General features: G+C 58.0%; 68 protein-coding genes (1 of these 68 only partly in view). 24 read left to right on the top strand and 44 right to left on the bottom strand.

Translation table 11 applies throughout. From position 1 onward, the window contains the following. From JS46_RS10885 to JS46_RS10930, 15 genes are all read right to left on the bottom strand, one after another. Positions 1-497: recombination protein NinG (locus tag JS46_RS10885; RefSeq protein WP_072010401.1), on the bottom strand; the 497-nt coding region annotated here is incomplete at its 3' end. Between the two features lie 448 nt (positions 498-945). Next, complete coding sequence (locus JS46_RS24360) at positions 946-1,200, bottom strand: hypothetical protein (RefSeq protein WP_033750818.1); 255 nt, start codon at positions 1,198-1,200, stop codon at positions 946-948. Next, the gene (locus tag JS46_RS24160) at positions 1,197-1,367 is read right to left on the bottom strand and encodes a NinE family protein (RefSeq protein WP_152560692.1); all 171 of its coding nucleotides are present in this window, start codon (positions 1,365-1,367) and stop codon (positions 1,197-1,199) included. The genes JS46_RS24360 and JS46_RS24160 overlap by 4 nt, the downstream gene beginning before the upstream one ends. Continuing rightward, positions 1,337-1,639 (bottom strand): hypothetical protein, encoded by a 303-nt coding sequence (locus JS46_RS24165; RefSeq protein WP_152560693.1) that lies wholly within the window; start codon positions 1,637-1,639, stop codon positions 1,337-1,339. Before JS46_RS24165 ends, JS46_RS24160 begins: the two co-directional genes overlap by 31 nt. Further along, positions 1,636-2,070, bottom strand: coding sequence for a recombination protein NinB (locus tag JS46_RS10900; RefSeq protein WP_033750821.1), 435 nt, complete (start codon positions 2,068-2,070; stop codon positions 1,636-1,638). The genes JS46_RS24165 and JS46_RS10900 overlap by 4 nt, the downstream gene beginning before the upstream one ends. Continuing rightward, positions 2,039-2,239: a hypothetical protein gene (locus JS46_RS10905; RefSeq protein ID WP_033750824.1), complete on the bottom strand. Its 201-nt coding sequence runs from the start codon at positions 2,237-2,239 to the stop codon at positions 2,039-2,041. The genes JS46_RS10900 and JS46_RS10905 overlap by 32 nt, the downstream gene beginning before the upstream one ends. Beyond that, positions 2,236-2,436, bottom strand: a complete 201-nt coding sequence (gene ninD, locus JS46_RS24170; protein ID WP_369799160.1) for a protein NinD — start codon at positions 2,434-2,436, stop codon at positions 2,236-2,238. The genes JS46_RS10905 and ninD overlap by 4 nt, the downstream gene beginning before the upstream one ends. After that, complete coding sequence (locus JS46_RS24365) at positions 2,400-2,564, bottom strand: hypothetical protein (RefSeq protein WP_160173331.1); 165 nt, start codon at positions 2,562-2,564, stop codon at positions 2,400-2,402. Before JS46_RS24365 ends, ninD begins: the two co-directional genes overlap by 37 nt. After that, complete coding sequence (locus tag JS46_RS23375; protein ID WP_072010430.1) at positions 2,561-2,740, bottom strand: DUF551 domain-containing protein; 180 nt, start codon at positions 2,738-2,740, stop codon at positions 2,561-2,563. The genes JS46_RS24365 and JS46_RS23375 overlap by 4 nt, the downstream gene beginning before the upstream one ends. After that, positions 2,737-3,096, bottom strand: a complete 360-nt coding sequence (locus JS46_RS10910) for a hypothetical protein (protein WP_033750826.1) — start codon at positions 3,094-3,096, stop codon at positions 2,737-2,739. Before JS46_RS10910 ends, JS46_RS23375 begins: the two co-directional genes overlap by 4 nt. Beyond that, the gene (locus tag JS46_RS10915; RefSeq protein WP_033750829.1) at positions 3,096-4,979 is read right to left on the bottom strand and encodes a toprim domain-containing protein; all 1,884 of its coding nucleotides are present in this window, start codon (positions 4,977-4,979) and stop codon (positions 3,096-3,098) included. Before JS46_RS10915 ends, JS46_RS10910 begins: the two co-directional genes overlap by 1 nt. Before the next feature lie 108 nt (positions 4,980-5,087). Continuing rightward, the gene (locus tag JS46_RS10920; RefSeq protein ID WP_033750832.1) at positions 5,088-5,951 is read right to left on the bottom strand and encodes a replication protein; all 864 of its coding nucleotides are present in this window, start codon (positions 5,949-5,951) and stop codon (positions 5,088-5,090) included. Further along, entirely contained in the window at positions 5,948-6,091 is a 144-nt protein-coding gene (locus JS46_RS24370; protein ID WP_160173332.1) for a hypothetical protein, read from the bottom strand. Before JS46_RS24370 ends, JS46_RS10920 begins: the two co-directional genes overlap by 4 nt. A gap of 20 nt (positions 6,092-6,111) precedes the next feature. Continuing rightward, complete coding sequence (locus tag JS46_RS10925; RefSeq protein WP_033750835.1) at positions 6,112-6,405, bottom strand: CII family transcriptional regulator; 294 nt, start codon at positions 6,403-6,405, stop codon at positions 6,112-6,114. A gap of 111 nt (positions 6,406-6,516) precedes the next feature. Beyond that, positions 6,517-6,747, bottom strand: coding sequence for a YdaS family helix-turn-helix protein (locus tag JS46_RS10930; protein ID WP_033750837.1), 231 nt, complete (start codon positions 6,745-6,747; stop codon positions 6,517-6,519). Positions 6,748-6,855: 108 nt separating this feature from the next. Here JS46_RS10930 and JS46_RS10935 point away from each other — a divergent pair, with 108 nt between their 5' ends. From JS46_RS10935 to JS46_RS11005, 19 genes are all read left to right on the top strand, one after another. Beyond that, positions 6,856-7,530, top strand: coding sequence for a LexA family transcriptional regulator (locus JS46_RS10935; RefSeq protein WP_081876064.1), 675 nt, complete (start codon positions 6,856-6,858; stop codon positions 7,528-7,530). Between the two features lie 382 nt (positions 7,531-7,912). Then, a complete protein-coding gene (locus tag JS46_RS10940; RefSeq protein WP_051905615.1) occupies positions 7,913-8,161 on the top strand; it encodes a hypothetical protein in 249 nt (82 codons plus the stop codon). Positions 8,162-8,170: 9 nt separating this feature from the next. Next, on the top strand, positions 8,171-8,422 hold the full coding sequence (locus JS46_RS24175; protein WP_152560696.1) for a hypothetical protein: 252 nt from the start codon (positions 8,171-8,173) through the stop codon (positions 8,420-8,422). Between the two features lie 61 nt (positions 8,423-8,483). After that, positions 8,484-8,975 (top strand): hypothetical protein, encoded by a 492-nt coding sequence (locus JS46_RS10945; RefSeq protein WP_033750841.1) that lies wholly within the window; start codon positions 8,484-8,486, stop codon positions 8,973-8,975. Positions 8,976-9,076: 101 nt separating this feature from the next. Next, a complete protein-coding gene (locus tag JS46_RS10950) occupies positions 9,077-9,313 on the top strand; it encodes a hypothetical protein (RefSeq protein WP_033750843.1) in 237 nt (78 codons plus the stop codon). A gap of 19 nt (positions 9,314-9,332) precedes the next feature. After that, positions 9,333-9,551, top strand: a complete 219-nt coding sequence (locus JS46_RS10955; RefSeq protein WP_152560697.1) for a hypothetical protein — start codon at positions 9,333-9,335, stop codon at positions 9,549-9,551. Positions 9,552-9,699: 148 nt separating this feature from the next. After that, positions 9,700-9,837, top strand: coding sequence for a protease FtsH-inhibitory lysogeny factor CIII (locus JS46_RS24180; RefSeq protein ID WP_152560698.1), 138 nt, complete (start codon positions 9,700-9,702; stop codon positions 9,835-9,837). A 106-nt stretch (positions 9,838-9,943) separates the two neighbouring features. Next, on the top strand, positions 9,944-10,138 hold the full coding sequence (locus tag JS46_RS10960; protein ID WP_033750849.1) for a hypothetical protein: 195 nt from the start codon (positions 9,944-9,946) through the stop codon (positions 10,136-10,138). Next, positions 10,135-10,290: a hypothetical protein gene (locus JS46_RS24375; RefSeq protein ID WP_160173333.1), complete on the top strand. Its 156-nt coding sequence runs from the start codon at positions 10,135-10,137 to the stop codon at positions 10,288-10,290. The genes JS46_RS10960 and JS46_RS24375 overlap by 4 nt, the downstream gene beginning before the upstream one ends. Positions 10,291-10,304: 14 nt before the next feature. After that, complete coding sequence (locus tag JS46_RS10965; RefSeq protein WP_033750852.1) at positions 10,305-11,177, top strand: ATP-binding protein; 873 nt, start codon at positions 10,305-10,307, stop codon at positions 11,175-11,177. Then, entirely contained in the window at positions 11,177-11,668 is a 492-nt protein-coding gene (locus JS46_RS10970) for an HNH endonuclease (RefSeq protein ID WP_033750854.1), read from the top strand. Before JS46_RS10965 ends, JS46_RS10970 begins: the two co-directional genes overlap by 1 nt. Continuing rightward, positions 11,668-12,138, top strand: a complete 471-nt coding sequence (gene ssb, locus JS46_RS10975) for a single-stranded DNA-binding protein (protein ID WP_033750856.1) — start codon at positions 11,668-11,670, stop codon at positions 12,136-12,138. Before JS46_RS10970 ends, ssb begins: the two co-directional genes overlap by 1 nt. 23 nt (positions 12,139-12,161) lie before the next feature. Continuing rightward, positions 12,162-12,470, top strand: a complete 309-nt coding sequence (locus JS46_RS10980; protein ID WP_033750859.1) for a hypothetical protein — start codon at positions 12,162-12,164, stop codon at positions 12,468-12,470. Positions 12,471-12,519: 49 nt separating this feature from the next. Beyond that, positions 12,520-13,080 carry a hypothetical protein gene (locus JS46_RS10985; RefSeq protein WP_033750861.1) on the top strand — a complete coding sequence of 187 codons (561 nt, stop codon included), beginning with the start codon at positions 12,520-12,522 and terminating at the stop codon, positions 13,078-13,080. A gap of 159 nt (positions 13,081-13,239) precedes the next feature. Beyond that, on the top strand, positions 13,240-13,458 hold the full coding sequence (locus JS46_RS10990; RefSeq protein WP_033751915.1) for a hypothetical protein: 219 nt from the start codon (positions 13,240-13,242) through the stop codon (positions 13,456-13,458). Beyond that, positions 13,455-13,691 (top strand): hypothetical protein, encoded by a 237-nt coding sequence (locus tag JS46_RS10995; protein ID WP_033750864.1) that lies wholly within the window; start codon positions 13,455-13,457, stop codon positions 13,689-13,691. Before JS46_RS10990 ends, JS46_RS10995 begins: the two co-directional genes overlap by 4 nt. A gap of 56 nt (positions 13,692-13,747) precedes the next feature. After that, entirely contained in the window at positions 13,748-14,059 is a 312-nt protein-coding gene (locus JS46_RS11000; RefSeq protein ID WP_033750867.1) for a hypothetical protein, read from the top strand. A 96-nt stretch (positions 14,060-14,155) separates the two neighbouring features. Then, positions 14,156-14,362, top strand: coding sequence for an excisionase (locus JS46_RS24610; RefSeq protein WP_072010431.1), 207 nt, complete (start codon positions 14,156-14,158; stop codon positions 14,360-14,362). Then, the gene (locus JS46_RS11005) at positions 14,320-15,498 is read left to right on the top strand and encodes a tyrosine-type recombinase/integrase (protein ID WP_033750869.1); all 1,179 of its coding nucleotides are present in this window, start codon (positions 14,320-14,322) and stop codon (positions 15,496-15,498) included. Before JS46_RS24610 ends, JS46_RS11005 begins: the two co-directional genes overlap by 43 nt. Positions 15,499-15,812: 314 nt before the next feature. On the opposite strand, the gene phoH is transcribed toward JS46_RS11005, so the two are convergent. From phoH to putP, 5 genes are all read right to left on the bottom strand, one after another. Further along, positions 15,813-16,601: a phosphate starvation-inducible protein PhoH gene (phoH, locus tag JS46_RS11010; RefSeq protein WP_033750871.1), complete on the bottom strand. Its 789-nt coding sequence runs from the start codon at positions 16,599-16,601 to the stop codon at positions 15,813-15,815. A 505-nt stretch (positions 16,602-17,106) separates the two neighbouring features. Further along, entirely contained in the window at positions 17,107-18,381 is a 1,275-nt protein-coding gene (gene efeB / locus JS46_RS11015; protein WP_033750873.1) for an iron uptake transporter deferrochelatase/peroxidase subunit, read from the bottom strand. A gap of 1 nt (position 18,382) precedes the next feature. Continuing rightward, a complete protein-coding gene (gene efeO / locus JS46_RS11020) occupies positions 18,383-19,504 on the bottom strand; it encodes an iron uptake system protein EfeO (RefSeq protein WP_033750876.1) in 1,122 nt (373 codons plus the stop codon). 4 nt (positions 19,505-19,508) lie between these two features. Then, on the bottom strand, positions 19,509-20,342 hold the full coding sequence (gene efeU, locus JS46_RS11025; protein WP_033750879.1) for an iron uptake transporter permease EfeU: 834 nt from the start codon (positions 20,340-20,342) through the stop codon (positions 19,509-19,511). A gap of 179 nt (positions 20,343-20,521) precedes the next feature. Continuing rightward, the gene (gene putP / locus JS46_RS11030) at positions 20,522-22,006 is read right to left on the bottom strand and encodes a sodium/proline symporter PutP (RefSeq protein WP_033750882.1); all 1,485 of its coding nucleotides are present in this window, start codon (positions 22,004-22,006) and stop codon (positions 20,522-20,524) included. Between the two features lie 452 nt (positions 22,007-22,458). On the opposite strand from putP, the gene putA reads away from it, so the two are divergent. Further along, complete coding sequence (putA, locus tag JS46_RS11035; RefSeq protein WP_033750887.1) at positions 22,459-26,409, top strand: trifunctional transcriptional regulator/proline dehydrogenase/L-glutamate gamma-semialdehyde dehydrogenase; 3,951 nt, start codon at positions 22,459-22,461, stop codon at positions 26,407-26,409. Between the two features lie 108 nt (positions 26,410-26,517). On the opposite strand, the gene JS46_RS11040 is transcribed toward putA, so the two are convergent. The 8 genes from JS46_RS11040 to hinT form a co-directional block, all read right to left on the bottom strand. Next, positions 26,518-27,060: a glycine zipper 2TM domain-containing protein gene (locus JS46_RS11040; RefSeq protein ID WP_033750889.1), complete on the bottom strand. Its 543-nt coding sequence runs from the start codon at positions 27,058-27,060 to the stop codon at positions 26,518-26,520. Positions 27,061-27,353: 293 nt separating this feature from the next. Further along, the gene (locus JS46_RS11045; RefSeq protein WP_096072946.1) at positions 27,354-28,658 is read right to left on the bottom strand and encodes an NAD(P)/FAD-dependent oxidoreductase; all 1,305 of its coding nucleotides are present in this window, start codon (positions 28,656-28,658) and stop codon (positions 27,354-27,356) included. A 210-nt stretch (positions 28,659-28,868) separates the two neighbouring features. Further along, positions 28,869-29,411: an alpha/beta hydrolase YcfP gene (gene ycfP / locus JS46_RS11050; RefSeq protein WP_033750895.1), complete on the bottom strand. Its 543-nt coding sequence runs from the start codon at positions 29,409-29,411 to the stop codon at positions 28,869-28,871. 36 nt (positions 29,412-29,447) lie between these two features. Further along, entirely contained in the window at positions 29,448-30,491 is a 1,044-nt protein-coding gene (nagZ, locus tag JS46_RS11055) for a beta-N-acetylhexosaminidase (RefSeq protein WP_033750897.1), read from the bottom strand. Between the two features lie 35 nt (positions 30,492-30,526). Then, a complete protein-coding gene (gene thiK / locus JS46_RS11060; protein ID WP_081876065.1) occupies positions 30,527-31,306 on the bottom strand; it encodes a thiamine kinase in 780 nt (259 codons plus the stop codon). A 19-nt stretch (positions 31,307-31,325) separates the two neighbouring features. Continuing rightward, a complete protein-coding gene (gene lpoB / locus JS46_RS11065) occupies positions 31,326-31,931 on the bottom strand; it encodes a penicillin-binding protein activator LpoB (protein ID WP_033750900.1) in 606 nt (201 codons plus the stop codon). 10 nt (positions 31,932-31,941) lie between these two features. Continuing rightward, complete coding sequence (locus JS46_RS11070; protein WP_033750903.1) at positions 31,942-32,310, bottom strand: YcfL family protein; 369 nt, start codon at positions 32,308-32,310, stop codon at positions 31,942-31,944. 21 nt (positions 32,311-32,331) lie between these two features. Next, complete coding sequence (hinT, locus tag JS46_RS11075) at positions 32,332-32,682, bottom strand: purine nucleoside phosphoramidase (protein WP_033750906.1); 351 nt, start codon at positions 32,680-32,682, stop codon at positions 32,332-32,334. Between the two features lie 353 nt (positions 32,683-33,035). On the opposite strand from hinT, the gene JS46_RS11080 reads away from it, so the two are divergent. Beyond that, positions 33,036-34,628, top strand: a complete 1,593-nt coding sequence (locus JS46_RS11080) for an MFS transporter (RefSeq protein ID WP_033750909.1) — start codon at positions 33,036-33,038, stop codon at positions 34,626-34,628. Between the two features lie 9 nt (positions 34,629-34,637). Continuing rightward, positions 34,638-35,777 carry a glycoside hydrolase family 105 protein gene (locus JS46_RS11085; RefSeq protein ID WP_033750912.1) on the top strand — a complete coding sequence of 380 codons (1,140 nt, stop codon included), beginning with the start codon at positions 34,638-34,640 and terminating at the stop codon, positions 35,775-35,777. A 59-nt stretch (positions 35,778-35,836) separates the two neighbouring features. Here the strand turns inward: JS46_RS11085 and ptsG are convergent, their stop codons facing one another. The 14 genes from ptsG to yceD form a co-directional block, all read right to left on the bottom strand. Then, positions 35,837-37,270 (bottom strand): PTS glucose transporter subunit IIBC, encoded by a 1,434-nt coding sequence (gene ptsG, locus JS46_RS11090; protein WP_033750915.1) that lies wholly within the window; start codon positions 37,268-37,270, stop codon positions 35,837-35,839. Between the two features lie 284 nt (positions 37,271-37,554). Next, positions 37,555-38,346, bottom strand: coding sequence for a metal-dependent hydrolase (locus JS46_RS11095; RefSeq protein ID WP_033750918.1), 792 nt, complete (start codon positions 38,344-38,346; stop codon positions 37,555-37,557). A gap of 19 nt (positions 38,347-38,365) precedes the next feature. Next, positions 38,366-39,355: a DNA polymerase III subunit delta' gene (gene holB, locus JS46_RS11100; protein WP_033750921.1), complete on the bottom strand. Its 990-nt coding sequence runs from the start codon at positions 39,353-39,355 to the stop codon at positions 38,366-38,368. Further along, entirely contained in the window at positions 39,352-39,984 is a 633-nt protein-coding gene (tmk, locus tag JS46_RS11105; RefSeq protein ID WP_033750924.1) for a dTMP kinase, read from the bottom strand. Before tmk ends, holB begins: the two co-directional genes overlap by 4 nt. After that, on the bottom strand, positions 39,974-40,993 hold the full coding sequence (gene mltG, locus JS46_RS11110) for an endolytic transglycosylase MltG (protein ID WP_033750927.1): 1,020 nt from the start codon (positions 40,991-40,993) through the stop codon (positions 39,974-39,976). The genes tmk and mltG overlap by 11 nt, the downstream gene beginning before the upstream one ends. Next, the gene (gene pabC / locus JS46_RS11115) at positions 40,990-41,802 is read right to left on the bottom strand and encodes an aminodeoxychorismate lyase (RefSeq protein WP_033750931.1); all 813 of its coding nucleotides are present in this window, start codon (positions 41,800-41,802) and stop codon (positions 40,990-40,992) included. The genes mltG and pabC overlap by 4 nt, the downstream gene beginning before the upstream one ends. A gap of 120 nt (positions 41,803-41,922) precedes the next feature. Continuing rightward, a complete protein-coding gene (fabF, locus tag JS46_RS11120; RefSeq protein ID WP_033750934.1) occupies positions 41,923-43,164 on the bottom strand; it encodes a beta-ketoacyl-ACP synthase II in 1,242 nt (413 codons plus the stop codon). Between the two features lie 83 nt (positions 43,165-43,247). Beyond that, complete coding sequence (acpP, locus tag JS46_RS11125; protein WP_025901771.1) at positions 43,248-43,484, bottom strand: acyl carrier protein; 237 nt, start codon at positions 43,482-43,484, stop codon at positions 43,248-43,250. 153 nt (positions 43,485-43,637) lie between these two features. Then, a complete protein-coding gene (fabG, locus tag JS46_RS11130; RefSeq protein ID WP_033750943.1) occupies positions 43,638-44,372 on the bottom strand; it encodes a 3-oxoacyl-ACP reductase FabG in 735 nt (244 codons plus the stop codon). Between the two features lie 10 nt (positions 44,373-44,382). Next, complete coding sequence (gene fabD / locus JS46_RS11135; protein ID WP_033750945.1) at positions 44,383-45,315, bottom strand: ACP S-malonyltransferase; 933 nt, start codon at positions 45,313-45,315, stop codon at positions 44,383-44,385. Between the two features lie 16 nt (positions 45,316-45,331). Continuing rightward, positions 45,332-46,285: a beta-ketoacyl-ACP synthase III gene (locus JS46_RS11140; protein ID WP_033750948.1), complete on the bottom strand. Its 954-nt coding sequence runs from the start codon at positions 46,283-46,285 to the stop codon at positions 45,332-45,334. Then, positions 46,286-47,326, bottom strand: a complete 1,041-nt coding sequence (plsX, locus tag JS46_RS11145) for a phosphate acyltransferase PlsX (protein ID WP_072010432.1) — start codon at positions 47,324-47,326, stop codon at positions 46,286-46,288. It lies immediately after the preceding gene. A gap of 25 nt (positions 47,327-47,351) precedes the next feature. Continuing rightward, a complete protein-coding gene (gene rpmF / locus JS46_RS23385; protein WP_017348070.1) occupies positions 47,352-47,522 on the bottom strand; it encodes a 50S ribosomal protein L32 in 171 nt (56 codons plus the stop codon). Positions 47,523-47,536: 14 nt separating this feature from the next. Beyond that, entirely contained in the window at positions 47,537-48,058 is a 522-nt protein-coding gene (gene yceD / locus JS46_RS11150) for a 23S rRNA accumulation protein YceD (RefSeq protein ID WP_033750954.1), read from the bottom strand. 140 nt (positions 48,059-48,198) lie between these two features. Here yceD and JS46_RS11155 point away from each other — a divergent pair, with 140 nt between their 5' ends. After that, on the top strand, positions 48,199-48,783 hold the full coding sequence (locus JS46_RS11155; protein WP_033750957.1) for a nucleoside triphosphate pyrophosphatase: 585 nt from the start codon (positions 48,199-48,201) through the stop codon (positions 48,781-48,783). A 13-nt stretch (positions 48,784-48,796) separates the two neighbouring features. On the opposite strand, the gene rluC is transcribed toward JS46_RS11155, so the two are convergent. Beyond that, positions 48,797-49,753: a 23S rRNA pseudouridine(955/2504/2580) synthase RluC gene (gene rluC / locus JS46_RS11160; RefSeq protein WP_033750959.1), complete on the bottom strand. Its 957-nt coding sequence runs from the start codon at positions 49,751-49,753 to the stop codon at positions 48,797-48,799. 570 nt (positions 49,754-50,323) lie between these two features. Here rluC and rne point away from each other — a divergent pair. Continuing rightward, positions 50,324-53,674 carry a ribonuclease E gene (gene rne, locus JS46_RS11165; RefSeq protein ID WP_033750961.1) on the top strand — a complete coding sequence of 1,117 codons (3,351 nt, stop codon included), beginning with the start codon at positions 50,324-50,326 and terminating at the stop codon, positions 53,672-53,674. 139 nt (positions 53,675-53,813) lie between these two features. On the opposite strand, the gene flgL is transcribed toward rne, so the two are convergent. Beyond that, positions 53,814-54,588: the 3' portion of a flagellar hook-associated protein FlgL gene (gene flgL / locus JS46_RS11170; RefSeq protein WP_033750963.1), read on the bottom strand. Its footprint extends 191 nt past the window's final position; only the last 775 of its 966 coding nucleotides appear in the window; the start codon falls outside the window, past its right edge — the gene reads right to left on this strand; it ends in the stop codon at positions 53,814-53,816.

Below are 54,588 nucleotides of genomic sequence, written 5' to 3' on the forward strand. Positions count from 1 at the left end.
CGGGTGTATCGGTGAGGTTCGTTGTTTGATTCGAGCGCCAGAACGCGCTGAAGGCCGATTTTGGTGATGAGATTGATGCGGTACTGCTGCTGATTGCCGGATAGCTGGACATTACATCGATGACACTGTTTTGAAATATTATCTTCGTGATACCGGAGGTGTGATGCCTTGCCTCTTGACCGGTAGTGCCCTGCCTCCCACTGAACCGTTTCCCACGTCCCGCAACTGATGCACGGAAGCTCTCTGTCTCTTTCCCTGATGTAGTCATTCACTACGCGCTGTGTCATATCCTCCCAGTGCTTTAAGGGCTTGGCTTCAGCTTTCCGGTTGCGCCAGGCTAACCTCTCTGCCTTCTCGCGCTTTTGCGCTTCAGCTTGTTTGCCAAAGATAATTGAGCATTGGACGCCACAGACTTTCTGGAGAGAACTTCGAGGGGTGTATTCGGTAGAGCAGATTGGGCAGGTCTTCGGCTTCGGCGGCTTAATGCCTTTAGCCATGCCTCCCCCTAAATTTATTTACATCCCATATCCACACCTGAAGGGCCATTGAAAGGTATGAGGGAAGCCGCTTGTATCGCTCAAAGTCATCGTCAATCATCTTCACCCTGACTCGATAGACCCACTCAACTCTCCATAGCCATGCTGCGGAGGCAAGTAGTATTAGAATTGCGTCAGCCATCATTCTCTCCTGTCATTGTGAAATTTGGGTGTAACATCGTCCACAGGTCGAGACATGAGGTGCATGCGTAGACTTCGGCATCCAGCAGCTGAACAGAGCAACCAGCGCACACAGAAGCAGATGGCTCGCCAGCGCCAGTAGGCGGATTTGATTGGCTGGTCTCTTTCATGGTCTTCCCATTTGAGGTCGGTTTCACAAGACTCACATGCAATTTCATACCAGTGCTTATCTTCGCTTGTGAGGATTGTGTAGCAGCGGTGGCAGCGTTCACGCATTGGGTTGCCCCTTTTCGTGCTGACGAATGCTGTAAATCGCTTCTCTCAGCTCCTGCTTCTGCTGCTCTGTCCATTCTGATTTCAGGTTTTTACAGACTCGCACAAGGCGCTCTGATTCATCTCTGTCCATCAGCATTAGCTGCCGGCCGCTTTCGAGCCATACATCGACCTGTGTAACCTTTTCGCCATAAAGCTTCTGCGCAGCAAAGGCTGAAAGGTGCAGCAAGGTGTTCCAGAATATTTTCATCGTGCTTTCCTCATTCTGTCAGCCACGGCCCGGCGCAACCGTGCAATGTAATTGCAGGTGGTCACTTCGGATTCGGTCGGGATTTTGTGGCGGCGGCGTTTCTGGCGGGGATACTTCAGTTTGGCGTGTTCACATGCTAAGAAGGTGATGCTAATTTGCCGGCGCATGTCCACCTCTCACCCTGTTCAGCAGGCTCTGGATCCGCCATGTTGGGGTTAACGCCGAAGCCTCCTGGCGTTGCTCCAGCGCGATATTTGCAATCGCTGTAGCTGATGTGAGACTTCACAATGTGATGACCGCCCGTAAGGGTGTGCAATACGGTTAGCACGTCCTTTCTGCTTGCACATGCAGAGCGGGAAACCCGGTCAAGGATTTCCGTTGTGCCGTGCCATTTCCCGTCTGCCAGAACTTTGTGAATTTCTTCTTTGATTTTGCTCATGCTGCTCTCCCGAACCTGTTAGCCCACTCTGCAGCGCGCGCGGATTCATCGCTGAATCGAACGTTCTGCTCTGCGCCGAAGGCGTGAATAATAGTGATGAGGTCGCGCATCTCGCTGACGCGCATCTTGCTTGTTGACTGACCGAGGACTACAAAGCCGCCGTTGATGCCGGGCACGGTTTCCTGCTGCTTGAGTGCAGCGCTGAAAACGTGCTTCCACGACTCCGAATCCATCTTTCGCCCGTACCACACCACCTGTTGCGAAATGTCATGCAGACAGCTCCAGAGCATTCGATTCTGCGCTAGTGAGCGGGTGTCTTCCTGGATGGTTATCTGCAGAGGTCTGTCGGTATCGGCGGGGAGTTGCTGGATGGCTTCAATGCAGTTTCTTCGGATGCGGTCATCCCGCAGGAGGAATGTTGTCTTCTCCATTCTGCTTGTCTCTCTTCAGTGCGTCGCTGAGTAGCTTCCTGATGCCCGCAGGCATGCACATTGAGTTCGGATAGCGGTTGACGAAGCGACTGATGTCACTTGCCAGCTTATCCAGCTCGGTTTCGGATATGAGGTGCTCAGGACGCTTTAGGGGGATTACGTTGTTCATGACTTTCTCCGGTGTTCATCTGTTTCCGGGATCGGGAATTGGCCGACAGGTGAGCCTTCGCAGCGAATGCACCACTTATTCCACCAGGATTGCCCTTCACGGTATCGCTCAGGTGGCTTCTTCACCCCGCAGCGGTCACATCGGTAATGCGGCTCATGACTCATGCTTCCTCCTGCTTGCTGCGGGCTAGCCAGCATTGCCAGTGAAATTGCGTTGAAATACGCTCATATCTCTCTTCATCATCGAGATGGCGATAGGTATCCATCCCAGCGCTACGGGCCCAGCGCTCAAACTTCTGCCGCTCCAGCTCATTTTTGTCGCTCATAATTCCTCCGGTGGTTCAGGGAGTGGCTGCCAGTGGGTGATTGACTCAGGCTTTAAAATGGTGAACCAGCCATTGAAGCAGGGTGCTGCGGTAACGTATCGCCCATTCCAGACGAGAACCACGGGGCCATCGCTCGACGCTGGCAGTCTGTCACTGCATTTAATCCATCCGCTCATCCTCCCTCTCCTCGCTCGCGTTCCTGCTGCTCCAGTACCCTGTATGCGACGATGTCACCAGGATGGGGTGCATAATTTCTCCATCTCATCGTTTTGGCAGGGCCGGTCATGCGGTTGCCGCTATGCATGCGAGCTTCAACCATCACCTCATTCCCAACTGGAGGTAGCGCAACCTCTCCGCTCCAGTAAATCCATACAGGCTCATCCTTCTCCTGCTGCTCCAGCACTGGCAGGGCTATCTCTAAGGCTTGTAGGTACTTCTCTTCCCTCATGCTCAGTCCTACATGCGGGTTTGCCTGATGCTCACGCAGATGGCCAATGTCCATGCGCGCCACTTCAGCGGTTAGCTTGTTCATTATGCATACTCCGTGACATTTTCACTCGCCCAGGTCTGGTCGTACTCGTCGGCCGGCATGTTGGCGATATAGTTGTAAGGTGTCGCGCCGTCCATGGTCAGGAACTGGTGCGACTGCTCGTGCAGGTAAAGCGGAATGCCACCCTCCCATCCCTCTCCGTTACGCTGTTTTTCAAGCATCAGGACAGATGCGGATGTTGCCAGAGCGGCCTGCTCTTTCTCGTTCAGCGGTTCTCCAGCATGTTGTTTCTGGATAGCTCGCTCTCGGATTTTGTTGCGCCAGATGATGAACAGGTTGTCGGTGAGGTCGGTGATGGCGCCGGTGCCTTTCACGTCCATCTTGCCAGTAGGCTTCTCTTCGCTGTCCGACTTTCTGCTGTGCGTCACCATGATGACGTGGCTGTTGGTGCGGTTCTTGAAGTCACATACGGCGTCTACAAACGCCTTCTGCCCGTTGTAATCGTCGTCACCAATGCCGCACTTCATCAGGCTGTCGATGATGAACAGCTGAATACCGTAGCGCCGGTTGGCGTACTCGAAGATTTCCAGAAGGCGATCTGCTTTCGCCGTTCCCGTCAGGCCAAACAGCCAAAGCCGGTCGTCGTAGAAGTTGAATGCCGAGTCGATTTCCATCTGCGGTGGCAGCTTCAGGCAGGTAGCCTGTCTTGTCAGTCGCTTCAGTAATGCTCCCGGTTTAAGCTCCAGAGACGCAACGCAGGAACGAACACCCTGTCGCATAGCCTCGAGTACCATATGCCCCACGACTTCGGTTTTACCGTGCCCGTTCACCCCATTCACGATGGTCAGTTCGGCTTCACGGAATGCGAAGTTGTGATTTAGCGTCTCCCATGGGCTGCGGAACATGCACTGCTCTTTGCCGTAGAAAGCGTTGATGGTGTCCTGATAGAACTCGCGGGCGCTATACAACTCTTCTGGATCGAAGTAAGCAGCGCGCTCCAGCACGTCGATTACCTGATCGCTTGTCATCCCGGCCTGCAGGCACTCGTTGATGTCTTTGTGTGGCAGATTAACCAGCCGGCAGCGGTGCTCGCCGAGGCGGGATGCGATTTCCTTCGCTGCAGCCTGGCCGACTTCATCGGAGTCCATGGAGATCCAGATTTCGTCGAAGCGGTCGAGGTTGTGATACTCAAACTCAATCCACTGCTGCTTGGCTCCCTTGCCACCGCCGAACGGGACAGAAAGCGCCGGAAGGCCGTACTGGTAGTACGTCATGCAGTCGATTTCTCCTTCGCAGATAACTACCAGGCGGATGTTTTTAGGCATTGCCTGCCATCCGAACAGGCACGGCTCGCACTCGCCTTCGGCCATGATGACCTTCTTGCCGTTAGGCCTCTCGGTACTTATGCGCTTGACCTGCAACAGCTCACCATCGCGCTTGTACGGGAACGCCAGAGCATCCAGCTCGCGCTCGCCATTCCATACTTTCGCCGCGGCGACTTCAAACGCCTTTGCCGTCTCTGCGGTGATGCCGCGAGATGCCAGGTATTCGAGGTGCTTTTCGGTTTTGGTGAGGTACTTGCTGATTTTCTTGCGGTCGGGGCGGGCGAACTTTTTCTGTTGCTTTGCTGAGAAGTGGTGGTCGTCGTCTTTGATGCCGAGGAACTCTTTGGCTTCTGTCATCGCCTGGTGCAACCCGCAGTCTTTCACGGCTACCCACAGGTCGAGGAGGTCACCACCGCTTCCTTCAGCGAAGTCCTGCCAGACTTTCTTGCCTGCCAGATTCACCTTCAGGCTCTGGCCCTTTTCCCCGTTAACGCTTCCTGCTACCCACTCATGCGATTCTTTTTTGCCGTTCGGCAACAGGTATTTCGCTACCCTGTCGACATGGTTCCAGAGCATGTCACTCAGTTCGGATGGAGTCATACGGCCCTCAAATGAAGTTTCTCAAACCAGTACCGGACAAACGCTTCGCTCAACAGGCCGTGGTTATATCCGGCAATCAGCAATGATTTAATCCGTGGCTTCATGTGATCACCTGTCGAAGAACACGTAACCAGACTTGGAAACCGTGATTGCTGATTTGACCGAGCTTGAGGTTGCAGCTGCTGGCTTATCGTCCTGCCAGCGACTGCCGTTGAGGTAGGTTGCAGGATGCAGGTTATCGAAACCGAACTGCTTACCCTGACGGCTGGCGATATCCTCTGCCAGCATCTGAGCGAACTGCTCCGGAGTTCCGCCTGACTCTTTCCGCCACTCCTGATACTTCGACCTGAAAGCTGACATAGCCTTCTGCTTGCCCTTTTTGACCATGCCTGCACACCAGAAGATTTTCTCGAATGCTTCGTCGGCGGCCTGATTCTTTCCTGCAGGCTTATCGGCCTTTTCGCATGTCGACCGAACCTGTTCGGGCAAAGTGTTTTTATTGTCTTTCTTGTCTTTTGTAATATTGTCTTTTGTGGTTACCCGATTCGGGTAAGAGCGATTACCTGATTCGGGTAAAGGTTCCTTACCTGATTCGGGTAAACTCACCTGATTCGGGTGAGCTGGTTTTTCCCAGTCTCCGATGACCTTGTTAATGCCAGTCAGCCTGCCGTTCTGGCTTAGGATATTGCGCTTAACGAGAGCGCTTTTCGCTGCTGAGCATTTGTGTGGCAACATCCCTGTCAGCTGTGACAGCTGCTCGTTGCTGATCCAGTCAACCTTCTTGTTGAAGCCGTATGTTTTGCGCATGACGGCCATGAATACCAGAAGCTGATGTTGGGTTAATCCTGCAAGCATGACGGCTTCGAGGAGTTCATTGGCGATGCGCGTGAATCCATCTTCAATATCTGCCACGCGACGCTCTCTTGCCTCGATGTGAGGCGTTAGATCATGTACTTCAGCCAGATTGCTCATTGCCCTTTCCCCTTCGCTTTAGCCTCTTCCAGAATGTGCTTCAGCTTCTCAGCTACCGTCGGGTTAAAGCCTTTGCAGAACTCGATGCGGGCAAGGTTTTTGCGCATATCTGCCTGGTAAACTGTGTGTTTCTTTGGCATAATAACTCCATTGAATTTGTTCAGAATTCGATAGTGATTTGAGAAGCCTCAACTGTTCGCGCAGTTGGGGCTTTTTGCTTTTTAGGCATCACAGCTTCTACAGCCTGCCTTGCCACTTCCCTGATTAAGCTCGTCTCCCATACTTTCTCCAGAAGAACGAACGTCACGGCCATGTCGTGAATGTTTAACCGGCTGACTTTTGAATCAGCCCAGCCAGCCATCTTTGCGAAGTTCGTCTGCCCCATCGTTACCAGGCGGGAACGTAATTCGCTTTCCACTTCACGAATCCTTTTGCTGTGTTTTGCTGTGTGCATGTTGGATAATTTCCTTGTTGGTTAATTGATTGCGTGACATTGCGGTGAGCAAGTCACTTGGGTTTTCCCTGGTATTCCGAGGGAGGTCAGATTGATAAAGAGCGGTGGTGCTTAAGCGGCCTGCAACTCAGGCCAAATGCACGTCCAATCACTTGGATGAAGGTGCTTGCGAGTAACTTCGCCAGAGCTTGCTTTCTCGATCAGGACGCAAAGTGCTGCGCCCAGTTCGTGATTTTTACTAAGTGCCTTTCGGAGGTAACCGATAGAAGTGCCGCACTTAGTTGCAAAATCTTTTTGTTCATCCAGTGAAAGGCTGTTGAGATAGATTCGTAATTCGTTCATCTCGGTTCCTTGTTTACCTTCACATAGATATAGTTTACCTACAGGTAAGTATTTTAGCAATACCTGCGGGTTATTTACCAAAGGGTAAAGCTGATTAAAATGCTCGCCATGGACAAATACGAGAAAAGGCGCCTGCGCCTAATACAGATACGTGATGATTTTTGCGGTGGAAAAGCCGTGGAGGTTGCACGAAAGATAGAACGTGAGCCGTCATACGTTTCTCGCATGCTTTACGAAGAAGGCAAGAAAGGTAAAAAACGGATCGCGGATGATATGGTAGAGATTATTGAAAAGGCATTCTCTCTACCGCGTGGCTGGATGGATGATATATCTGCAGATGGCCGTGGTAACACCTCATACGTGGGTACACACGAACCTAAAGGAGCTTTCCCTGTGATAAGTTGGGTCAGCGCAGGACAATGGATGGAAGCCATCGAGCCATATCACCGCAAAGCCATTGATCGCTGGTATGAAACTACGGTGCAGTGCTCGGAGAACTCATTCTGGCTAGACGTTAAGGGGGATTCTATGACCTCGCCTGTTGGCCTGAGCATCCCCGAAGGGACGATGATACTTGTTGATCCTGAGGCTGAAGCCAAAAATGGGAAGCTGGTTGTTGCCAAGCTGGATAGCGAGAACGAAGCCACCTTTAAGAAGCTTGTTATTGATGCCGGGCGTAAGTTCCTGAAGCCACTTAATCCTCAGTATCCAATGACTGAAGTCGATGGTAATTGCAGAGTGATCGGCGTTGTGGTCGATGCGAAGATAACAAACCTACCTTAAATCGCACTTTCCCCGCGACAGACGAAACCAACCGGCCACTGTGCCGGTTTTTTTTCGTCTGAATATCAAAAAACATCAAAATAAATTACCTGAAAATTCAAGCGGGTAAACTTTTGCGCTTATTTTGTTTACCTATGGGTATAGACATTAAATTTACCCTGAGGTAATGTTTATCTCAACGACGCAGGACGCGACGAGAAACAAAACAGGATGTTTGCTCTTTAACAATATGACCCTGTGAATACACAGGCCGAGGCGAGTGCTTTGGGCAAGAGATAGGTGGAGCTTACGCCAGTCAGGACGGTGGACCTGAGAAGCCTATTAAGTTCGGAAACGTCACGGGTTCTGGCTCTTGCACCCAAGCACTCATCGAGGAATACCCATGAACAGAAATCAACGCCGTATGGCGGCCTACAACGCGAAGAAAGCAGCAGAGGCTACCGACGCAAGCCGCTTCAGTAAAAAGCTCACTGTGGCGCTTTCAGGCTGCAGCTTAAACGTAGCCCGCGCTACATCAGCTCCTAGTCTGCGTGAGAAGCATGAGAGCACAGCGATGTGCTTACCGCAGGTCGCGCTTTATCAGGCGGGTCACCGCAAGGTTCGCAAAGACGCAGCGCACATCATTAAGTGAGGGGTATCTATGCCTAATCCATTAACTCTGGGGTTCTCCCCATTAAGCGGAAAGATTTATGCAGGGCGCAGTAAGCCAGTTAAGGGTGCTGCGCCGGGTGTGCGCCAATTCACCGGTGACAAAGTAGATGTAACGGATGATGCGCTGGGGTGCGTTGCTGACAAGCTTCTTAAGGATGGCAAGCCGGTGCGATGGGATTTGGGTGACGGAAAAATTTTGACGCTAAGCGCGACGATAACAGAACCAGAACAGGCTGCCTAATCGGCGGCTTTTTTTATTGGCTATCGCAAATCTAAAGACATCGTAACGGCGAGATAAAGGCATGAGTAAGCGACTTGAGATTTTGAAAGCCTCTCTCGCTAAGAAAGAGGCGCGGTTTGATGAGCGACTGCAAAACCACTTCGACACCGTAGCTCAGGCAAATGGACAGCCGCTAAACGACAAGCGCAATGGCCGCGCAACGCTAAATAAGTGGGATAAGCAGAGCGATGGACTGAGAGCGCTGCAGGACAGCATCCAACGCACTAAGGATGCAATCGAGCGTGAAGAAATAAAGATTGCGAACGTAAGCCTGATTGAGCTACCCGCCTATCTTCAGCAAGCGATTGATGATGGCCTGATTACTCAGTGGCGAAAGCACCCGAGGTTCTTCTTTGTGGTTGGCGTAAACAGTGCGCGAATCGTGCTCGATGAAGATACCGGAATCATCGGGCATCGCTACCTGAGCAAGGTATCAAAAGACGAATGCCCAATATTCCGGGACGTATTCAACAAGCTGAACCGGCAGTGCCGGGAATCACAACAGGCTGCCTAACCGCAGCCTTTTTACTGGAGCCCACCATGAGCAACACAGACTGGATTATCTGCTGGATAGTCACCGCTGGTCTCATGGTGGCGGGTTATTTAGGAGGGTGAATGAGTAAAGACACAGGCGGGTGTGCGTTTCCTTTTGTGCCAAATGACGGCACCGAATGGAACCAGGTTGAATTCGGGATGACGCTTCGTGACTACTTCGCAGCTAAGGCAATGCAGGGGGTATTTTCTTCAGGTTGTGGAATTAACATTGGCCCAAGCCATAGCGAGGAAATGGATGGCCTGGCAAAGACGTTTTATTTAATGGCTGACGCAATGCTTCGCGCTCGGGGCCAGTAACCACTACAGGAGAGAGAGGATGAACCTAACAATCGCGCAGATTTATGAACTTGCCCAGTTTGCTGGCTTGGCTTGCGTGTCGCCAGAAGAGTGTGATGTGGATGGAGAAACAGAGCTATCCATTGATAGCGGAGTTATCCAGGGGGATGGCGGCGAAGTGGATTACGAAGGTTTGCGAGCCTGCTTTTCTGAATACCCCGAAGAAGGTTACATCCCGCTGGCGCCTCACTCTAAATAACACCGCAGAGGCGATTCACTGAGTCGCTTCGACGGTTCTAGTCACCAACGCCTTTAGAGGGCTTGAAATAACCAGACCGTAACACTACTCGGCTCGCTTCGGCGGGCCATTTTTTTGACACCAACATAAACGAATTAAGGAACCCACGATGAACTATGCCATCGCGGGCGGTGCCGTCGTGGGCTCCGCTCAGTTTGATGAATCACTGTTAGACGTTATCACTCGCCGCCTCCGCACTGGCTGGCGCTCATTTGTAGACACCCTGAATCAGAGAGGCCAGCCATGAAGCCTAATCACTTCAAAAAAGCACAGGAGCTTTCACGCGAAGCCGTCCTGTTCAGTAACGCCGCCAAATGGGCGATGGCAATGAAGCTGCTGAGGAGTGCGTTTCGATGAAGCTGAAACTCGAGTGCGGCGAGGTCAAGACTCGCGCCGGTTATCGCCCCGGCATGATGGTTATCGAAGCTGATGAAGTATCTCTGCTCGACTTCAACGGCAAGCAGCTACTCAACCAGATGGACATCAAAGACGTCATGGAGTGGCTTACAGAGCAGGGTTACACGATTCATCAGGAGATAGCAGCATGATTGACCCGGATATGTATTTCATCGAGATGATGAAAGCCATCTTAGAGCCTGTACTCGACCAGATGACACCAGAGCAAGCCGCACAGGACGCGATTGCTGATTACCGTACGGAGCAACAACAGAACCGCATCGACTGGTGCGCCCATAACTGACACTGAGGTGTGAGATGAAATTTGAAAAAGCCATGAGGAAGAAAGCCAGGCTACGGCTGGCACTTACCGGGCCAAGTGGTTCAGGGAAGACTTACAGCGCACTGCTAGTAGCGAAAGGAATCGGCGGACGTATTGCTGTTATCGACACGGAGAAAGGCAGCGCATCGCTCTACTCTGATGTTGCGGAGTTCGATGTTCTGGAGCTCGACCCGCCATTCAGTCCGGAGCGCTTTATCGAGGCTATCAGCGCTGCTGAGCAGGCCGGATATGACAGCCTCATTATCGACAGCATCACCCATGAATGGGGTGGTGTAGGCGGCTGTCTGGAGCTCGTCGATACCATCGCTAAAACGAAGTACCGCGGCAATTCATGGTCAGCCTGGAGCGACATTAACCCGCGTCACCGTGCCTTTCTGGATGCGATTCTGCGCTCTTCAATGCATATCATCGCCACCATGCGCAGCAAGACGGAAACGGCGCAGGTTGAGGAGAACGGCCGCAAGAAGGTCGCCAAGCTCGGCATGAAGTCAGAGCAGCGTGATGGCGTCGAATACGAATTCACCACCGTGCTCGATATCGGTCATGAAACGCATCATGCGATCGCCAGCAAGGACAGGACGAAGTTGTTCAGTAATGCCGACCCGGTGGTTCTCAGCGAGCAGACTGGCAAGCAGCTGCTGCACTGGCTGGAGTCTGGCGCCAATCCTGCAGAAGAGTCGCTGAAGGTATTTACGCAGTCCGCGGCAGAAGTCGAGAACCTTGACGGCCTTAAGGCGCTTTTCGAAGAAGCATGGCGCACCCTGCGCGGCACCGAATATCAGGCTAAGGCCAAAGAGATTTATGACATCCGCAAAGCGGAACTTGAGCAGAAAAGCGAGGCAGCATAATGGCAGAAAGCCCAATCAGCGCTGAGCAGCAGGAGTTTTTCTGGAGCAAGGTTAAGAAAGGGAGCGCATCGGAATGCTGGAACTGGCAGGGAGCCAAGAAGCCAAAGGGTTATGGCAACGTAAGGATAAACGGTAAATACCTTTTGGCACATCGTGTTTCATGGGAATTAGCGAACTTCCCAATACCAGAAGGTTTCTTCGTCTGCCATGCCTGCGATAACCCATCCTGCTGCAATCCTTCTCATCTTCTCTTAGGTAATGCTCGCGCAAACTTTACAGACATGGTGAGTAAAGGAAGGCAAGAGTTTGCAAAGAACAAGGCGATCGGATCCAGAAACGTCAACGCGAAATTAACCTGGGATCAGGTCTGTGAAATACGCAGCCTACATAGTCGCGGAGGTGTTACTGCCAAAAAGATTGCAAGCGACTTTGGCGTCACACCATCAAACATTCTCAGCATCATTCACTTCAAAACAAGGAGGACTGCCTAATGGCAGGAATCAATAAGGTCATCATTATCGGAAATCTGGGGCAGGACCCAGAAATCAGATACACCGCATCAGGTTCAGCAGTGGCGAACTTGTCTGTAGGGGTCAGTGAGCAATGGAAGGATAAGACCACTGGGGAGAAGAAGCAGCACACAGAATGGATGCGCGTAGTCATCTTCGGAAAGCTGGCAGAGGTGGCTGGCGAGTACCTGCGTAAGGGCTCGCAGGTTTACATCGAAGGCCAGCTGCGCACACGGAAGTGGCAGGCGCAGGACGGCTCTGAGAAGTACACCACTGAGATAGTCGTCAACGTTGGCGGAACGCTGCAGATGCTCGGCGGCAAGCAGGAAGGTGGTCAGGGAAACCGACCGCAAACAAATCAGCAGCAGCGACCGCAGCAGCAGGCTGGGCCATCTACTCCACCGGCAAACAATGAGCCTCCTATGGAATGGGATGACGCTCCACCCTTCTAACATTTACCAATAAGGCACCGACCATGAACCTCACCGAAACTTCGGCGGACTCTGCACGCCCTGATGAAACGCAATCACAGCGTCTGCATCGGCTCGCTATGCAGGACGCACAGCAGCAGATTGCCGCCCGGTACGGTGAGCGGTGCCGGATTGAATCACGCACGAAGGAATCACTGGAGACACGGCGCAGGGGGCGCGCCACGAAGGAATACGCACGACTGGCAGCCTTCTATCCGCAGCTGCCACGCATCATCGTGACGAAGCCTGATGTTGTCTGGAATGACTATCAGACAGAGCTGCGCGGACGCTTTGGTGCCGTGGTGCAGGACTAACTATTTTCGCCGCGGCATTGAGCCTGACAGCGGCATAAGGGGTAAGAGAATGAGTGAAGAAGAGAAGCAGGCGCTGACAGGTCTCTGCAAGATTGAGATTAAGCGCTGGAAGCAGGCATCAGAATCGAATCCTGACATGCGTTACATGGTCGAATTGATGGAGGTGGCGCTTGCCACTCTGAATGCGCCTCCAGATGACTGGCAGCAGCGCGCAGAAGCAGCAGAGACGAAACTGGCAGAGCTGGAGAATCAGGAGCCTTTTGCATGGGTTCTCAAAGATGCCCACCGAGAAACCAGTCATGTCGAGCGAAACAAGCAGGTGGCTGACTTGTTTTCGGTGTTTAAAGGCAATCAGGTTACGCCACTCTTCGTCCGCCCCGCGCCCGCCGTCAGCCTGGCGGAGCTGGTGCAAGAAGGCTGGAAGCTGGTACCGGTTGAACCAACGCAGGAGATGAAAGGTCAGCGCCATACGCTTGCCGATGCTGATTGCCCGGAATGCGGTAAGAATTTCGGCGTGGACGTTACCTTTAATATTGTCTACTCATGGGAAGATATGCTGGAGGCGGCACCACTACCAGACTTACTGTGCAACATTGATGAGGCGAAATGAAAAGCAAAGAGGACATCATGATTCACATCTGGTGGGTGCTTGTGGTGGGTGTTATTGCGTATTTATCCTGGTGGCTTGCATGAAAAACTACGAACCCATTGAGCATCAGCACATGACCGCGCAATGCGGTTTTTTTACGCCTGTAATTTGGAGAAGACAATGAACTTTCCAGACCCTATTGATGAAGCCGCAGAACGCGAGCAGCAGATGATTGAGATTGCCCTGGCTAACCGACCCAAGCCCACGATGACCTACACCGGCCTTTGCCATAACGGCGACTGTGGAGAGAAGACCACGAAGGGTTTCTTCTGCTGCAGCGAGTGCCGGGAATACTACGAGCGTATTGAGCGCGCTAAGCAGCAAAGGAGGGTCGCATGAGTGTTTACACGTTGGTAGTTGAATTCCCGGATGGCAAAGAGCCACCAATTGGCCCGCTAACAGATATCCTTGGCGGCAGAGCAATGACTGTCGCTTTCTTCGACCATCGGGATGATCACCTTTCTGCTGAACAGGCATCTCTAATCGAGAAGGCAGTTGAGGAGTACTGCGAGAATCACGACAAGGATGATTTGGATATCTGGCACAAATTGCAGTTTCTCACCAAAGAATAACCTCTCTACACCCCCACTCACCCTATTCACTATCGCGCTCTGCGTGAGGAGTTGTTATGTCTGACGAAGAGGTATTAGAGCTGGCGGCTAAGGCTGCAGGGCATCGTACATTCGGATTCGATGAGCAAGGAAGCATACTTATCGACCCTGTGGTTTATGCGCCATGGAACCCGCTGAATAATGATGCCGATGCATTTCAGCTGGCCCATCAGATGGACATGAATATTCATTACGGGCCGAAGGTAATTCTGGTGAGTGAACCGGCCGGCGCCTGCAGCTATACGGTCGACATCGTAAGCCCGGACATCCTGAGCCACACAAGGAAGGCTATCACCTATCTCGCTGCCAGTGTCGGCGAGTGGCTATGAACACCCTTAGCGACATCTCCCCCGGCGAGTTCCTTATATGGCTCGCCTTTTTTATTTGTATTGCGCTGGCCTGCTACTGGCCTGATAGGAGTAAATATGAGCCTTGATGTAATGCCAATTTCGGCATACTGCCAAACCACAGGAGAATCGGAGGAGGCCATTAACAAACGGATACAAAGGAAGATCTGGAGGATGGGCGTCCACGTATTAAAAGTGGACGGCGTCCGGGAGCGCTGGATTGATACAGAAGAGGTGAACCGATGGGCAAGAAGCAGCAAGGATCCGCTTTACCGCGCGGAATAACCGTGCGGCGCCACAAGACTGGCGAAACGCTGCAGCTGACATTTACGTTTAATGGCGTTCTTTGCAGAGAGCCATTGTCGGGGATGGAGGTGAATGCGAGAAATATAAAGTATGCCGAGCGGTATCTGGGAGAGATTCAGAACCGCATCGCGTCGGGGGATTTTAACTACCTGCAGTACTTCCCCCGCTCGAAAAAGGCGGCGCTGTTTGGGCATCAGAAGAAGAAAAAGACGGTAAAGGATTACCTTGAGGAGTATCTGGTCATAAGCGAGAACCGCAACCTGTCACCGTCTACGCTGGACGGATACAGGAAGTGTCTGCGCTCGCTCAGGGTGCTTCACAATATCTACGTGACGGAGCTGACGCCGGCAGCGCTTAAAGGCTGGGTATCGACGCAAAAGACGAAGCTGAAGACTATTCGAAATCGCCTGTCCTTTTTGCGTAGCGCCATTGATGAAGCGGTAACAGATGGGCTTATCAGTGATAATCCTGTCGCGCACATCAGCGCATCTCGCTACTTCTCCATCGAGTACGGAAACACTGAGGAGTACGAGGTCGACCCGTTCACGCCGGCAGAAATCAGCATCATCTATATGCACTGCCTCTACCCACAGTGGAAGGCGACATTCCAGTTTGCACTAAACACCGGCGTTCGCCCTTCCGAATTATGTGCTCTGCGATGGCGGGATATAGACTTTGAGAGGAAGACGGCGTTTGTGCAGAACGCCGTTGTTGAGGGGGTGGAGAAATCAACGAAGACGCGCGCCGGCACAAGGAAGATAGATTTGAACGAGGAGGCGGTCGAGGCGCTCAGCATCATGAAGCAGTTCACGCAGCTGAAGAGCGAGTTTGTATTCGAAGATCCGCGAACCGGCGAGCCGTGGGCTGGCTCAGATGCTATTCGCCAAAAGGCGTGGCGCATCATCATGCGCGAATCAAAGCTCAGGTATCGCAACCCGTATCAGACGCGTCACACGTTCGCGACGATGCATATCAGCTCAGGGGCCAACCTGTTCTGGCTATGCAAGCAAATGGGACATAAAGGCCCGGATATGCTGTTCAGAAATTACGGCTCTTATCTGGTCGATTACGATGGCCACCTATCGAGGCCGACGATCAAAACCGGCAGCGAATAACAGGGCGATTTGAAGAAAAATGCACGTGTAGTGCACGTGAAAAAGGATCCTTTTATGAAGCTATTTAATATCAAATGGTTACGAAGATATGAACGCGGGTTCGAATCCCCCTCTCACCGCCACAAATTCAAGAAAATGCCTGAACTAACGTTCAGGCATTTTTTTTGCATATTCCTCGATGAGAGGGGTATGAGAACCCCCGACGGGGTTCGACAACGGGCGCAGCCCGTTGGACAGCGGAGTCTGCGATGCTGCCCCATAAAAAAACCCGGCTTGCGCCGGGTTTGCTTGCTACACAGACTTACTCAAATCAATCAACCATACGCATGCAGCGTGCGCTGACAGAGCGCCGAACGCACGCAGTCGTCTTTGCCGAAACGTACAATGCCGACCATCTCGTCCTCTTCGAACCGCGCCAGCGCGTCCGCGAGACCGGAAGAGACCCCAGCGGGCAAGTCGCACTGGGTAATATCGCCGTTAACAATCACCGTAACGTTTTCGCCAAGGCGCGTCAGGAACATCTTCATCTGGGCCGCGGTCACGTTTTGCGCCTCATCGAGGATCACCACCGCATTTTCAAAGGTACGACCGCGCATATAGGCGAAAGGCGCGATTTCCACCTTGCCGATTTCGGGTCGCAGACAGTACTGCATAAAGGAAGCGCCAAGACGTTTAACCAGAACGTCGTAGACCGGCCGGAAGTACGGGGCGAATTTTTCTGAGATATCCCCTGGCAGGAATCCCAGATCTTCATCGGCCTGTAGCACCGGACGTGTGACGATAATCCTGTCGATATCCTTATGTATCAGGGCCTCTGCCGCTTTCGCGGCGCTGATCCAGGTTTTACCGCATCCAGCTTCGCCGGTTGCAAAGATCAGCTGCTTCGATTCTATGGCCTGGAGATAGTGCGCCTGAGCATCGTTCCTGGCGGCGATCGGCGAACGGTCGCGCACGTCGCGCGCCATACCGATAGCATCCAGCCCACCCATCTGCACCAGCGAAGTGACCGATTCTTCTTCGCGCTGACGATGACTGCGAGAGTCACTACGAAGCACTCTTCTGGCTTCACGACGCGCTTTGATCACTGCTTTCTGTCTTCCCATAGTCGCACCTTACAGTTGGTTTCATTTCCCGCGTTGGGCCGCTGCCCGCCACGATTAACTGAACGCTTTAGAGGTTTGATTGGCTTCCTTTCGAGCCATGACGTACCGTTGATAAAGATGTGTCGCCGCACCGAGGCGCAAAGGCACACCGGTAAAATCGAAGATAGAGAAACAATTTGATAAAGAAGAAGAGGCTGTCGAAGGCGCGCATGCCCTCGCTGAAGAGTGTGGAACCTGAGGTAAAACTGTCTGTCCTGTAAAGGACCTTCCCATGCGCGACTCCAGTCTGCGATACAACACGCTTATCCATTAAACTGCACTAATTTTAACAGAGTTGGCAACATTAATTTTACGACCATACTCAGAATTCAGAAATAGCAGCAGCGGGCAGGCAGGCAAAAAAAGGCTTTCTTATAGCAATCAAGGGATTAGATTTTCAGGCGGGAAACAAATATTTTGCACGGCGCGCAGAAACCGCGCCGCCGATGCGGCGGCGCAGGTGTCGTCAGGCTTCCAGCAGCGGCTGCGCCAGATAGTGCTTAGCGTCGGGAACGCCCGGCAAAACAAAGAAGTAGCCGCCGCCGATGGGACGAACATACTCTTCCAGCGCTTCGCCGTTAAGCCGCTTCTGTACCGTGATAAAGCCTTTTTCCAGGTCGTGCTGATAGCAGACGAACAGCAGTCCCATATCGAGCTGCCCCGATGCGGTGGTGCCCGCCGAATAGCTGTAGCCGCGGCGCAGCATCAGGCTGCTTTCCGTCTCGGGCGTGCGCGGATTGGCGAGACGGATATGGGCGTCGAGCGCGATAACCTCGCCATCCGGATCTTTCGTATAATCCGGCACGTCACGCTCGTGCTGCATGCCCAGCGGCGCGCCGCTCAGCTTGTCGCGGCCGAAGATGGCCTGCTGTTCGCCGAGCGGCGTGCGGTCCCACATCTCAACGCGGAAGCGAATAATCCGCGCCGCCTGATAGCAGCCGCTGCGCGTCCACGCCGGCTCGTCCTGATCGGCCGTCACCCACAGCAGTTTATCCATCAGCGGCTTATCCTGCGTGTCGGGATTGGCCGTGCCGTCCTTGAAGCCCAGCAGGTTGATGGGCGTCTCTTTCCCCTGGCTGCGCGCGGCGTGATCGGCGATAAAGCCTTCGCGCCGCCAGCGCACGCCCAGCAGATCGGGCGTGTATTTCACGATATCGCGCAGCGCGTGGATCACCGTGTCCTGGGTGTTGGCGCAGATCTGCAGCAGCAGATCGCCATGGCACTGGGCGGCATCCAGCGAATCGTTGGGAAAGCGCGTCATGCTTTGCAGCTTCTTCGGCTTCAGCGCCTGCAGGCCAAAACGCTCGTCGAACAGCGACGCGCCTACCGAAACCGTCATCGTCAGATTGTCCGGCGCAATCTCTGCCCCCAAAATGCCTGAATCCATCGGCGGCAGCTTAGGATTAGTCACCGCCGGCGCCGGACCGCCGCTGGTCAAAAAGGCGATGCGCGCGGTGAGCAGCTGAAACAAGCGCACCAGATCGGCTTTATCGCTGGCCAGCACGTCAAAGGCGACCAGCATCATCGACGCCTGCTGCGGCGTGATGATGCCCGCCTGATGCTCTCCGTAGAAGGGTTGCACCTGGCGTCGCGCGTCGGGCGCAACCGTACCGGGAGAAAAACTGTCGGCCGCCGCGTGGAACGGGCAGCCGCCGCTCAGGGCGGCCGCGCCGCCCATCAGTCCCAGCCCTTTTAACAGGCGTCGCCGCGCGGGCTGCGCCTCATCCTGTTGACGACTCATATCAATCGAGACCTAAGGTACCGCGCAGTAAAGAGAGATCTTCCGCCAGCGCGGTAACCGGACCTTTCAGCGCATTGCGATCCGCGCTGGTGAGTTTTTCGTAGGAGGCGAAGCCCTCTCCCTCGCGATACTTGCCCAGAATGGCGTCGACTTTTTTGAAGTTACCGTCGACTTTCGCCAGCAGCTGCGGATTCGCCTGCTGCAGCTGCGGACGCAGCAGATCGACAATCTTTTGCGCGCCGTCGATGTTCGCCTGGAAATCCCACAGGTCGGTGCGGCTGTAGCGATCCTCTTCGCCGGAGATTTTACTGGAGGCGACCTCTTCGATCAGCCCGGCCGCGCCGCCGACCACTTTCACCGGCGGGAACGCCAGCTCGCTGATGCGGGTCTGCAGATCCTGCACGTCGCGGTTGAGCTGGGTGGCGTAGCCCTCCATGCCTTTGGTGCTGTTATCGCTGAACAGCGCTTTCTCCAGGCGGTGGAAGCCGGTGAATTTCGGATCTTCCGCTTTCTTCTCGTAATCGTCTTCGCGCGCGTCGATGCTGCCGTCAAGATCGGAGAAAAGCTCGGCGATAGGCTCGATACGCTCGTAGTGCTGGCGGGTCGGCGCATAGAGCGCTCTCGCTTTCTCGATATCGCCCGCTTTCACCGCATGGGTAAAGGCTTCGGTGCTCGCCACCAGCTGCGTTACTTCCTGCGTCACGTAGGCTTTATAGGCGGTGATGGGACCGGCCAATGCCAGCACGTCGGGTTTGCCCGCTTTTGCGGCTGGCGACGCCTCGCCCTGCACGATGAGTTTGCCTTTCGGATTGCTCAGCAGGCCGCAGGTCATCTCATACTCGCCCGGCTCAAGGTTAGCGGTGAGCTTCTGGCTGAAGCCCGGCGCGATATTTTCGCGCTCTTCCACTACCAGCACGCCTTTCAAAATCTCCCACTCCAGCGCTTTCTGACTGTTGTTCTTGATCAGAAACTGGGTTTTGCCTGGCTTGACCGTCAGCTGCATCGGTTCGCACTGGGTATCCGTCACGCTGACGGCGACCTGCGGAATATCGGCGGCCGCAGCGGTTCCCGTTAGCGCCAGCAGCGAAGCCAGCAGGGTTTTGCGGCGAAAGCGAATCATCATAGAGTTATCCCTGTTTAGTCGAGAGTTGGCGCGCCGGTCGCGCCGGCAGTAAAAACAGCAGCAGCGCCGGAATAAGATAGAGAAAATAGGCCGCCACTTCGCTGACGCTCGGCGTCTCCTGATAGCCCAGCACGCCCTCAAGCAGCGTGCCCGCCAGCGAATGAGTGGAGAGCACGTTGCTCAGGTCGAATGCGACCGTCTGAAAATGGTTCCACAGGCCCGCCTCATGAAAGGCGCGCACAGCGCCCGCCGCCAGCCCGGCGGCGACGAACAGAATAAACAGGCTGCTCCAGCGGAAGAAGTGCGCCATATTCAGGCGTACGCCGCCCCAGTAGAGCAGCATGCCCAGCACTACCGCCGTCGCCAGCCCGAGCACGGCGCCCACAGGCGGCGCGTAGCCGACATCCTGGGTAAAAGCCGCCAGCAGAAAGAACACCGACTCCAGCCCTTCGCGCGCCACGGCGAGAAACACCATCAGCACCAGCGCCAGCCCGCCGCGTCCGCTCTGATTCAGCGCCTGATCGACCGCCTGTTCAAGCTGCGCGCGCATATTGCGCGCCACTTTGCGCATCCAGAACACCATCGAGGTCAGGATCGCCACCGCGACCACGGCCACGATGCCCTCGAACAGCTCCTGCTGCTTCTGCGGGAATTCGCCGGTGGTCTGGTTGATGATAATGCCGAGCGCGAGGCAGAGCGCCGCCGCGATAAACACGCCCGCCCACAGCGCGGGAAACCAGCGGGTACGGCCGGTACGCTTCAGATAGCTGGCGATCAGGCTGACGATCAGCGCCGCTTCCAGGCCTTCGCGCAGCATGATAAGAAAGGGAACAAACATCGCCGACCTCTTGAATGTTAAGCAGCGTCAATCGCAGGTAAAGTTAGGTAAAATGCGAACGATACCGATTATCATTATCGCGCAGGAAAAAACAAGTAATGCAGCGAAATTATTTCTCCAGCTGAAGACGCAAAAAAGCCCGCTCCCCTACGGGAAGCGGGCTTGTATGTTGTAATGAATTATTTGGTCAGGTATTCCGCTTCGGCCGCGTCGAAACGCTGCTGCGCAGCGGCGGACGGCTCGCGACCCAGCAGGCTGAAGAGCACAATGGCGATGCTGGAGAAGGCGAAGCCCGGAATGATTTCATACAGGCCCAGCCAGCCATACTGTTTCCAGATCAGCACCGTCGCCGCGCCGATCACCATGCCCGCCAGCGCGCCGTTGCGTGTCATGCGTTTCCAGCAGACGCCGAACAGTACCACCGGACCAAAGGCGGCGCCGAAACCGGCCCAGGCGTAGCTTACCAGCCCCAGCACGCGGTTATCCGGGTTCGAGGCAAGCGCGATGGCGATCAGCGCCACCAGCAGCACCATGGCGCGGCCAAACCACACCAGCTCTTTCTGGCTGGCGTTTTTGCGCAGGAAGCCTTTATAGAGATCTTCGGTCAGCGCGCTGGAGCAGACCAGCAGCTGACAGCTGAGGGTCGACATCACCGCCGCCAGGATGGCCGAGAGCAGAATGCCGGCGATCCACGGATTGAACAGAATGCGCGCCAGCTCGATAAAGACACGCTCGCCGTTGCCGCTGACGTTCGCCGCCTGCTCCGGGTGGTTCTGGAAGTAGGCGATGCCGAAGAAGCCGACCGCCACCGCGCCTGCCAGGCAGAGCACCATCCAGGCCATGCCGATGCGGCGCGCGGTGCGGATCGAGCGATGCGAATCCGCCGCCATAAAGCGCGCCAGGATGTGCGGCTGACCAAAATAGCCCAGTCCCCAGCCCAGCAGCGAAATCACCGCGACGAAATCGAGCCCTTTCAGCATATTGAGGTTTTCGATGCTTTTCGCCTCAATGACCGCCAGCGAGTCGTCCAGTCCGCCAACGGCGACAATCACGATCACCGGCGTCAGGATCAGCGCGAAAATCATCAGGGTTGCCTGCACGGTATCGGTCCAGCTCACCGCAAGGAAGCCGCCCACCAGCGTATAAAGGATGGTCGCCGCCGCACCGGCCCACAGCGCGGTTTCATAGCTCATGCCAAAGGTGCTTTCAAACAGGCGCGCGCCCGCCACTACGCCCGAGGCGCAATAGATGGTGAAGAAGATCAGGATCACCAGCGCAGAGATAACGCGCAGGATTTTGCTTTTATCTTCGAAGCGGCTGGTGAAGAAATCGGGCAGCGTCAGGGCGTTGTCATGGTGCTCGGTTTGCACGCGCAGACGCCCCGCTACGATCTTCCAGTTCAGCCAGGCGCCGATCGTCAGACCGATGGCGATCCAGCTTTCCGAAATGCCGGAGAGAAAAATCGCGCCCGGCAGCCCCATCAGCAGCCAGCCGCTCATATCAGAGGCGCCCGCCGACAGCGCGGTCACAAAACTGCCCAGACTGCGGCCGCCCAGAATGTAATCGTCGAAGTTTTTGGTAGAACGGTAAGCGATGAAGCCTATCAGCACCATCCCAAGGATATAAATTAAAAAAGTCACCAGCATCGGTGTGCTTACACTCATTCGTCTCTCCACTTTATAGTTGATTTCCCGAGAGAAACCGCACGCTGTGGCCGCGTCGGAACGGGACGGGGCCACAGGTTTTTTTCCAGATTCAGGCGCCTGCTCTTTCCTGAGGCGCGGTATCCTGCCGGAAAGGCGCGATGCGCACAATGGATTTAACACAGGCATTACAGCGATTTCACCTGTTAATCACTAAATTTTGTTAACAGGTTGCACTTGCTCACAGTTCCACAGTTGCACCCCGGTAAACCGCCTACAGTGCAGTAAGTTAGCGCCGCGCAATTGTGGCGAGATTCTTGCAGCAAGTTCCATGCCGCCTTTTCGAGCGTTAACAAATTAATCATTAAAAAGGCTGTTAAGCAGGTCACACTTAACACGGTTGCACAAAGTTGCAACATCAGAGATAGTGCTGGCCACGCAGTATGAGAGCTAAAGACAGGAGCAGACAGGTCATGGGCACGACAACGATGGGGGTGAAGCTGGATGAGGCCACCCGCGAACGCATTAAACTGGCGGCGCAGAAGGTTGACCGCACGCCGCACTGGCTGATTAAGCAGGCGATTTTCAACTACCTCGGCCAGCTGGAGAGCGGCGACGCCCTGCCGGAGCTCCCCATGACGGCGGGCGCGCAGGTAGAGCAGGAAGAGATCGCCCCGGAAGAGACGCATCAGCCGTTCCTCGATTTCGCCGAGCATATTCTGCCGCAGTCTGTGGCGCGCGCCGCGATCACCGCCGCCTGGCGTCGCCCCGAGACCGACGCGGTGCCGATGCTGCTGGAGCAGGCGCGTCTGCCGGCGGCGCTGGCGGAGAAAACGCATCAGCTCGCCTACAGCCTCGCCGACAAGCTGCGGCACCAGAAAGGGGCAACCGGACGCGCCGGCATGGTGCAAAGCCTGCTGCAGGAGTTCTCGCTCTCCTCTCAGGAGGGCGTGGCGCTGATGTGCCTGGCGGAAGCGCTGTTGCGTATTCCCGATAAGCCGACGCGCGACGCGCTGATCCGCGACAAAATCAGCAACGGCAACTGGCAGTCGCATCTGGGCCGCAGCCCTTCTCTGTTCGTTAACGCCGCCACCTGGGGTCTGCTGTTTACCGGACGTCTGGTCTCCACGCACAACGAAGCCAATCTGTCGCGCTCGCTGAACCGCATTATCGGCAAGAGCGGCGAGCCGCTGGTGCGCAAAGGCGTCGATATGGCGATGCGCCTGATGGGCGAACAGTTTGTTACCGGCGAAACCATCGCCGAGGCGCTGGCGAACGCGCGCAAGCTGGAAGAGAAAGGCTTCCGCTACTCCTACGATATGCTGGGCGAAGCGGCGCTGACCGCCAGCGACGCCAAAGCCTACCTGGTCTCCTACCAGCAGGCGATCCACGCTATCGGCAAAGCCTCTAACGGACGCGGCATTTATGAAGGCCCCGGCATCTCGATCAAGCTTTCCGCCCTGCACCCGCGCTACAGCCGCGCGCAGTACGATCGCGTGATGGAGGAGCTCTACCCTATTCTGAAATCCCTGACGCTGCTGGCGCGCTCTTACGACATCGGCATCAATATCGACGCCGAAGAGGCGGATCGCCTCGAGCTGTCGCTCGATCTGCTGGAGAAGCTCTGCTTTGAGCCGGAGCTGGAGGGCTGGAACGGCATCGGCTTCGTGATCCAGGCCTATATGAAGCGTTGCCCGTTCGTCATCGACTCGCTGATCGATCTGGCGCAGCGCAGTCGCCGCCGCCTGATGATCCGCCTGGTGAAAGGCGCCTACTGGGACAGCGAAATCAAACGCGCCCAGGTGGAAGGTCTCGAAGGTTATCCGGTCTATACCCGCAAGGTCTACACCGATATCTCCTATCTCGCCTGCGCGCGCAAGCTGCTGGCGGTGCCGAACCTGATCTATCCGCAGTTCGCTACGCACAATGCCCATACGCTGGCGGCCATCTACCAGCTGGCGGGCAATAACTACTATCCGGGCCAGTATGAGTTCCAGTGCCTGCACGGCATGGGCGAACCGCTCTACGAGCAGGTGGTCGGCAAAGTGGCGGACGGTAAGCTCAATCGTCCGTGCCGTATCTATGCGCCGGTGGGCACCCATGAAACCCTGCTCGCCTACCTGGTGCGTCGCCTGCTGGAAAACGGCGCCAATACCTCTTTCGTTAACCGTATCGCCGATACCTCGCTGCCGATTGACGAGCTGGTGGCCGATCCGGTGGCGGCAGTGGAAAAACTGGGCGCGAGCGAAGGGGCGATTGGCCTGCCGCATCCGAAGATCCCGCTGCCGCGCGATCTCTACGGCGCGGGACGCAGCAACTCGGCGGGCATCGATATGGCCAACGAACATCGTCTGGCATCGCTCTCCAGCGCCCTGCTGAGCAGCGCCGCGCAGCCCTGGTTGGCGCAGCCGATTATCGACGGCGAGCTGGGCGACGGCGAAATCCGTCCGGTAATCAATCCGGCCGCGCCGGGCGATATCGTCGGTCAGGTGCGTGAAGCCAGCGAAGCGGAAGTATCGCTGGCGCTGGATGCGGCGGTGAACGCCGGTCCAATCTGGTTCGCGACGCCGCCGGACGAGCGCGCGGCGATCCTCGATCGCGCCGCGCAGTATATGGAAGACGGCATGCAGCAGCTGATCGGTATCCTGGTGCGCGAAGCGGGCAAAACCTATAACAACGCCATCGCCGAAGTGCGCGAAGCGGTCGATTTCCTGCGCTACTACGCCGGTATGGTGCGTGACGATTTCGACAATGAAACGCATCGTCCACTTGGCCCGGTGGTCTGTATCAGCCCGTGGAACTTCCCGCTGGCGATCTTTACCGGCCAGATCGCGGCCGCGCTGGCGGCGGGCAATAGCGTGCTGGCCAAGCCGGCTGAGCAGACTCCGCTGATCGCCGCGCAGGCGGTGCGCATTCTGCTGGATGCCGGCGTGCCTGCGGGCGTGCTGCAACTGCTGCCGGGCGACGGCGAAACCGTCGGCGCGCAGCTGACGCGCGACGCGCGCGTGCGCGGCGTGATGTTTACCGGCTCTACCGCGGTAGCGACGCTGCTGCAGCGCAACCTGGCCGGCCGCCTCGATCCCCAGGGCCGTCCGACGCCGCTTATCGCCGAAACCGGCGGGCTTAACGCGATGATCGTCGACTCTTCCGCGCTGACCGAACAGGTGGTGGTGGATATCCTCGCCTCGGCGTTCGACAGCGCCGGACAGCGCTGTTCGGCGCTGCGTCTGCTCTGCATCCAGGAGGATGTGGCGGATCACACCCTGAAAATGCTGCGCGGCGCGATGGCCGAATGCCGCATGGGCAATCCAGAGCGTCTCTCTACCGATATCGGCCCGGTGATCGACGCCGAGGCGAAGGCCAATATCGAGCGTCATATCCAGGCGATGCGCAACAAAGGCAATGCCGTCTACCAGGCGGTGCAGGAGCATCCGCAGGATCGCGCGGAGTGGCAAAGCGGCACCTTTATCAAGCCGACGCTGATCGAGCTCGATCAGGTCAGCGATCTCGATAAAGAGATCTTCGGCCCGGTGCTGCACGTGGTGCGCTTCGCGCGCAATGCGCTGCCGCAGCTGATCGACCAGATCAACGCCGGCGGCTACGGCCTGACGCTGGGCGTACATACCCGCATCGATGAAACCATCGCGCAGGTCACCGCCAGCGCTAAAGTCGGCAACCTCTACGTTAACCGCAATATGGTGGGCGCCGTGGTCGGCGTGCAGCCGTTCGGCGGCGAAGGACTCTCCGGCACCGGCCCGAAAGCGGGCGGCCCGCTCTATCTCTACCGCCTGCTCTCCAGCCGCCCGGAAACGGCGCTGAGCGCCACCTTTGATCGCCAGGACGCCGAGCGTCCAGCGGACGGCACGCTGCGCGAGGCGCTGCTGGAGCCGCATAAAGCCCTGGCGGCCTGGGCGCAGCAGGACAAGCCGGAACTGGCCGCGATCTGTCAGCGCTACGCCACGCTGGCGCAGGCGGGCACCGTGCGGCTGCTGACCGGTCCGACCGGCGAGCGCAACACCTTCTCGCTGCTGCCGCGCGAACGCGTGCTTTGCCTCGCCGATAACGAGCAGGACGCGCTGGTGCAGCTGGCGGCGGTGACCAGCGTCGGCAGTCAGGCGCTCTGGCCGGACGATGAGCTGCACCGCAAGCTGCGCCAGGCGCTGCCACAGGCGGTACAGGCGCGCATCGCGCTGGCGAAAGATCTGTTCGCCACCCATTTCGACGCGGTGATCTACCACGGCGACGCCGATCAGCTGCGCACGCTGTGCGAGCAGATCGCGGCGCGCGACGGCGCGATTGTGTCGGTGCAGGGCTTCGCCCGCGGCGATACACAGCTGCTGCTGGAGCGTCTGCTGATTGAGCGCTCGCTGAGCGTCAACACCGCGGCGGCCGGCGGCAACGCCAGCCTGATGACCATCGGTTGATTAATCTCGCCGGCGGATAAGCCGGCATAAAGTGCAAAGCTAAAAAAAAGGCACATCGTAAGATGTGCCTTTTTACTATGTGTGTGCTGTGTGGGAATCTTTGCCCAGTTAAGCCTGATTGCTGTTCAGGATGAGCTGGCCGTTACGGTCCAGCGGGATGCGGGTGCCAGGGTCGTTTTCCATGCGGATTTTGCCCTGCTGGTCGCCTATTTTATAGGTCACGTCATAACCCAGCATCTTTTCTTGCTTATCGTATACCGTTTTGCAGCGCTGCTCTGAGGTGGTGTAGGTGTCGCGATCCTGCAAACCGCCCTGCACCTGGTTGCCGGCGTAGCCGCCCGCCAGCGCGCCTGCGACCGTCGCTACATCGCGTCCCCGTCCGCCGCCGAACTGATGACCCAGCACGCCGCCCGCGACCGCGCCCAGCACCGAACCGGCGATGCGGTTCTCATCCTGTACCGCGCGACGGTGGGTCAGCGTCACGTTGCGACATTCCTGACGCGGCTGCTTAATGCTCTCTTTGATTGGCGTCGCTGAAAGCACCTGCGCATACTGCGGACCACGGTCAAAGACATCCATGCTGGCAACGGCGGCCACACCCAAAGCTGCTGCAACGCCGATACCGATACCCGCTAACATTGATTTATTCACAGGATTGTCCTCCTGAAGTTGTTACCGTGCATGCGTGCCGCGACGATGTCCCCTGTCGCTATGGCACAGAACGGCGTGCACGACCCGCCGTATCGTTGCAGGAAGTTTTGCAGATGGCCCGAAATTGCAACATCAGATTAATGGAGGAAAACGCACCGGAAGCGGATCAGGACCAGCTTTTCGGAGAGTTCTGAGCAGAATGAACCGCAGAGTTTAGATTAATTTGCGTTATGTCTCAGGAGCTTAACCAACGACGGAAAGGGGAAAAGGCGGCTTGCGCCGCCTGGAAATCATTAGTGCAGCTTGAGGCGCGGACGGATCACGCGGTTAAGGCTGCCTACCAGCATCATCAGGCCGGTCTTGAAATAGCCGTGGAGCGCAATCTGATGCATACGATATAAAGAGATGTAGACAAAGCGCGCGATGCGGCCCTCTACCATCATGGAGCCGCGCATCAGGTTGCCCATCAGGCTGCCCACGGTACTGAAGCGCGACAGCGACACCAGCGAACCGTGATCTTTATAGACATAGGCTTTCAGCGGCTTGCCGCTACGCTGGGCGAGGATATTCTCCATCGCGCGCGATGCCATCTGGTGCGCCGACTGGGCGCGCGGCGGCACGAAGCCGCCCGACGGCAGCGCGCAGGAGGCGCAGTCGCCGATGGCGTAGATATCGTCGTCCAGCGTGGTTTGCAGCGTCTCTTTCACCACCAGCTGGTTGATGCGGTTGGTCTCCAGCCCGCCAATCTCTTTCAGGAAGTCCGGCGCTTTAATACCCGCCGCCCATACCATCAGATCCGCCTCGATAAATTCGCCGCCTTTGGTGTGCAGACCGTTTTTATCGGCGCTGGTCACCATGGTTTGCGTCAGCACGCGCACGCCCAGCTTGGTCAGCTCGCTGTGCGCCGCGGCAGAGATGCGCGGCGGCAGCGCAGGCAGAATACGCTCGCCCGCTTCCACCAGCGTGACGTTGAGCGCTTCGCTGCTCAAACCTTTATAGCCGTAGCTGTGCAGCTGCTTGACCGCGTTGTGCAGCTCGGCTGACAGCTCGACGCCGGTCGCCCCGCCGCCGACGATAGCGATATTGACCTTCTCCAGCCGGCCTTCGCTGGCGGAGAATTTCAGGAACTGGTTCAGCATCTCATTGTGGAAACGCTGCGCCTGGTGCGGGTTGTCGAGGAAGATGCAGTGATCTTTCACGCCCGGCGTGCCGAAATCGTTCGAGGTGCTGCCGAGCGCCATCACCAGCGTGTCGTAGGCCACCTCGCGCTGCGGCACCAGCACTTCGCCGTTGTCGTCGCGCATCTCCGCCAGCTCAATGGTTTTGCGCTCGCGATTGATATTGGTCAGCGAGCCGAGCTGGAACTGAAAGCCGTGATTGCGCGCATGCGCCAGATAGCTCAACGCATCGATGCCTTCGTCCATCGATCCGGTCGCCACTTCGTGCAGCAGCGGCTTCCACAGGTGGCTGTGGTTGCGATCTACCAGAATAATCTCGGCCTTTTTCTTGCGGCCCAGCTTGTGACCCAGCTGCGTTGCCATCTCCAGCCCGCCCGCGCCGCCACCGACAATAACGATTTTTTTCATGGATGTAGTCAACAAGACCCCCTCAAAATGTGAACCAATAGTTAATCAATGGTTAAATTAAACCTTAATAAACATAGGGTTGGCGAAGTTAAAATCGCTGCTGAAGGCAGAATAGCATGGGCAGGGAAGATGGTCATACCAAAATTGATTTACATCAATTACTCGGCGGATAACTCAGATTAATACGCAAAACGCGCGGGCGCCCGGCTGGCGCCCGCATGCTTAACCTAATGTTTTAAAAGCGTTAATTCGCTGAAGATGCGGGGAGAGGTTCCTGAACTTATGGCCTTCTTGCTCATCCCAGACAATTTCGTAGAAAGGGTGCAGCGTCTCTGCGCTGCGCTGGCTATCTAACGCCTCGTCGCGGCGCGACAGAAACACCAGGCAGCGATCGCGGTTCTTTTCGCGAAAGTCGCTGACGCATTTGGTGGCGATGTCGAGATACTCTTCCGGCCGGTCGATTTTTCCCTCCATATTTTCGAAGGGAAAGAGATTGGGATTGAAAATCGCCTGGCGAATGCCGCAGAGAAAGCCAATGCGCTCCGCCCAGTAACCGCCTAGCCCGACGCCGCATATCAGCGGCTGGGCGCCGCCGCCGCGCGTCAGCAGCTTGTCGGTCTCTTTCAGCAGGAACTGCATATCGTGTTTAGGGTGGCGGGTGCTGTAGCCGATCATCCTGACGTCAGGATCGATAAACTGCAGCTGCAGCACCTTTTCATGGTTGCCCGGACTGTTGGAATCGAAACCGTGCAGATAGATAATCATGACACTCCTCAGCGTTGTGCGCGCCGGGAGGAGAGATTACTTCCCTGACGCTTTGTGTTCCAGCCAGCGCGCCTGCAGGTTGCTCAGCTGCTGCGCGTTCTGCTTCCAGCGCGCGCTCTGCTGCAGGCTCTGGCGGGTAAAGGTTCCCCGATGGTACAGCCGCGGCACGCGTTCGGCGCCGATCGCGATCAAATTATCCAGCACGCTGATCGCGCCTGCGCGATGGTTGCAGACCAGGATCATGTCGCACCCGGCCGACAGCGACTGTTGCGCGCGCTCTGCGTAGCTGCCCATGATGGCGGCGCCCTCCATCGAGAGATCGTCAGAGAAGATAACGCCGTCAAAGCCCAGCTCTTCCCGCAGCACCCTCTTCAGCCAGTAGGGCGAACCGCTGGCGGGCAGCGGATCCACCTCAGTATAGATAACGTGCGCCGGCATGACCGCATCCAGCGCGCCCTCGTCGAACAGCGCCTGGAAAATCGCCATGTCGTGACGACGCAGCGTCTCCAGATCGCGCGGGTCGCGCGGCGTCTCTTTGTGCGAGTCGGCGCTGACCGCGCCGTGGCCGGGAAAATGCTTGCCGGTGGTTTTCATGCCCGCTTCATGCATGCCGGCGATAAAGCGGCGCGCCATCGCCAGCGCAATCTGCGGATCCTCATGGAAGGAGCGGTCGCCGATCGCCGCGCTGATATGGCCGAGGTCCAGCACCGGCGCGAAGCTGATGTCGATATCCATGGCGATCATCTCCGCCGCCATCTGCCACCCTGCCTGCTGCGCCAGCTCGCCGCCGCTTTCTGCATCGTGCAGCGCCGCGAAAGACTGCATCGCGGGCAGCGTGGTGAAACCGTCGCGGAAGCGCTGGACGCGTCCGCCCTCCTGGTCGACCGCTACCACCAGCCGCGAGCGCGACGCGCTGCGGATCTGGCGCACCAGTTCAGCCAGCTGCGCCGGATCGTGGTAGTTGCGCGCGAAGAGGATCACGCCGCCGACGGTAGGATGCCGCAGGATCTCGCGCTCTTCGGCGTCCAGTTCAAAACCTTCGACATCCAGAATCAGCGGGCCGGGAAGTTGTGTCGTCATAATCAGTTCCTGACGCGGCGCTTTCGCCGCGCGAATTAAAGGGTTTGCCAGCTCTGTCGCGCCAGCTGACGCAGCTCCGCATCGTCGCTCTGCTCGGCGCGCAGCTGATACCAGCTGGCCATCAGCAGCCGCAGCCAGGGCTGCCAGCGCGCAACCTGCCGCGCCAGCGCCGCTGATGGCAGGCGCGCCGCCTCGGCATAGGCCGCCAGCCAGCTCTCTGCCCGCTCGGGTTCGGCGGCGCACAGCGCCGCCAGCTCCAGCGCCACGTCGCCATCGGCGGCGTACTCCCAGTCGATCAGGTGCAGCCCTTCCGCATCCGCGATCAGGTTGCCGGCATGGACATCCATATGCAGCGGCGCCAGCCGCAGCGGCGCGGGTTCGCCCGCACGCGCCAGCTGACGCAGGGCGCGCTGCCAGCCCAGATGCCGCTGTCGGCACAGCTGCCAGTAGCGCCGCAGCAGCGGCAGCAGCTGCAGGCGGTAGCCCGTCGGCGGCTGGCGATGCAGCCGCAGCAGCAGCGCCACTACCTCGTCGCGCCGCTGGTGAAACGTCTGCGGCGACAGCGGTTCGCCCGCGCGCCACGGCAGCAGCAGCTGCTGCGCATCGCCGAGCAACAGACGCGGCGTCAGGCCGCTGGGATGCAGTTTGCGCAGCAGGCGGGCTTCGCGCTGGCGATCGACAAAGGGGATCGGCGGCTGCGGCGCAGGGCGCGCGACAAACGCGCCCTGCCCGCTTTCCAGTTTACTGCTGTGGCCGGTGAGCCCCTGCAGCGGCGCAGCCCTCTCCAGCGCGATGCCCGGCAGCCGTTTTTCTATGCGCGCCAGCAGCAAGGGATCAATTCTGGGCGACACCTTTGCCTGACCAGACGATCTCGCCGGTCTGCACCAGCATCAGCTGCATCTGCAGCGTCGGGGTTTTCACGTCGCCCTGCGCGGTGCTGTAGAGCACATACTGCGCGTTCAGCGTGCGGGCCAGGCCAATCGCTTTGCTGCGCGAGTTCAGGCTGTCGTCCGGCGACAGGCCCAGCGTCTGCTTGGCCTGCGCCAGCTGATCGTTGGTCACCAGCGTAAACTTGCCGTTGTTGGCCAGCGCGTTTTGAATCGCGTCGGTGGCTTTTTCGCTTTGCAACGCGCCGTTGGTGCTGTTTTTAATGCGATCGACCATCAGCACGCTGCCCGGCGTGACGCCGTTGGCGGAACGCAGCATCTGCGCCACCAGCGGCTGCACGCTGGCGTCCCAGTTAATGGTTTTCAGCTTCGGCGGCTGCGGCACAGGCTGCGTCGGCTCTGGCACGGGCTGCGGCTGCGGCACGGGCTGCGGCTGAGTAGGCTCGGCGGGCTGCGTCGGTTCAACGGGCGCAGGCTGCTGCTGTTTAATTACGCAGCCGGAAAGAATGAGCGCCATCAGGAGCGCTCCGGAACGAGGGAGTCGGCGAATCACTTAACAATCCTCAGAGATAAAGGTAAAGACGAACCTTGCTGGCCGTCAGGTTGCCCATTTGGGAAGCGGCGACAATGCTGCCGTGCGCCGGAACGGTGACCCGCTGCGCCGGTTCGCCCGGCATAATTTCCAGCCCTTTGTCGTCGTACCAGTAATAACGATAGTGGATCACCACCGGCGTCTCGCGCTGATTATAGAGCACGCTGCGCGCGCGCTGCTGCCCATCTTGCTCGTCTACCACCGGCTCGTCGGTGATGATGCCGGCGGAGAGCACAGAGGACTCCATCACCAGCGACTGCGACGTGTCGATCATCGGTTTATCGCTGCTGCAACCTGCCAGAGTCAGCAGGAGCGGCAGGCCTGTCAGCCATTGACGCATAACTCGCTTCCATATGGAGGATCAGTCGGCCAGCATCGGACCCAGCGGACGTCCGCCGAGTAAATGCATATGAATGTGATAAACCTCCTGACCGCCGTGACGATTGCAGTTAACGATCAGCCGATAGCCGTCTTGATCGATGCCTTCGGCGCGCGCAATTTTCGCGGCAACGGTAAACAGGCGGCCCAGCGCCTGCTCATGGGCGGGCAGCGCGTCGTTAGCGGTGGGGATCAACACGTTGGGGACAATCAAAATATGCGTCGGCGCTTTGGGAGAGATATCACGAAACGCAGTGACCAGTTCATCCTGATACACCACGTCGGCAGGGATTTCGCGACGGATGATTTTACTGAAAATCGTTTCTTCAGCCATGGTGCATTTCCTTAAGCCTGATGGACAGTCAATCAGTATGCGTGAGGAATTTGTTTTCTTTCAAGCTCAGGACCACTTTTCCCCGATTAACTGCCTGCCTTTGCGCCATTTTCACCGCTTCTTTTAACTGTGCGCCGCTTCGCAAATTCCTGCCCTGCCCGAAGTTAAAATGAAACGCTGTTTCATAAATTAGAAACACGCCGCCCTTTTCTTTGCATCATTGCCAGCCAGAGGCGACGCCTGTCGAAATCGCGAAGGTTTGCCCCGCGCTGCGGCTCTACTTTCTATCTATTCCGAGTGTGTGGTCCGGATAACAAGGGATGTAATGACTATGGCTACAAAGGAGCATCCGTATGCGCTCACGTAAAATTGGTTTTGGCCACTATCTGGCTTACGGCTCCGGGGATTTTCTCGGCGCAGGCACCACGGCGCTTACCGCCGCCTGGCTGCTCTATTTTTATACCACCTTCTGCGGTCTGACGCCTATCGAAGCGACCTTTATCTTTGCCGCCGCACGCGTGCTGGACGCGGTGGTCAGCCCGCTGATGGGCTTTCTGACCGATAACTTCGGCTCGACCTGGCTGGGCAAGCGCTTCGGCCGCCGCAAATTCTTTATTCTGCTCGGCATTCCCTGCGTCTTCAGCTACAGCCTGATGTGGATCGGCGATATGAGCTTCTGGTGGTATCTCGCCACCTATCTGCTGTTCGATATGGTCTACACCATGATTCTGGTGCCCTATGAAACTCTGGTGCCGGAGATGACCGACGATTTCAAACAGAAGACCCGCTTTTCCGGCGCGCGTATCGCGCTGGCGCAGCTGTCGGCGATTCTTGCCGCCTTCCTGCCGGGCATTTTGATCGGCGCGCTGGGCAAAGATAATCCGCTCTCCTTTTTCTACGCCAGCCTGGTATTTTCCATTATCTGCGCGCTGGTGCTGACGCTGGTCTGGCTCTTTACCTGGGAGCGCGATCCCGGCGATTTCTCCGAGGAGTCGCGTCGCGCTGAAGAGGAGAAGCGGCAGCTGTCGCTGATGCAGAGCCTGAAGCGTCTCTATGTCGAACTCGCCTCTACGCTGCGCATCCGCATTTTCCGTCAGCATCTCGGCATGTATCTGGGCGGCTATATCGCGCAGGATGTCTTTAACGCCGTTTTCACCTGGTATGTGGTGTTCGTGCTGATGCAGAGCGCACAAATCGCTTCCAACCTGATGGGCACTATGGCGGTGCTGCAGTTTGTCGCCGTGATGGGCATGATCCCGCTCTGCATCCGTATGGGGCCGGCACCAGCCTACCGTCTGGTCGTCACGCTGTTCGGCATTGCTGCCCTCTCTTACGCCGGCCTCTGGTATGCGGGCATGAACGACAGCTTCTCGCTGCTGCTGCTGATCTCCGCGCTGGCTGGTCTGGGACGCGGCGGCATCAACTATGTGCCCTGGAATATCTACACCTATATCGCCGACGTCGACGAGGTGATTACCGGTCAGCGCCGCGAGGGGATTTTCGCCGGTATTATGACCCTGACCCGCAAAGCCTCACAGGCGGGCGCGGTGATGCTGGTCGGCATCGTGCTGCAGCTCTCCGGCTTCGTCTCCGGGCAGGCGACGCAACCGCCGGGCGTCAGCCATACCATTCTCGGCATCCTCAGCCTCGGTACGCTGTGCGTGCTGGCATGCGGCTTCCTGGTTTCGCTGCGCTTTAAACTCAATCTGCAGACCCACACCGTGCTGCGCGAAGAGACGCTGAAGATGCGCGAAGCTGACCGCGCCCTGCCGGAGCGCATCACGCCCGAGGCGCGGGACATCGTCGAAACCCTGGCCGGCATGCCTTATGAGAATCTGTGGGGCAACAACAACATCGGCTTCCTTAACCGTCATAAACCGGCCGCGCAGCCGCTCAAGGCCGCGCGTCCGATCGCTTCTTCCCTTACTACGACCTTGAAACGATAGGAATGAACCATGACTGTATTTCCTGTGAAACAGAGTGCTCTTTTGTGCCAACCAGAATTTCTGCTGCCGCGCCGGGAGCTGTTGCAACTGATTCACAAGCTGACGCAAAACCTGGTGAACATCACTGACGAGACGGGAGAATTTTTGCTGCACCTCGATGACGGGCGCGTGATTGATACCAAAGGCTGGGCAGGCTGGGAGTGGACCCACGGCATCGGCCTCTACGGCATGCTCCACTATTACCAGCAAACCGGCGACCAGCAGACGCTGAGCATTATCGACGACTGGTTCGCCGCGCGCCTTGAGGAAGGCACGCCGACCAAGAACGTGAATACCGTCGCGCCTTTCCTGACGCTGGCCTATCGCTACGAAGAGACCGGCAACGCCGCCTGGCGGCCGGTGCTGGAGCGCTGGGCGGAATGGGTGATGTATGAGATGCCGCGCACCGAACAGGGCGGCCTGCAGCATATCGTCTACAACAATGAAAACCACCAGCAGCTCTGGGACGATACGCTGATGATGAGCGTGATGGCGCTGGCGAAAATCGGCCAGCTGCTGAATCGGCAGGAGTTTATCGAAGAGGCGAGCTATCAGTTCCTGCTGCATACGCAATATCTGATGGATCGCCAGACCGGGCTCTGGTTCCACGGCTGGAACTTCGAGGGCCGCCATAATTTCGCCAATGCGCGCTGGGCGCGCGGCAACAGCTGGCTCACCATCGTTATTCCCGATTTCCTGGAGATGATGAACTGGCCGGAACAGCATGCGACGCGCCGCTTCCTGCTGCAGGTGCTGGAGAGCCAGGTGAAAGCGCTGCGCGCCTGCCAGCATCCGAGCGGGCTGTGGCATACGCTGCTGGACGATCCTGATAGCTATCTGGAAGCGTCGGCGACCGCAGGCTTCGCCTACGGCATTATCAAGGCGGTGCGCAAGCGCTACCTCAGCGCGGATTATCTGCCCACCGGCCTGAACGCGCTGCGCGGCGTGATCGCCAATATCGACGAGGATGGCGAGCTGAAACAGGTCTCATTCGGCACCGCGATGGGCAGCGATCTCGACTACTACCGCAACGTGCCGCTAACCTCGATGCCCTACGGTCAGGCGATGGCGCTGCTGTGCCTGACGGAATACCTGCGCGTCTATCTCTGATCCCTTGATCGCCGATAAAAAAAAGCCCCGCTTGTGCGGGGCTTTTTTCTTATCACGCATTACATGCTGCGGATGTATTCATCCATATCGGTTTTCAGGTTATCGGACTTGGTGCCGAAAATCGCCTGAACGCCAGAGCCTGCCACCACCACGCCACGGGCGCCGAGGTTTTTCAGCTCGTTCTGGTTAACCTTGCTGACGTCCGCCACGCTGACGCGCAGACGAGTAATACAGGCATCCAGGTTGGTGATGTTCTCTTTGCCGCCGAAGGCGGAAACCAGCTTGCCCGCCATTTCGCTGCCGGTCGCTGAAGAGGACTCGGTGGTGGTCTCTTCACGACCCGGCGTTTTCAGGTTCAGCTTCACAATCAGCACGCGGAAAATGGTGTAGTAAACCAGACCGTAGATAATGCCGACGATTGGGAAGAGCCAGATTTTGCTGCTATTGCCGCTCAGTACGATAAAGTCGATCAGGCCGTGCGAGAAGCTGGTGCCGTCACGCATGCCGAGCAGGATACAGATCGGGAACGCCAGACCGGCCAGAATCGCGTGGATCACGTAGAGGATCGGCGCAACGAACATAAACGAAAACTCGATCGGCTCGGTGATGCCGGTCAGGAACGCGGTCAGCGCGGCGGAGATCATGATGCCGCCCACTTTGGCGCGGTTTTCAGGCTTCGCCGAATGCCAGATGGCGATTGCCGCCGCCGGCAGGCCGTACATTTTGAACAGGAAGCCGCCAGAGAGTTTGCCCGCAGTCGGATCGCCCGCCATATAGCGCGGAATATCGCCGTGGAATACCTGACCCGCCGCGTTGGTGAACTCGCCGATCTGCATCTGGAAAGGCACGTTCCAGATATGGTGCAGGCCGAAAGGCACCAGCGCACGTTCAACCACGCCATAGATACCGAACGCCACAACCGGGTTCTGATAGGCTGCCCACTGCGAGAACTCCTGAATCGCCGAGCCAATGGGCGGCCAGATAAAGGAGAGCAGCACGCCCAGCACGATCGCCGCCAGGCCGGAGATAATCGGCACAAAGCGCTTACCGGCGAAGAAGCCGAGATATTCCGGCAGCTTGATACGGTAGAAGCGGTTGAACATATAGGCCGCTATCGCACCGGCGATAATGCCGCCCAGTACGCCGGTATCCGCCAGATGATGCGCAGCAATCTCCTCAGCGGAGAGATGCAGCACCAGCGGCGCGACCACCGCCATGGTTTTCACCATGATGCCGTACGCCACCACCGACGCCAGCGCGGAGACGCCGTCGTTGTTGGTAAAGCCGAGCGCCACGCCGATAGCGAAGATAAGCGGCATATTAGCAAACACCGAACCGCCCGCTTCCGCCATCACGTGGGAAACGACGGCCGGCAGCCAGCTAAAGTTTGCCGAACCAACACCTAATAAAATGCCGGCGATCGGCAGAACCGATACCGGCAGCATGAGCGATTTACCGACCTTTTGCAGGTTCGCAAATGCGTTCTTGAACATAGCCTGAAGCTCCTGAGTATGAGTGCGATTTTGCGCAGTGCGCTGGGACGCGGGGGAGGATCCGCAACCCGTTTGACGGTGACCGCCTTTTAATTATTACGAAGGGTAAAATAAATAAGCCGGCGTTACTTTGACGACTATCACGTTTCCTGGATCGGCTCGCCCTGATATCAGTATATTCTGACTGACAGCGCCCGTTTTGCCCCCATAAAAGCGTAGCCCTGCGATAAAAAGCAGGGCATCAGTCGGTATTACCGAATTATTACAGGCTTTGAAATAAAACCTTAACCGCCGAGTCGGCTTAACGGCACCTGGAAAAGCGTCGAGAAGTTTTGCGTGGTCGCAGCGGCCAGCGTCTCGATATCGACCCCTTTCAGCACGGCGAGGTATTCCGCCACGTCGCGCGTATAGGCAGGCTGGTTCTCTTTGCCGCGATACGGCACCGGCGCCAGATAGGGAGAGTCGGTCTCCACCAGCATGCGATCCAGCGGCACATAGCGCGCCGCTTCGCGCAGCTGTTCGGCGTTACGGAAGGTAACGATACCGGAAAAGGAGATATAGAAGCCCATATCGAGCAGCTTAGCCGCCGTCGCCTGATCCTCAGTAAAACAGTGCAGCACGCCGCCGCAGCGCTCAACCTGCTCTTCACGCAGAATCGCCAGCGTATCGTCGCGCGCGTCGCGGGTATGCACGATAATCGGCTTGTTCAGCGCGATGCCGGTACGGATATGCTCGCGAAACGACGCCTGCTGCTGCGCTTTGGTTTCCTGTTGATAATAGTAGTCGAGGCCGGTTTCGCCCAGCGCCACCACGCGCGGATCGGCGGCCAGACGACGAAACTCCTCGACGTCGTAAGGCTCTTCCTGATTCAACGGGTGCACGCCAACCGAGAGCGCGATATTTTCACGCTCGCCCACCAGCGCCTTCAGGGTATGAAAACCCGGCAGCGTGGTGGCGATCGCCAGCATAAACTTCACGTCGCGCGCGGCGGCCTTGGCCAGCACATCGTCGAGGTCGCGATGGTTCTTTTCATAATCCAGGCCATCAAGATGGCAGTGTGAATCCACAATAAACATAAGGTGTCTCGTTTGGTCGTTAAGCGACTACGCCGGGCTTGCGTTGATCAGCCCAGCTGAGAAGTCGGTCGGTTAACAGCAGTTCGCGGTTGACGGCGGCCACGTGGATCAGCTGTTCCCGGCACTGCATCCATGCGCGCGCGCTCTCATCCAGCGCGCGGGTGGAAAAGGTCTCTGCCAGCAGCGCGACCACATCCTGACGGTCGGGATTGCTTAGCCAGCGCACGGCGCCCTGCTGCCATTTGATCGCATCCACCAGCAGCGCCATCAGCCAGCTGATGCGCGCGGCGACATCCTCTGTATTGAGAAGCGGCAGCAGCAGCAAAATATCCTGCCGCAGCGCGGCGGGCAATGCATCGCACAGGTTCTGGCGCGCCTGCCAGCGCGCCGGCTCCAGCAGCTGTAGCGCCGCCGCCGGGCCGCCCGCGCTGAGGCGCAGCGCGGTCTGCAGCGCGACAGACTCGTGCGGCAACTGCTTGCTCAGCCACTGCAGGCTCTGCGCCTCGTCCGGCGGCACCAGCGAGAGCGCCATACAGCGGCTGCGCAGCGTGGCCAGCAGACGCGACGATTCGCGGCTGCCTAAGAAGAACCAGCTGTTGGCCGGCGGCTCTTCCAGCGTTTTCAGCAGCGCGTTAGCCGCCGATTCGCTCAGCTGCGCGGCATCGGGCAGCCAGACCACTTTCGCGCCGCCCTGCTGGGCGAAATGGTAGAGTTTCTCGGTCACCTGGCGCACCGCGTCGATACCCAGGGTGCTTTTGCCCTTCTCTGCCTCCAGGCGATACCAGTCGGGATGCGTCTGCGCCTGCATCAGCTGACAGCCGTGGCACTGGCCGCAGCTCTTCAGTCCATCCTTCTGCTGGCACATCAGCCAGCGGCTGACGCCCCATACCAGCGCCTCCTCGCCCATGCCGTCAATCGCCTGAATCAGCAGCGCATGATGCGCGCGTCCCGTCTGATGCTGGCCGATAATGTAGCGGTAAGGCTGATTCAGCCACGGATACCAGTTCATGCCTGCCGATCCAGCCAGCGCGTCAGGGTCGCTTTAATCGCCTGGGTGACGCTGTCGAGCGGCTGCGTGGCATCCACGGTCAGGATGCGCTCGTCTTCGGCAGCCAGCGCCAGATAGCGCTCGCGGGTGCGCTCGAAAAAGCGCAGCGACTCCTGCTCGATGCGATCCAGCTCGCCGCGGGCGCGGGCGCGCTGCAGGCCAATTTCCGGCGTGACGTCGAGGTAAAGCTGAAGATCGGGGCGAAAATCGCCCAGCACGGCGTCGCGCAGCGTGCGCATCAGCGCGGCGTCCAGCCCGCGTCCGCCGCCCTGATAGGCCTGCGAAGAGAGGTCGTGCCGGTCGCCGATGACCCAGGCGCCGCGCGCCAGCGCGGGCTTGATCACGGTATCCACCAGCTGCACGCGGGCGGCGTAGAGCATCAGCAGCTCCGCTTTGTCCGTGACCTGTTCGCCTTCGATGCCCTGCTTCACCAGTACGCGCAGCTGCTCCGCCAGCGGCGTGCCGCCCGGTTCGCGGGTAAAGACGATATCCTGAACGCCTCGCTCGCGCAGCACGGCGACTACCGCCTCGCGCGCCGTGGTTTTTCCGGCGCCTTCCAGGCCTTCAATGACGATAAACTTACTTTTCATCTTTTTCCTTCAGCGTTTGCCGGTAAGCCTGTACCGCCTGATTATGACTGGCAAGGTTGGTGGTAAAGGTATGGCCGCCCTTGCCGTCGGCGACAAAATAGAGGTAATCGGTTTTTTCGGGATGCGCGGCCGCTTCCAGCGAGGCTTTGCTCGGCGCGGCGATGGGGCCAGGCGGCAGGCCGTTTATGGTATAGGTATTGTAATCGGTCGGCGTCTCGAGGTCTTTACGCGTCAGCGTGCCCGTATACTTCTCGCCCATGCCGTAAATCACCGTCGGATCGGTTTGCAGCTTCATGCCGGTGCGCAGCCGGTTAATAAACACCGACGCGACGCGCGCGCGTTCAGCGCTGACGGCGGTCTCTTTTTCAATCACCGACGCCATGGTCACCATCTCCTGCGGATTTTTATAGGGCAGGTCCGGCATGCGATTTTGCCAGATCTGATCCACCAGCGCCGTCATGCGGGCATGCGCGCGCTGCAGCAGTGCGATATCGCTGGTGTTGGCGGTATAGAGATAGGTATCCGGATAGAAACTGCCTTCCAGCGCCTGCGGATCGATGTTCAGCGTCTTCGCCAGCGTGGCGAACTGGTCATCTTTCAGCTGGTGTTTGATATAGGGCGCGGCACGCAGCTCGGCAAGCCAGTCGATCAGGCGCTGGCCCTCTACCAGCCGCAGCGGGAACTGCGCCTCTTTGCCGCTGGCGAGCAGCTGCAGCAGCGCGCGCACCGTCATCCCCTTCTCCAGCCGGTAGGTACCCGCTTTAAAGCGCGCCAGATCCGGCTCGAGCTTCAGCAGCGGACCGAACCAGATGCTCTGCGGGATCAGATGCTGGCTCTCCAGCTGTGCCTCCAGCGCCACCCGGCCGGTGCCCGCTGGTAAGGTATAGATCGTTTCCTGGTCAATGGTTAACGGCGTCGCGGCGAAGCGCTGAATTTGCCAGTAGCTGAAGGCTGCCGCCAGCACCAGAACCGCCGCGACGACGGCGAAAATTTTTTTCGTTCGACTCATTTTGCTTCCATTAAATAGCAGCTGTGCTGAAACCGGTGGTAGAGCGCGCGCTCGCTGAACGCCTTGTCGTCCAGCTGTCGTACCGGCAAAACCGGCATCAGGACATTGCAGATGACGATTTCGTCGGCCGTCTGCAGCTGCGCCGCTTCACAGCGCACCACATCGCAATGCAGACCTGCGGCGGCCATCTGCGCCATCAGATAGCGCCGCATCACGCCGTCGACGCCAGCGTGCGTCAAATCGGGCGTAAAAACGCGTTCGCCCTGCCGCCAGAATAAATTGGCCGCACAGCATTCCACCACGTAGCCCGCAGTGTCAAGCACCAGCGCCTCGTCGGCGTCGCTCTGCTCGAGATGCGCGCGGATCATCACCTGCTCCAGGCGATTCAGGTGTTTGATGCCCGCCAGCAGCGGGTTCTGCGCCAGCCGCACCGGACTGGTCTGCAGCCTGACGCCCAGGGTTTGCAGCGGCTGATAGTGGTGCGGCCAGGGCGCAACCGAGACGACGCGCGTGGCGCCGCTGCTGCCATTACGGCTGTAGCCGCGTCCGCCAGCGCCGGCGCTGAGAATGACTTTCAGGACCGCCTGGGCGTGCGGCTGCGCGGCTGCGCGCATCTCTTTTTCCAGCCGCGCCCAGTCGACGTCCGGCATCATCAGGCGTTCGTATCCCTCGCGCAGACGGCGCAGATGCGCCGCCAACAGCTGAATGCGGCCGTTATGCACCGCTGCCGTGGTAAAGCAGCCGTCGCCGAACTGCGTCGCGCGATCGCTGACAGGCAGCGTGCGCTGCTCCGTTCCATTTACCCACATAGGGCTCTCCCGCAGGCAAAAGCGCTATGGTAGCGCGTTGTGGTGTGATAATCCGTTTCAGAGCCTTTCCAGATAGAAAAAAGGCCCGCATTTGCGGGCCTTTTGCCAGAACGTGAATCGTCAGATCTTACGGAAAATCAATGAGCCGTTCGTGCCGCCGAAGCCGAAGGAGTTACACAGCGTGTACTCCAGGCCGCTAACCTGACGTGCCGTGTGAGGCACGAAGTCGAGATCGCAGCCCTCATCCGGATTATCCAGGTTAATGGTCGGCGGAACGGCCTGGTCGCGCAGCGCCAGAATCGAGTAGATTGACTCTACCGCGCCTGCCGCGCCCAGCAGGTGGCCGGTCATCGATTTAGTCGAGCTGACCATAACGGTTTTCGCCGAGGCGCCGAAAATGGTTTTCACCGCCTGCGCTTCCGCTTTGTCACCCGCTGGCGTAGAGGTGCCGTGCGCGTTGACGTAGCCGATCTGCTCTGCCGACAGCTGCGCGTCGCGCAGCGCGTTTTCCATCGCCAGCGCGGCGCCAGCGCCGTTTTCCGGCGGTGACGTCATGTGGTAAGCATCGCTGCTCATGCCGAAGCCGACAATTTCCGCATAGATTTTCGCGCCGCGTTTTTTCGCGTGCTCATACTCTTCCAGCACGATAATGCCCGCGCCGTCGCCCAGTACGAAACCGTCACGATCTTTATCCCACGGACGGCTTGCCGCCTGCGGGTTATCGTTGCGCGTAGAGAGCGCGCGCGCTGCGCCGAAGCCGCCCACGCCCAGCGGGGTGCTGGCTTTCTCTGCGCCGCCCGCCAGCATCACGTCAGCATCGTTATAGGCAATGATACGCGCCGCATGACCGATGTTGTGCACGCCGGAAGTACAGGCAGTGGCGATAGAGATGCTGGGACCTTTCATGCCATACATAATCGTCAGATGGCCGGCGATCATGTTCACGATGGTTGAAGGTACAAAGAACGGACTGATTTTGCGCGGACCGCCGTTGACCAGCGAAGTATGGTTCTCTTCGATCAGACCCAGTCCGCCGATGCCGGAACCAATTGCCGCGCCGATGCGTCCAGCGTTTTCATCGGTCACGACCAGACCCGAATCCTGCATAGCCTGCACGCCGGCAACAATGCCATATTGGATGAAGTCATCCATCTTGCGCTGATCTTTGCGCGAGATGATTTCATCACAATTGAAATCTCTTACGATGCCAGCAAAACGGGTTGCGTAGGCACTCGTATCAAAATGGTCGATCAGGTTAATGCCGCTCTGACCGGCAAGGAGAGCACTCCAGGTAGACTCTACGGTTTTGCCGACAGGAGACAACATGCCAAGACCGGTCACAACTACACGACGCTTAGACACGTTCGTCCTCCAGGGAGGGGAATAAAAACTCTAAGGAACTAGCATAAAACTCAGGCGGTCGAGCGACCGCCTGAAGATATTCATTAGCCTTGGTGGCTATTGATGTAGTCGATCGCTGCCTGAACGGTAGTGATTTTCTCAGCTTCTTCGTCTGGAATTTCAGTATCAAACTCTTCTTCCAGAGCCATTACCAGCTCAACGGTGTCAAGAGAATCAGCACCCAGGTCTTCAACGAAAGATGCAGAGTTTGTTACTTCGTCCTCTTTCACACCCAGCTGCTCAGCAATGATTTTCTTAACGCGTTGTTCGATATCGCTCATACTATTTAATTTCCTATCAAAACTCGCTTTCGCGATGGTTTTCGTAGTGTATAAAATGTTGAAAAAGATGCAACAAAATCCCGGCTGGTCGAACCACGATTTTACGCTATTTTGCGGTTTTTACCGCAAACAATGCAAATGATTTCGTGATTATCAGACCATGTACATGCCGCCATTGACGTGCAGCGTCTCACCCGTGATGTAGGCTGCTTCGTCAGAGGCTAAGAATGCAACAGCATTGGCGATTTCCTGCGCGTCGCCTAAACGACCTGCGGGAACCTGCGTCAAAATGCCGGAACGTTGATCTTCGCTCAGTGCACGCGTCATGTCCGTCTCGATAAAGCCCGGAGCCACGACGTTTACGGTAATGCCACGTGACGCAACTTCGCGCGCCAGTGATTTGCTAAAGCCAATCAAACCCGCCTTGGCTGCTGCGTAGTTTGCCTGGCCCGCGTTGCCCATGGTGCCAACAACGGAACCGATGGTAATGATACGACCCACGCGTTTTTTCATCATGGCGCGCAAAACCGCCTTCGAAAGACGGAAGACCGACGTCAGGTTGGTATCAAGGATATCCGCCCACTCGTCGTCTTTCATGCGCATCAACAGATTGTCACGCGTAATGCCTGCATTATTGACCAAAATGTCTACTTCGCCAAATTCTGCGCGAACCTTCTCCAGCACGCTGTCGATCGATGCGGGATCGGTCACATTCAGCAGCAGACCTTTGCCGTTATCGCCGAGGTAAGCGCTGATGGCTTCTGCGCCGCTTTCGCTGGTCGCGGTGCCAATAACTTTAGCGCCGCGCGCGACCAGCGTTTCAGCGATCGCGCGGCCGATGCCGCGGCTCGCGCCTGTTACCAGCGCAACTTTACCTTCAAAGCTCATGTTTATCCTCTTATTCCTGTTCAAGTGCTGCAGCAAGCGACGTCGGGTCGTTGACCGCTGCCGCCGTCAGGCTGTCCACAATGCGTTTGGTCAGACCCGTCAGCACTTTACCCGGCCCCATTTCCAGCAGCTGGGTAACGCCCTGCGACGCCATAAATTCTACGCTCTCGGTCCAGCGAACCGGGCTGTAAAGCTGGCGCACCAGCGCGTGGCGGATCGCCGCCGCGTCGCTTTCGCATTTTACGTCAACGTTATTCACCACCGGAACGGACGGCGCGTTGAACGCAATCTCTTCTAGCGCTACCGCCAGTTTGTCTGCGGCAGGCTTCATCAGCGCGCAGTGCGACGGCACGCTGACCGGCAGCGGCAGCGCGCGCTTGGCGCCTGCGGCTTTACAGGCTGCGCCCGCACGTTCGACCGCTTCTTTATTGCCCGCGATGACTACCTGGCCCGGCGAGTTAAAGTTAACCGGCGAGACTACCTGGCCCTGCGCGCTCTCTTCGCAGGCTTTGCGAATCGAGGCGTCGTCGAGGCCGATAATCGCCTGCATCGCGCCGGTGCCTTCCGGCACCGCTTCCTGCATCAGCTTGCCGCGCAGCTCCACCAGCTTAATGGCGTCGGCGAAATCAAGCACGCCGGCGCACACCAGCGCGGAGTATTCGCCGAGGCTATGGCCGGCCATCAGCGTCGGCTGCGCGCCGCCCTGCTGCTGCCAGACGCGATAGATCGCTACGGAAGCGGCCAGCAGCGCAGGCTGCGTCTGCCAGGTCTTGTTCAGTTCTTCAGCCGGGCCAGCGCTGACCAGCTGCCACAGATCGTATCCCAGCGCGTCAGACGCTTCGCGGAAGGTCGCTTCCACCAGCGGATAGGCCGCCGCCAGCTCAGAGAGCATGCCGACGGTCTGTGATCCCTGACCGGGAAAAACAAAGGCAAATTGCGTCATCTTTCTTTCCTGTGAATCAAAAGCGAACCAGTGCGGAACCCCAGGTGAACCCGCCACCAAAGGCTTCCAGCAGAATCAGTTGTCCGGGTTTGATACGGCCGTCGCGCACGGCTTCATCCAGCGCGCTGGGCACCGACGCCGCCGAGGTATTGCCGTGACGATCCAGCGTGACCACCACTTTATCCATGCCCATGCCGAGTTTTTTCGCCGTCGCGCTGATGATGCGCAGGTTAGCCTGATGCGGCACCAGCCAGTCGAGCATTTCGCGATCGAGATTATTGGCCTGCAGGGTTTCGTCAACGATGTGCGCCAGCTCGGTTACCGCCACCTTGAACACTTCGTTGCCGGCCATGGTGAGATAGGCTGGCTCGTCCTGATTAGCGCGATTCTGGTAAGGCAGCGTCAGCAGCTGGCCGTAGCGGCCGTCGGCATGCAGATGCGTAGAGATGATGCCCTGCTCTTCGCTTGCGCCTAATACCACCGCGCCCGCGCCGTCGCCAAACAGAATAATGGTGCCGCGATCGTTGGGATCGAGGGTGCGCGCCAGCACGTCGGAGCCAATCACCAGCGCATGCTTCACCGCGCCGTTTTTAATGTACTGGTCCGCGACGCTCAGCGCATAGGTAAAGCCCGCGCAGGCGGCCGCGAGGTCGAAGGCGGCGCAGTCGTTGATGCCCAGCATCTGCTGGATCATGCAGGCCGAGCTGGGAAAAGCGTGGCTGGACGAGGTGGTGGCGACGATAATCAGTCCGATGTCGCCTGCCTCTACGCCCGCCATCTCCAGCGCGCGCTGCGCAGCCGCGAAGCCCATGCTGGCGACGGTTTCATCCGGCGCGGCAATGCGGCGCTCGCGGATGCCGGTGCGGGTTACGATCCACTCGTCCGACGTCTCCACCATTTTTTCCAGATCCGCGTTCGAACGCACCTGGCTAGGCAAATAGCTGCCCGTACCGATAATTTTGGTAAACATCTAGGCTTTGTCACTCCTGGCTAATACAGCATCAAGACGCGCGGCGATTCGTTCGGGAACCTGCCGTCGCACCGCCTGCTCTGCCTGTTCTATCGCCACGGCAAAGGCGCGTTGATTGGCCGCGCCATGGCTTTTGATCACTGTTCCGCGCAATCCTAACAGACAAGCGCCATTGTACTGGTCGGGGTTGAGATGCCCGAAGCGCTTAGCCAGACGTTTCTGAATCCAGCGCCCCAGCAGCTTCAGCCACCATGACCGTTTTTTCCCCTCCCCTGAAGACTTCAGCAGGGAAAGGAACATTCTTACCACGCCTTCCATGGTTTTCAGCGTGACGTTGCCGACGAAACCGTCACACACCAGCACATCTGTCTTGCCGGTAAGCAGGTCGTTGCCTTCCAGGTAACCAATATAGTTAATCTGCCCGGACGCTTTCAGCATGCTGGCGGCGGCGCGTATGCTCTCCAGCCCTTTGGTCTCTTCCTGACCAATATTGAGCAGCGCGACGCGGGGATTGGGGATCGCTAACACCTCTTCCGCCATCACCGCGCCCATTACGGCAAACTGCACCAGCATCTCGCTGTCGGAGTCCACGTTGGCGCCTAAATCGAGCACCACCGTTTTGCCGCGCTGCTGATGCGGCAGCACGGTCATTAACGCCGGGCGCTCGATGCCGTCCAGCGGTTTTATCATTAATTTCGCCAGCCCCATCAGAGCGCCGGTGTTGCCAGCGCTGACGCAGGCCTGCGCTCGTCCCTCTTTCACCAGCTCCAGCGCAATACGCATCGAGCTGCCGCGACTGGCGCGGATCGCCTGAGAGGGTCGCGCATCGCTTGCAATAACTGACTCCGCAGGAATGACCTGCAAACGTTCTATTAACGAGGAATCCGCTTTGGCAAGCAATGGAGTGATGTCGTCGGGAATGCCGACCAGAAGAAGATTGAGATGCGAATGAGAGGCCAGTGCCTGCAAAGCTGCAGGCACTGTCACGCAGGGACCGAAATCCCCGCCCATGGCATCAATAGCCAGGGTCAAACGTGTCAAAGTATCACCTTGCTAAGCGCAAGTCTTACTTGGTGATGACCTTGCGACCGCGGTAGTAACCATCCGCAGTGATGTGGTGACGCAGATGCGTTTCGCCAGAAACTTTATCTACAGACAGAGTTGCAGTGGTCAGCGCATCGTGCGAACGACGCATGCCACGCTTAGAACGGGTGGGTTTATTCTGTTGTACGGCCATGGACCTTACTCCTATTACTTACGCTTTAAACTGGCTAATACGGCAAATGGGTTTGGTTTTTCCGCCTCTGCAGGCAATTTGCCAAAGACCATGTCCGCCTCGGACACTTCACAGTGTTCAGAATCATGCACCGGAACGACCGGCAGCGCGAGAATGATTTCATCCTCTATCACCGCCAGCAGATCGACTTCGCCAAAATCATCGACGTCGATCGGCTCGTAGGCTTCCGGCAGTGCCTCGGCCTGCTCATCGGTTGAGACAGGACTGAAGCAATAGCTTACGTGGACAGCGTGAGGGAATGTCTGGTTGCAGCGCTGGCAGCGCAATGTAACCTGCACGTCCGCTGTACCTTGCAGTACGGCGAGGCGCTGGCTGTCAACCGCAAACGACATGGTACATTCCACGTCACTGTCCACACTAACAACTGATTCGGCTACGCGCTCCACCTGTTCAGGGGTGTAAACGCCCTGATAATCCAGGCGTTTTTGAGCGGCGCGGACCGGATCCAGCGTCAGGGGTAATTTTACCTTTTGCATAGGGCGCGCATATTAACTTTGTAACGTCATAGAGTCAAAGAAAAAGGCCGTTTCACAGCATCTTTCACCAGTTATTCGCATCCAGTGCGGCGCACAGTTTAAAATGAGTGTCACCAATTCGCCATTACTATTGTGAAAAAATGCCTGTCTCTCTTCTTTTAGCCTCAACCTCGCCGTTTCGTCAGGCGCTGCTGGGCAAACTCGGCCTGCCTTTTATTACCGCGGCGCCAGACGTTGACGAAACGCCGCGCGCTGGCGAAGCCGCCGACGCCCTGGTGGCCCGCCTCGCCGTCGCCAAAGCGCAGGCGCTGGCCGCCGACTATCCCGACAGCTGGATTATCGGTTCGGACCAGGTATGCGTGCTCGACGGCGCCATTACCGGCAAGCCGCACACGCCCGAACGCGCTTTCGCGCAGCTGCGTCAGGCGAGCGGCAACGCCGTCACCTTTTATACCGGACTGGCGCTCTACCAGCCGCGCAGCGGGACGCTGATGCAGTGCTGCGAACCTTTTGTGGTGCACTTCCGCGCGCTCAGCGATGCGGAGATCCACGCCTATATAGAGAAGGAGCAGCCTTTGCAGTGCGCCGGGAGTTTCAAGAGCGAGGGGCTGGGCATTTGCCTGTTCGAGCGGCTGGAGGGGCGCGATCCGAATACTCTAATCGGGCTGCCGCTAATTGCGCTCAGCGGCATGTTGCGGGCGGTCGGCATCAATCCGCTGGAATGACGCCGAAAGCGCGTCAGCTTTTTTGCTGACGCAGCGCCTGCAGGCAGCGCTTGAGTTCGTTATCGAGCGGCGCCTCTAAACGCAGCGTTTCGCCGCTGCCGGGGTGGGTAAAGGTCAGGGCGGCGGCGTGCAGGAACAGACGACGCAGTCCGGTCGGGGCCAGCTGGCTGTCGAACTCGCGCTCGCCGTAGCGATCGTCAAAGGCGATAGGATGACCGGCATGCAAAGTATGCACGCGGATCTGATGGGTGCGGCCCGTGACCGGGCTCGCCTTGACCAGCGTGGCGAAGGCGAAGCGCTCTTCCACTTTAAAGCGCGTTTCCGACGGTTTCCCTTCGCTGCTGACCCGCACCACGCGCTCGCCGCTCTGCAGGATATTCTTCAGCAGCGGCGCCTGTACGCTCTTGAGGTGCGACGGCCAGCTGCCGCGCACCAGCGCCAGATAATCCTTCTGCATCCCCTTTTCGCGCAGCTGCTCATGCAGCGAGCGCAGCGCCGACCGCTTCTTGGCGACCAGCAGCACGCCGGAGGTGTCGCGATCGAGGCGATGCACCAGTTCGAGGAAGCGCGCCTCGGGACGCAGCGCGCGCAGCCCTTCGATCACGCCGAAGCTCAACCCGCTGCCGCCGTGCACCGCCGTGCCGGAAGGCTTGTTGAGCACCAGGATATGATCGTCTTCGAAGATGATCGCCTCCGCCAGCGCCGCGACTTTCTCCAGTTTCGGCGACACCGCCTGCTCTTCGCGCTCGGCGACGCGCACCGGCGGGATGCGCACTTCGTCGCCCTCTTCCAGCTTATATTCCGGCTTAATGCGTTTTTTATTTACCCGCACCTCGCCTTTGCGCAGGATGCGGTAAATCATGCTTTTCGGCACGCCCTTGAGCTGGGTGCGTAAAAAGTTATCGATGCGTTGTCCGGCATTTTCAGCCGAAATGGCGACAAGCTGTACGCCAGGATTCTCTGTTTTCATGGCGGCGATTCTAAATAGTGTCCTGTGATAGCGCCACCCCTTTTTCTGTGCTTAACTCTCCTCTTGTCGCGCGAAAAAGCGCAGCGTGCGCTGGCTTTTTCAGCAGCCTGCTCATTCGTCCGACATATTAAGGTGTTATGTATCACTAATCTTCATCTGGCGGTAAAAGTCGCCTTGCTATATGAAGGTTAGCAATGGAATAATGCTTGAGTTTCTCGTCTGATGCATTTCAGGCCAGAAAAAGAGCTAATTAGTCATTTTGCCGAATGAAACGCACACGCAGCAATGGCGTAAGACGTGATGTTTATTCAGGCACTTAGCGGGCTGCGGGTTGCGGCCTGGACGGAAGTTTGAAATGCAGGAGTTATCAATTTCTCTCAGGCATTTCAGCACAACGGCGCTGTTTTTCCTTATGAAAAACAGGCCACCGACGTTATTTGCGCCCCTCGCGCAGTCGACAACCGGGAGGTTGACGTAAGGCACTTAGTCACGGGGCCATCGGTCAGAACTCGTCCAGGGTAACTATGCCCGCAGCTTTATCACTCATGTGAGAATAACGAGTCAGAAACGATGAAAAGAATGTTAATTAATGCAACTCAGCAGGAGGAGTTGCGCGTTGCCCTGGTTGATGGACAACGCCTGTACGATCTGGATATTGAAAGCCCCGGACACGAACAGAAAAAAGCCAACATCTACAAAGGTAAGATCACCCGCATTGAACCCAGCCTCGAAGCTGCGTTTGTCGATTACGGCGCCGAGCGCCACGGTTTTCTCCCCCTGAAAGAAATCTCCCGCGAATACTTCCCATCCAGCTATAACGCGCAAGGCCGTCCGAATATCAAAGAGGTGCTGCGCGAAGGTCAGGAAGTGATCGTTCAGATCGATAAAGAAGAGCGCGGCAACAAAGGCGCGGCGCTGACTACCTTTATCTCTCTGGCGGGCAGCTATCTGGTGCTGATGCCGAACAATCCGCGCGCGGGCGGCATCTCCCGCCGCATCGAAGGCGACGATCGCACCGAGCTGAAAGAGGCGCTCTCGTCGCTGGAGCTGCCGGACGGCATGGGCCTGATCGTACGCACCGCAGGCGTAGGCAAATCCGCCGAAGCGCTGCAGTGGGACCTGAGCTTCCGTCTGAAACACTGGGAAGCAATTAAAAAAGCCGCTGAAAACCGCCCTGCGCCTTTCCTGATCCATCAGGAAAGCAACGTTATTGTGCGCGCCTTCCGTGACTACCTGCGCCAGGACATCGGCGAAATCCTGATCGACAACCCGAAAGTGCTCGAGCTGGCGCGCCAGCATATCGCCGCCCTCGGCCGTCCCGATTTCAGCAGCAAGATCAAGCTCTACACCGGCGAGATCCCGCTGTTCAGCCACTATCAGATCGAATCGCAGATTGAGTCCGCCTTCCAGCGCGAAGTGCGCCTGCCGTCGGGCGGTTCGATCGTTATCGACAGCACCGAAGCGCTGACCGCCATCGACATCAACTCGGCGCGCGCCACGCGCGGCGGCGATATCGAAGAGACGGCGTTCAACACCAACCTGGAAGCCGCCGATGAGATCGCGCGTCAGCTGCGCCTGCGCGACCTGGGCGGTCTGATCGTTATCGACTTTATCGATATGACGCCGGTGCGTCACCAGCGCGCGGTGGAAAATCGCCTGCGCGAAGCGGTGCGTCAGGATCGCGCGCGCATTCAGATCAGCCATATTTCGCGTTTCGGCCTGCTGGAGATGTCGCGTCAGCGCCTCAGCCCGTCGCTGGGCGAGTCGAGTCATCACGTCTGTCCGCGCTGTAGCGGCACCGGCACCATCCGCGACAACGAATCGCTGTCGCTGTCGATTCTGCGCCTGATTGAAGAAGAAGCGCTGAAAGACAACACCAAAGAGGTGCACGCCATTGTCCCGGTGCAGATCGCCTCTTACCTGCTGAACGAAAAACGTGAAGCGGTGAACGCGATTGAGAAGCGCCAGGGCGGCGTTCGCGCGATTATCGTGCCGGACGATCGCATGGAAACGCCGCACTACTCCGTGCTGCGCGTGCGCAAAGGCGAAGAGACGCAGACCCTCAGCTATCACCTGCCGAAGCTGCATGAAGCCGAAATGGCGATGCCGTCGGAAGAGGAGCACGCCGAGCGCCGTCGTCCTGAGCAACCTGCGCTGGCCGCCTTCGTTATGCCTGACGCGCCGCCGGCGCCGGCCGAAACCCCAGCGGAGCAGCCTAAAGCCGTTGAGCCGCAGCCTGAAGCCAAACCGGCCGCTGCAGCGCCAGCCGCCGCCAGCGGTACCGGCTTCTTTAGCCGTCTGCTGAAAAAACTGTTCGGCGGCAACGAGCCAGCCCCGACGCCAGCCGCGGAAACGACACCAGCGCCGCAGGCCAGCAGCGAAGAGAGCGACAACGACAGCAGCGCCAAAGAGCGCGGCGATCGTCGCAACAATCGCCGCAACAACAACCGTCGCGAGCGTACGCCGCGCAACGGCGACAGCCGCGAGCCGCGTGAAAACCGTGAACCGCGTGAGAATCGCGAACCGCGCGAGAGCCGTGAGCCGCGTGAAAATCGCGAGCCGCGCGAGAGCCGTGAGCCGCGCGACAACGCCGATGCGCGTCGCAACAAGCGCCAGTCACCGCAGAACGAAGCGCGCGAAGAGCGCAGCCCGGTTCTGAGCGACGAAGCGCGCCAGCAGCGCGAAGAGCAGCAGCAGCAGCGTCGCGAACAGCGCGCCGAGCGCCAGCGTCGTCGCCAGGAAGAGAAGCGCGCGCAGCAGGAAGCGAGCAAAGCCGTTGAGTCCGCCGCCGTCGCTGACGTCGTCGAGACCCCGGAAGCGCAGGAAGATGAGCGCGTTCAGGTTATGCCGCGCCGCAAGCCGCGCCAGCTGACGCAGAAAGTGCGTATCGGCGGCGAGACGGAGCAGCCGACAGCGGAAGCTGTAGAAACGCAGCCAGAGGCCGTACGCAACGCGCCGCAGATCGAAGAGCCAGCGCAGTTCGAGCAGGATGAGACGGAAAACCGCGACAACGGCAATATGCCGCGCCGTTCGCGCCGTTCGCCGCGCCACCTCCGCGTCAGCGGGCAGCGTCGCCGTCGCTATCGCGACGAGCGTTATCCGACCGAGTCTGCCATGCCGCTGGCTGCCGCCGCAGCGTCGCCAGAAATGGCATCCGGCAAGGTCTGGGTACGCTATCCGGTCGCTCAGCCGGTAGAGATGCAGGAGCCGCAGCAGGATGCGCCGGACTACAGCCAGCAAGAGACCGCAGGCGCTATCGCCCTGCCGGTTGCCGCTGTCGAAGCCGCGCCGTCCATCGAAGCCGCGCCGCAGGCTGACGCTGCGCCGCAGGTCAATGCCGCTGAAGCGCAACCGGCTGATGAGGTGCAGCAGGCTGAACCTCAGGCGGAAACGCCGGTCCCGCTGGTAAATACTGATAACACCGCGCCGATTGAGGCACCGGTAAATCATGAACCAGCCGTTATCCCGGCTGCTGATGAAGCCGTAGCAGAAGCGATCGCCGAGCAGGCTGTTCCGGCTGCGCCGGTTGTTGAAGAAGCGACGCCAGCCGCCGACGCCACCGAGATCGCCGCTGAATCAGCGCACGACGTGACGCCGGAAGCAGAAGCGCAGGTTGAGGAAGTGCTGAACGCCCCGGTTGCGGCAGAGAGCACGCCTGAGCCGATCAGCGAGCCGCATGCGCCAGTTCCGGCACGCGACGCCGCGCCGCAGGCAATCGCGCCGCAGGAATCCGCCGTCCGCTTTATCCATCACGCTTCCGCGCCGATGACCAAAGCGCCGGCGCCAGCCTGGCAGCCGGAGCCGGCACGCCACAGCGACTGGGTACGCGCGCCGTTCGCCTTCGAAGGCAAAGGCGCAGCGGGCGGTCACAGCGCGACGCATCAGGCCACCGCTCCGGCGACCCGACCTGAGAGCGCGTAACCACCTGACGCGACCTACAAAAAACCCCGGCTTGCCGGGGTTTTTTATTTCTTACGGGTAAAAAAAATCCCACGATGCCGGTCAGGGTCGTGGGACAAAATGAGCATGTCCGGTTCAGGCATGCTCGAATCAGGTTTTGTCAGGCGTTGAGCTGGAACAGCGACATCTTGGACATGTCGGTGAAGGTTTTATAAGAGGCCTGAAGCGCCGTCTGCTGCATGGTATAGCTGGAGATGGCCGAGGTGTAGTCGGTGTCGACCAGGTCGCTCATTTCGCTGCTCAGGATCACGTCGCGATTGCCGCCCTGCCCATCCAGCGTGCTCAGTTCAGAGAGCTGGGTGCCGATCTCGGAGCGCACGGTCAGAACATTATTCAGCGCATTGCCAAGGCCGCGGTTGGTTTTATCCATCGCATCCTGAAACGTCTTTTTAGCGGCGTCGTCGGCGTCCGCCAGCGGCGTTTTCAGCGCGGCGATAGCGCTGTCGAGCATATTGAAGATATTGGTTTCGCTGGCGCTACCGTCCGGCTCTTTTTTGGCGTTGCCGGTGATCGACATAAAGATGTCGTCGCCGGTGTGGCCCACGGTCATGGTGCGGCTGGTATCCACTTTCTGCGTAATAGCGTCGCTGCCGCCCGCATAGGTGACCGCGCCGCTGCCGTTGTCGACGAAAGGCGCGCTATCGGTTTTATAACCGGCGAAGATATAACGGCCGTTGCCGTCTTTGCTGTTCGCCAGGTTCAGCAGCTGCGAGCGCAGGCCCTCCAGCTGGGTAGCGATAGAGCCGCGGTCGTCGTCGCTCAGCGTGCCGGTCGAGCCGTTTACGATCAGCGTCTGCGCATCCTGAATGGTGCTGGTCACGCCGGTGAGCGTGTTCTCTTCCATCGACAATCCCTGAGTCGCAAAGGTGCGCGCC

The sequence above is a fragment of the Pantoea sp. NGS-ED-1003 genome (assembly GCF_000738765.1).
Taxonomy (GTDB): Bacteria; Pseudomonadota; Gammaproteobacteria; order Enterobacterales; family Enterobacteriaceae; genus Pantoea; species Pantoea septica.

Coding starts and splice junctions, on each gene's coding strand:
- JS46_RS24360 (WP_033750818.1), bottom strand. CDS start 1,200: ATGAAAATATTCTGGAACACCTTGCTGCACCTTTCAGCCTTTGCTGCG.
- JS46_RS24160 (WP_152560692.1), bottom strand. CDS start 1,367: ATGCGCCGGCAAATTAGCATCACCTTCTTAGCATGTGAACACGCCAAA.
- JS46_RS24165 (WP_152560693.1), bottom strand. CDS start 1,639: ATGAGCAAAATCAAAGAAGAAATTCACAAAGTTCTGGCAGACGGGAAA.
- JS46_RS10900 (WP_033750821.1), bottom strand. CDS start 2,070: ATGGAGAAGACAACATTCCTCCTGCGGGATGACCGCATCCGAAGAAAC.
- JS46_RS10905 (WP_033750824.1), bottom strand. CDS start 2,239: ATGAACAACGTAATCCCCCTAAAGCGTCCTGAGCACCTCATATCCGAA.
- ninD (WP_369799160.1), bottom strand. CDS start 2,436: ATGCTGGCTAGCCCGCAGCAAGCAGGAGGAAGCATGAGTCATGAGCCG.
- JS46_RS24365 (WP_160173331.1), bottom strand. CDS start 2,564: ATGAGCGACAAAAATGAGCTGGAGCGGCAGAAGTTTGAGCGCTGGGCC.
- JS46_RS23375 (WP_072010430.1), bottom strand. CDS start 2,740: ATGAGCGGATGGATTAAATGCAGTGACAGACTGCCAGCGTCGAGCGAT.
- JS46_RS10910 (WP_033750826.1), bottom strand. CDS start 3,096: ATGAACAAGCTAACCGCTGAAGTGGCGCGCATGGACATTGGCCATCTG.
- JS46_RS10915 (WP_033750829.1), bottom strand. CDS start 4,979: ATGACTCCATCCGAACTGAGTGACATGCTCTGGAACCATGTCGACAGG.
- JS46_RS10920 (WP_033750832.1), bottom strand. CDS start 5,951: ATGAGCAATCTGGCTGAAGTACATGATCTAACGCCTCACATCGAGGCA.
- JS46_RS24370 (WP_160173332.1), bottom strand. CDS start 6,091: ATGCCAAAGAAACACACAGTTTACCAGGCAGATATGCGCAAAAACCTT.
- JS46_RS10925 (WP_033750835.1), bottom strand. CDS start 6,405: ATGCACACAGCAAAACACAGCAAAAGGATTCGTGAAGTGGAAAGCGAA.
- JS46_RS10930 (WP_033750837.1), bottom strand. CDS start 6,747: ATGAACGAATTACGAATCTATCTCAACAGCCTTTCACTGGATGAACAA.
- JS46_RS10935 (WP_081876064.1), top strand. CDS start 6,856: ATGGACAAATACGAGAAAAGGCGCCTGCGCCTAATACAGATACGTGAT.
- JS46_RS10940 (WP_051905615.1), top strand. CDS start 7,913: ATGAACAGAAATCAACGCCGTATGGCGGCCTACAACGCGAAGAAAGCA.
- JS46_RS24175 (WP_152560696.1), top strand. CDS start 8,171: ATGCCTAATCCATTAACTCTGGGGTTCTCCCCATTAAGCGGAAAGATT.
- JS46_RS10945 (WP_033750841.1), top strand. CDS start 8,484: ATGAGTAAGCGACTTGAGATTTTGAAAGCCTCTCTCGCTAAGAAAGAG.
- JS46_RS10950 (WP_033750843.1), top strand. CDS start 9,077: ATGAGTAAAGACACAGGCGGGTGTGCGTTTCCTTTTGTGCCAAATGAC.
- JS46_RS10955 (WP_152560697.1), top strand. CDS start 9,333: ATGAACCTAACAATCGCGCAGATTTATGAACTTGCCCAGTTTGCTGGC.
- JS46_RS24180 (WP_152560698.1), top strand. CDS start 9,700: ATGAACTATGCCATCGCGGGCGGTGCCGTCGTGGGCTCCGCTCAGTTT.
- JS46_RS10960 (WP_033750849.1), top strand. CDS start 9,944: ATGAAGCTGAAACTCGAGTGCGGCGAGGTCAAGACTCGCGCCGGTTAT.
- JS46_RS24375 (WP_160173333.1), top strand. CDS start 10,135: ATGATTGACCCGGATATGTATTTCATCGAGATGATGAAAGCCATCTTA.
- JS46_RS10965 (WP_033750852.1), top strand. CDS start 10,305: ATGAAATTTGAAAAAGCCATGAGGAAGAAAGCCAGGCTACGGCTGGCA.
- JS46_RS10970 (WP_033750854.1), top strand. CDS start 11,177: ATGGCAGAAAGCCCAATCAGCGCTGAGCAGCAGGAGTTTTTCTGGAGC.
- ssb (WP_033750856.1), top strand. CDS start 11,668: ATGGCAGGAATCAATAAGGTCATCATTATCGGAAATCTGGGGCAGGAC.
- JS46_RS10980 (WP_033750859.1), top strand. CDS start 12,162: ATGAACCTCACCGAAACTTCGGCGGACTCTGCACGCCCTGATGAAACG.
- JS46_RS10985 (WP_033750861.1), top strand. CDS start 12,520: ATGAGTGAAGAAGAGAAGCAGGCGCTGACAGGTCTCTGCAAGATTGAG.
- JS46_RS10990 (WP_033751915.1), top strand. CDS start 13,240: ATGAACTTTCCAGACCCTATTGATGAAGCCGCAGAACGCGAGCAGCAG.
- JS46_RS10995 (WP_033750864.1), top strand. CDS start 13,455: ATGAGTGTTTACACGTTGGTAGTTGAATTCCCGGATGGCAAAGAGCCA.
- JS46_RS11000 (WP_033750867.1), top strand. CDS start 13,748: ATGTCTGACGAAGAGGTATTAGAGCTGGCGGCTAAGGCTGCAGGGCAT.
- JS46_RS24610 (WP_072010431.1), top strand. CDS start 14,156: ATGAGCCTTGATGTAATGCCAATTTCGGCATACTGCCAAACCACAGGA.
- JS46_RS11005 (WP_033750869.1), top strand. CDS start 14,320: ATGGGCAAGAAGCAGCAAGGATCCGCTTTACCGCGCGGAATAACCGTG.
- phoH (WP_033750871.1), bottom strand. CDS start 16,601: ATGGGAAGACAGAAAGCAGTGATCAAAGCGCGTCGTGAAGCCAGAAGA.
- efeB (WP_033750873.1), bottom strand. CDS start 18,381: ATGAGTCGTCAACAGGATGAGGCGCAGCCCGCGCGGCGACGCCTGTTA.
- efeO (WP_033750876.1), bottom strand. CDS start 19,504: ATGATGATTCGCTTTCGCCGCAAAACCCTGCTGGCTTCGCTGCTGGCG.
- efeU (WP_033750879.1), bottom strand. CDS start 20,342: ATGTTTGTTCCCTTTCTTATCATGCTGCGCGAAGGCCTGGAAGCGGCG.
- putP (WP_033750882.1), bottom strand. CDS start 22,006: ATGAGTGTAAGCACACCGATGCTGGTGACTTTTTTAATTTATATCCTT.
- putA (WP_033750887.1), top strand. CDS start 22,459: ATGGGCACGACAACGATGGGGGTGAAGCTGGATGAGGCCACCCGCGAA.
- ycfP (WP_033750895.1), bottom strand. CDS start 29,411: ATGATTATCTATCTGCACGGTTTCGATTCCAACAGTCCGGGCAACCAT.
- nagZ (WP_033750897.1), bottom strand. CDS start 30,491: ATGACGACACAACTTCCCGGCCCGCTGATTCTGGATGTCGAAGGTTTT.
- JS46_RS11070 (WP_033750903.1), bottom strand. CDS start 32,310: ATGCGTCAATGGCTGACAGGCCTGCCGCTCCTGCTGACTCTGGCAGGT.
- hinT (WP_033750906.1), bottom strand. CDS start 32,682: ATGGCTGAAGAAACGATTTTCAGTAAAATCATCCGTCGCGAAATCCCT.
- JS46_RS11080 (WP_033750909.1), top strand. CDS start 33,036: ATGCGCTCACGTAAAATTGGTTTTGGCCACTATCTGGCTTACGGCTCC.
- JS46_RS11085 (WP_033750912.1), top strand. CDS start 34,638: ATGACTGTATTTCCTGTGAAACAGAGTGCTCTTTTGTGCCAACCAGAA.
- ptsG (WP_033750915.1), bottom strand. CDS start 37,270: ATGTTCAAGAACGCATTTGCGAACCTGCAAAAGGTCGGTAAATCGCTC.
- JS46_RS11095 (WP_033750918.1), bottom strand. CDS start 38,346: ATGTTTATTGTGGATTCACACTGCCATCTTGATGGCCTGGATTATGAA.
- holB (WP_033750921.1), bottom strand. CDS start 39,355: ATGAACTGGTATCCGTGGCTGAATCAGCCTTACCGCTACATTATCGGC.
- tmk (WP_033750924.1), bottom strand. CDS start 39,984: ATGAAAAGTAAGTTTATCGTCATTGAAGGCCTGGAAGGCGCCGGAAAA.
- mltG (WP_033750927.1), bottom strand. CDS start 40,993: ATGAGTCGAACGAAAAAAATTTTCGCCGTCGTCGCGGCGGTTCTGGTG.
- pabC (WP_033750931.1), bottom strand. CDS start 41,802: ATGTGGGTAAATGGAACGGAGCAGCGCACGCTGCCTGTCAGCGATCGC.
- acpP (WP_025901771.1), bottom strand. CDS start 43,484: ATGAGCGATATCGAACAACGCGTTAAGAAAATCATTGCTGAGCAGCTG.
- fabG (WP_033750943.1), bottom strand. CDS start 44,372: ATGAGCTTTGAAGGTAAAGTTGCGCTGGTAACAGGCGCGAGCCGCGGC.
- fabD (WP_033750945.1), bottom strand. CDS start 45,315: ATGACGCAATTTGCCTTTGTTTTTCCCGGTCAGGGATCACAGACCGTC.
- JS46_RS11140 (WP_033750948.1), bottom strand. CDS start 46,285: ATGTTTACCAAAATTATCGGTACGGGCAGCTATTTGCCTAGCCAGGTG.
- rpmF (WP_017348070.1), bottom strand. CDS start 47,522: ATGGCCGTACAACAGAATAAACCCACCCGTTCTAAGCGTGGCATGCGT.
- yceD (WP_033750954.1), bottom strand. CDS start 48,058: ATGCAAAAGGTAAAATTACCCCTGACGCTGGATCCGGTCCGCGCCGCT.
- JS46_RS11155 (WP_033750957.1), top strand. CDS start 48,199: ATGCCTGTCTCTCTTCTTTTAGCCTCAACCTCGCCGTTTCGTCAGGCG.
- rluC (WP_033750959.1), bottom strand. CDS start 49,753: ATGAAAACAGAGAATCCTGGCGTACAGCTTGTCGCCATTTCGGCTGAA.
- rne (WP_033750961.1), top strand. CDS start 50,324: ATGAAAAGAATGTTAATTAATGCAACTCAGCAGGAGGAGTTGCGCGTT.